This window comes from Cupriavidus basilensis, from assembly GCF_000832305.1.
Classification (GTDB): Bacteria; Pseudomonadota; Gammaproteobacteria; order Burkholderiales; family Burkholderiaceae; genus Cupriavidus; species Cupriavidus basilensis_F.
Genome location: NZ_CP010536.1, coordinates 115344 through 172243, shown reverse-complemented (window position 1 = coordinate 172243; position 56900 = coordinate 115344). Strand labels below are relative to the sequence as shown.

General features: G+C 67.4%; 49 protein-coding genes (2 of these 49 cut by a window edge). 16 read left to right on the top strand and 33 right to left on the bottom strand.

Annotated features, from left to right (window positions below; genetic code table 11):
- Positions 1-586 carry the 3' end of a VanZ family protein gene (locus tag RR42_RS00670; protein ID WP_082054774.1) on the top strand. The gene continues 707 nt to the left of window position 1, outside the view, so 586 of the gene's 1293 nt are visible here — the last part of the coding sequence; its start codon lies off the left edge, out of view; its stop codon occupies positions 584-586.
- Between the two features lie 8 nt (positions 587-594).
- Here RR42_RS00670 and pcp read toward each other — a convergent pair whose 3' ends face one another.
- From pcp to RR42_RS00625, 9 genes are all read right to left on the bottom strand, one after another.
- Positions 595-1269: a pyroglutamyl-peptidase I gene (gene pcp, locus RR42_RS00665; RefSeq protein ID WP_043342823.1), complete on the bottom strand. Its 675-nt coding sequence runs from the start codon at positions 1267-1269 to the stop codon at positions 595-597.
- A 70-nt stretch (positions 1270-1339) separates the two neighbouring features.
- A complete protein-coding gene (locus tag RR42_RS00660; protein ID WP_043342819.1) occupies positions 1340-2290 on the bottom strand; it encodes a DUF979 domain-containing protein in 951 nt (316 codons plus the stop codon).
- Positions 2291-2293: 3 nt separating this feature from the next.
- Positions 2294-3031 carry a DUF969 domain-containing protein gene (locus RR42_RS00655; RefSeq protein WP_043342816.1) on the bottom strand — a complete coding sequence of 246 codons (738 nt, stop codon included), beginning with the start codon at positions 3029-3031 and terminating at the stop codon, positions 2294-2296.
- A 125-nt stretch (positions 3032-3156) separates the two neighbouring features.
- Entirely contained in the window at positions 3157-3897 is a 741-nt protein-coding gene (gene pxpA / locus RR42_RS00650; protein WP_043342811.1) for a 5-oxoprolinase subunit PxpA, read from the bottom strand.
- Between the two features lie 95 nt (positions 3898-3992).
- On the bottom strand, positions 3993-5015 hold the full coding sequence (locus tag RR42_RS00645; RefSeq protein ID WP_043342810.1) for a biotin-dependent carboxyltransferase family protein: 1023 nt from the start codon (positions 5013-5015) through the stop codon (positions 3993-3995).
- Entirely contained in the window at positions 5012-5662 is a 651-nt protein-coding gene (gene pxpB, locus RR42_RS00640) for a 5-oxoprolinase subunit PxpB (RefSeq protein ID WP_043342807.1), read from the bottom strand. Before pxpB ends, RR42_RS00645 begins: the two co-directional genes overlap by 4 nt.
- Before the next feature lie 677 nt (positions 5663-6339).
- Entirely contained in the window at positions 6340-7335 is a 996-nt protein-coding gene (gene lipA / locus RR42_RS00635; protein ID WP_043342804.1) for a lipoyl synthase, read from the bottom strand.
- 43 nt (positions 7336-7378) lie between these two features.
- The gene (gene lipB / locus RR42_RS00630; RefSeq protein WP_043342802.1) at positions 7379-8110 is read right to left on the bottom strand and encodes a lipoyl(octanoyl) transferase LipB; all 732 of its coding nucleotides are present in this window, start codon (positions 8108-8110) and stop codon (positions 7379-7381) included.
- Positions 8111-8287: 177 nt separating this feature from the next.
- A complete protein-coding gene (locus RR42_RS00625; protein ID WP_043351138.1) occupies positions 8288-8647 on the bottom strand; it encodes a DUF2917 domain-containing protein in 360 nt (119 codons plus the stop codon).
- A 230-nt stretch (positions 8648-8877) separates the two neighbouring features.
- Between RR42_RS00625 and RR42_RS00620 the strand changes: the two genes are divergently transcribed.
- Entirely contained in the window at positions 8878-9837 is a 960-nt protein-coding gene (locus tag RR42_RS00620) for a transcriptional regulator GcvA (RefSeq protein WP_043351136.1), read from the top strand.
- Here the strand turns inward: RR42_RS00620 and RR42_RS00615 are convergent.
- The 7 genes from RR42_RS00615 to gatC all read right to left on the bottom strand — a co-directional run bounded on the left by RR42_RS00615 (position 9834) and on the right by gatC (position 16731).
- Positions 9834-10994 carry a tyrosine recombinase XerC gene (locus RR42_RS00615; RefSeq protein ID WP_236701952.1) on the bottom strand — a complete coding sequence of 387 codons (1161 nt, stop codon included), beginning with the start codon at positions 10992-10994 and terminating at the stop codon, positions 9834-9836. The genes RR42_RS00620 and RR42_RS00615 overlap by 4 nt on opposite strands.
- Entirely contained in the window at positions 10994-11662 is a 669-nt protein-coding gene (locus RR42_RS00610; protein WP_043342801.1) for a DUF484 family protein, read from the bottom strand. The genes RR42_RS00615 and RR42_RS00610 overlap by 1 nt, the downstream gene beginning before the upstream one ends.
- Positions 11663-11831: 169 nt before the next feature.
- Positions 11832-13292, bottom strand: a complete 1461-nt coding sequence (gene gatB / locus RR42_RS00605; RefSeq protein WP_043342799.1) for an Asp-tRNA(Asn)/Glu-tRNA(Gln) amidotransferase subunit GatB — start codon at positions 13290-13292, stop codon at positions 11832-11834.
- Between the two features lie 106 nt (positions 13293-13398).
- Positions 13399-14370 carry a dienelactone hydrolase family protein gene (locus tag RR42_RS00600; RefSeq protein WP_043342796.1) on the bottom strand — a complete coding sequence of 324 codons (972 nt, stop codon included), beginning with the start codon at positions 14368-14370 and terminating at the stop codon, positions 13399-13401.
- Positions 14367-14834 (bottom strand): hypothetical protein, encoded by a 468-nt coding sequence (locus RR42_RS00595; RefSeq protein WP_043342791.1) that lies wholly within the window; start codon positions 14832-14834, stop codon positions 14367-14369. Before RR42_RS00595 ends, RR42_RS00600 begins: the two co-directional genes overlap by 4 nt.
- Positions 14831-16336 carry an Asp-tRNA(Asn)/Glu-tRNA(Gln) amidotransferase subunit GatA gene (gatA, locus tag RR42_RS00590; RefSeq protein WP_043342788.1) on the bottom strand — a complete coding sequence of 502 codons (1506 nt, stop codon included), beginning with the start codon at positions 16334-16336 and terminating at the stop codon, positions 14831-14833. The genes RR42_RS00595 and gatA overlap by 4 nt, the downstream gene beginning before the upstream one ends.
- A 95-nt stretch (positions 16337-16431) precedes the next feature.
- Positions 16432-16731, bottom strand: a complete 300-nt coding sequence (gene gatC / locus RR42_RS00585) for an Asp-tRNA(Asn)/Glu-tRNA(Gln) amidotransferase subunit GatC (protein WP_043342785.1) — start codon at positions 16729-16731, stop codon at positions 16432-16434.
- A gap of 651 nt (positions 16732-17382) precedes the next feature.
- On the opposite strand from gatC, the gene RR42_RS00580 reads away from it, so the two are divergent.
- The 6 genes from RR42_RS00580 to RR42_RS00555 all read left to right on the top strand — a co-directional run bounded on the left by RR42_RS00580 (position 17383) and on the right by RR42_RS00555 (position 24571).
- The gene (locus tag RR42_RS00580) at positions 17383-18426 is read left to right on the top strand and encodes a rod shape-determining protein (protein ID WP_035859663.1); all 1044 of its coding nucleotides are present in this window, start codon (positions 17383-17385) and stop codon (positions 18424-18426) included.
- A 202-nt stretch (positions 18427-18628) separates the two neighbouring features.
- Positions 18629-19669, top strand: coding sequence for a rod shape-determining protein MreC (gene mreC, locus RR42_RS00575; RefSeq protein ID WP_052494394.1), 1041 nt, complete (start codon positions 18629-18631; stop codon positions 19667-19669).
- On the top strand, positions 19666-20178 hold the full coding sequence (mreD, locus tag RR42_RS00570) for a rod shape-determining protein MreD (RefSeq protein ID WP_043342783.1): 513 nt from the start codon (positions 19666-19668) through the stop codon (positions 20176-20178). Before mreC ends, mreD begins: the two co-directional genes overlap by 4 nt.
- 69 nt (positions 20179-20247) lie before the next feature.
- On the top strand, positions 20248-22566 hold the full coding sequence (mrdA, locus tag RR42_RS00565; protein WP_043342781.1) for a penicillin-binding protein 2: 2319 nt from the start codon (positions 20248-20250) through the stop codon (positions 22564-22566).
- 12 nt (positions 22567-22578) lie between these two features.
- A complete protein-coding gene (gene rodA / locus RR42_RS00560; protein ID WP_043342778.1) occupies positions 22579-23721 on the top strand; it encodes a rod shape-determining protein RodA in 1143 nt (380 codons plus the stop codon).
- Between the two features lie 82 nt (positions 23722-23803).
- The gene (locus RR42_RS00555; protein WP_043342775.1) at positions 23804-24571 is read left to right on the top strand and encodes a ParA family protein; all 768 of its coding nucleotides are present in this window, start codon (positions 23804-23806) and stop codon (positions 24569-24571) included.
- 108 nt (positions 24572-24679) lie between these two features.
- Here RR42_RS00555 and RR42_RS00550 read toward each other — a convergent pair whose 3' ends face one another.
- The 6 genes from RR42_RS00550 to RR42_RS00525 all read right to left on the bottom strand — a co-directional run bounded on the left by RR42_RS00550 (position 24680) and on the right by RR42_RS00525 (position 34428).
- The gene (locus RR42_RS00550; RefSeq protein ID WP_043342773.1) at positions 24680-25612 is read right to left on the bottom strand and encodes an alpha-E domain-containing protein; all 933 of its coding nucleotides are present in this window, start codon (positions 25610-25612) and stop codon (positions 24680-24682) included.
- Between the two features lie 78 nt (positions 25613-25690).
- The gene (locus RR42_RS00545; RefSeq protein ID WP_236701951.1) at positions 25691-26641 is read right to left on the bottom strand and encodes a transglutaminase family protein; all 951 of its coding nucleotides are present in this window, start codon (positions 26639-26641) and stop codon (positions 25691-25693) included.
- Positions 26642-26649: 8 nt separating this feature from the next.
- On the bottom strand, positions 26650-29304 hold the full coding sequence (locus RR42_RS00540; RefSeq protein ID WP_043342771.1) for a circularly permuted type 2 ATP-grasp protein: 2655 nt from the start codon (positions 29302-29304) through the stop codon (positions 26650-26652).
- 26 nt (positions 29305-29330) lie between these two features.
- The gene (locus tag RR42_RS00535) at positions 29331-32873 is read right to left on the bottom strand and encodes a DUF2126 domain-containing protein (protein ID WP_043342769.1); all 3543 of its coding nucleotides are present in this window, start codon (positions 32871-32873) and stop codon (positions 29331-29333) included.
- Positions 32874-33004: 131 nt separating this feature from the next.
- Entirely contained in the window at positions 33005-33751 is a 747-nt protein-coding gene (locus tag RR42_RS00530; RefSeq protein WP_052494393.1) for a tetratricopeptide repeat protein, read from the bottom strand.
- 92 nt (positions 33752-33843) lie between these two features.
- On the bottom strand, positions 33844-34428 hold the full coding sequence (locus tag RR42_RS00525) for a MarR family winged helix-turn-helix transcriptional regulator (protein WP_052494392.1): 585 nt from the start codon (positions 34426-34428) through the stop codon (positions 33844-33846).
- Between the two features lie 284 nt (positions 34429-34712).
- Here RR42_RS00525 and RR42_RS00520 point away from each other — a divergent pair, with 284 nt between their 5' ends.
- The 3 genes from RR42_RS00520 to RR42_RS00510 all read left to right on the top strand — a co-directional run bounded on the left by RR42_RS00520 (position 34713) and on the right by RR42_RS00510 (position 38251).
- Positions 34713-35660 (top strand): Bug family tripartite tricarboxylate transporter substrate binding protein, encoded by a 948-nt coding sequence (locus RR42_RS00520; protein WP_043351120.1) that lies wholly within the window; start codon positions 34713-34715, stop codon positions 35658-35660.
- A gap of 142 nt (positions 35661-35802) precedes the next feature.
- Positions 35803-37362: a sulfatase-like hydrolase/transferase gene (locus RR42_RS00515; protein ID WP_043342766.1), complete on the top strand. Its 1560-nt coding sequence runs from the start codon at positions 35803-35805 to the stop codon at positions 37360-37362.
- 229 nt (positions 37363-37591) lie between these two features.
- A complete protein-coding gene (locus tag RR42_RS00510) occupies positions 37592-38251 on the top strand; it encodes a response regulator transcription factor (protein ID WP_043342764.1) in 660 nt (219 codons plus the stop codon).
- Here RR42_RS00510 and RR42_RS00505 read toward each other — a convergent pair.
- On the bottom strand, positions 38218-40254 hold the full coding sequence (locus RR42_RS00505) for a sensor histidine kinase (RefSeq protein WP_043342763.1): 2037 nt from the start codon (positions 40252-40254) through the stop codon (positions 38218-38220). The genes RR42_RS00510 and RR42_RS00505 overlap by 34 nt on opposite strands.
- 33 nt (positions 40255-40287) lie before the next feature.
- On the opposite strand from RR42_RS00505, the gene RR42_RS41425 reads away from it, so the two are divergent.
- Positions 40288-40422, top strand: a complete 135-nt coding sequence (locus tag RR42_RS41425; protein WP_269083354.1) for a hypothetical protein — start codon at positions 40288-40290, stop codon at positions 40420-40422.
- Between the two features lie 59 nt (positions 40423-40481).
- Here RR42_RS41425 and kdpE read toward each other — a convergent pair whose 3' ends face one another.
- From kdpE to RR42_RS00465, 9 genes are all read right to left on the bottom strand, one after another.
- On the bottom strand, positions 40482-41177 hold the full coding sequence (gene kdpE, locus RR42_RS00500; protein WP_043342762.1) for a two-component system response regulator KdpE: 696 nt from the start codon (positions 41175-41177) through the stop codon (positions 40482-40484).
- Position 41178: 1 nt separating this feature from the next.
- Entirely contained in the window at positions 41179-44112 is a 2934-nt protein-coding gene (locus RR42_RS00495) for a sensor histidine kinase (protein WP_043351119.1), read from the bottom strand.
- A gap of 332 nt (positions 44113-44444) precedes the next feature.
- The gene (gene kdpC / locus RR42_RS00490; RefSeq protein WP_043342761.1) at positions 44445-45062 is read right to left on the bottom strand and encodes a potassium-transporting ATPase subunit KdpC; all 618 of its coding nucleotides are present in this window, start codon (positions 45060-45062) and stop codon (positions 44445-44447) included.
- A 57-nt stretch (positions 45063-45119) separates the two neighbouring features.
- The gene (gene kdpB, locus RR42_RS00485; RefSeq protein ID WP_043342758.1) at positions 45120-47345 is read right to left on the bottom strand and encodes a potassium-transporting ATPase subunit KdpB; all 2226 of its coding nucleotides are present in this window, start codon (positions 47343-47345) and stop codon (positions 45120-45122) included.
- A gap of 11 nt (positions 47346-47356) precedes the next feature.
- Positions 47357-49177 (bottom strand): potassium-transporting ATPase subunit KdpA, encoded by a 1821-nt coding sequence (gene kdpA, locus RR42_RS00480; RefSeq protein ID WP_043342756.1) that lies wholly within the window; start codon positions 49175-49177, stop codon positions 47357-47359.
- Complete coding sequence (gene kdpF, locus RR42_RS00475) at positions 49177-49266, bottom strand: K(+)-transporting ATPase subunit F (RefSeq protein ID WP_006164365.1); 90 nt, start codon at positions 49264-49266, stop codon at positions 49177-49179. Before kdpF ends, kdpA begins: the two co-directional genes overlap by 1 nt.
- Positions 49266-49433, bottom strand: coding sequence for a hypothetical protein (locus RR42_RS40680; protein ID WP_173430665.1), 168 nt, complete (start codon positions 49431-49433; stop codon positions 49266-49268). The genes kdpF and RR42_RS40680 overlap by 1 nt, the downstream gene beginning before the upstream one ends.
- Before the next feature lie 284 nt (positions 49434-49717).
- Positions 49718-51805, bottom strand: coding sequence for a hypothetical protein (locus RR42_RS00470; RefSeq protein ID WP_043342752.1), 2088 nt, complete (start codon positions 51803-51805; stop codon positions 49718-49720).
- 309 nt (positions 51806-52114) lie between these two features.
- The gene (locus RR42_RS00465; protein WP_043342749.1) at positions 52115-53086 is read right to left on the bottom strand and encodes a magnesium and cobalt transport protein CorA; all 972 of its coding nucleotides are present in this window, start codon (positions 53084-53086) and stop codon (positions 52115-52117) included.
- A 144-nt stretch (positions 53087-53230) separates the two neighbouring features.
- On the opposite strand from RR42_RS00465, the gene minC reads away from it, so the two are divergent.
- The 4 genes from minC to RR42_RS00445 all read left to right on the top strand — a co-directional run bounded on the left by minC (position 53231) and on the right by RR42_RS00445 (position 56634).
- Positions 53231-54046, top strand: a complete 816-nt coding sequence (gene minC, locus RR42_RS00460) for a septum site-determining protein MinC (protein WP_043342747.1) — start codon at positions 53231-53233, stop codon at positions 54044-54046.
- A gap of 62 nt (positions 54047-54108) precedes the next feature.
- Positions 54109-54924: a septum site-determining protein MinD gene (minD, locus tag RR42_RS00455; protein ID WP_043342744.1), complete on the top strand. Its 816-nt coding sequence runs from the start codon at positions 54109-54111 to the stop codon at positions 54922-54924.
- A 15-nt stretch (positions 54925-54939) separates the two neighbouring features.
- Positions 54940-55194 carry a cell division topological specificity factor MinE gene (minE, locus tag RR42_RS00450; RefSeq protein WP_006164360.1) on the top strand — a complete coding sequence of 85 codons (255 nt, stop codon included), beginning with the start codon at positions 54940-54942 and terminating at the stop codon, positions 55192-55194.
- A gap of 351 nt (positions 55195-55545) precedes the next feature.
- Positions 55546-56634, top strand: coding sequence for a porin (locus RR42_RS00445; protein WP_043342741.1), 1089 nt, complete (start codon positions 55546-55548; stop codon positions 56632-56634).
- An 81-nt stretch (positions 56635-56715) separates the two neighbouring features.
- Here RR42_RS00445 and RR42_RS00440 read toward each other — a convergent pair whose 3' ends face one another.
- Positions 56716-56900, bottom strand: partial view of a HAMP domain-containing histidine kinase gene (locus RR42_RS00440; RefSeq protein ID WP_144409720.1) — the final stretch only. 682 nt of this gene lie beyond the right edge of the window; 185 of the gene's 867 nt are visible here — the last part of the coding sequence; the start codon falls outside the window, past its right edge; it ends in the stop codon at positions 56716-56718.

Here is a 56900-nt window from a genome sequence, read left to right as displayed (position 1 = left end):
GGAGTCTCTCGTCACCGGATGCGGCTGGGTGGGCACCGGGCTGTTTGCCTCGATCGCCATGCGCAGGCAGGCGCCGATGCTGCGCATCCTGGCGGCCTTGCTGGCCAGCGCGCTGCTGCTCAAGGCGGTGGTGGCCGAGATGCAGTTCCCGGACGACAACGCCTTCAACTGGCTGTCCGAAGGCGGTCGCTTTGCCCTGTTGACGGGCTCGCTGATGCTGGTTTTGCTGCTGCGCCTGCCGCGCTGGCTGCGCGGCGCGCTGGCACTCGCCACGCTGATGCTGCTGGTGATGCTGTCCAACCTGCTGCCCGCCAATCCGTACTCCTGGATTTCGGAACAGGGCTGGCGGCTGGGCCGGTTCATCCACTTCAACAGCCTGTCGCAATGGCTGGGATGGATGTGGCCGTTCGTGGCGCTGTGCTACCTGATCTGGCGCTTCGAGCAATTCCAGCTGGATCGCCGCAGCCTGCGGCGTGCGCGCCGCAAGGCGAAGCGGCTGGCGGCGCGCGCAAGTGATGGCGGCGGCGATGGCAACAATCGGGAGAATCGAGACAATCGGGAGGATGCCAGGCCGCCGGGCGACTGAGCGGCGCCTCAGTGCGTCTGGCCGCCCTGCTCGCGGATATCGTTGGTGGTGGCAAGCGCCGTGGTCACCGCGCAGCGGATGCCTTCGATCATCAACGCCAGCGACAGGCTGGGCTGCCCCGGATGGCGCGCCGCCTGTTCAGGCAGATAGGGAATATGGATGAAGCCGCCACGGATACCGGCAGGCACGCCTTGCGTGGCAAGCAGGTGCATCAAGCCGTAGAACACGTGGTTGCAGACGAAGGTGCCTGCGGTCTGCGACACCGATGCGGGCACGCCCGCGGCGCGCATGTCGCGCACGATGGCCTTGATCGGCAGGCTGGAGAAATACGCCGCCGGGCCCTCCTCGGCGATGCGGGTGTCGACGGGTTGCGCGCCGGCGTTGTCGGCAATGCGCGCATCGTCGACATTGATCGCCACGCGCTCCACCGACATCTCGGGGCGCCCGCCCGCCTGCCCCACCGCGATCACCAGCACGGGATGGATCGCGTCGAGCAGGTCCGCCAGCGCATCGTTGGCCGCGCCGAACACGCAGGGCAACTGGCGCGCGACGATGATCGCGGCGTCCAGGTCATCGGGCCCGTTGCCGATGCGCACGCCGTCAAGCGCGCGCACCGCTTCCCAGGAAGGATTGATGGGCTCGCTCTCGAACGGCTCGAAGCCGGTCAGCAGCACGGTACGCATGGCAGGGACTCCCGGCCAGAGGCCCGGTTGCCCGGGCCCCTGGCCAATCTTTCGCGGCGGGGCCGCGTTCTTACATCAGGAAATACAGCAGCGCGATATTGGCCACCAGGATCATCAGCGCGGTTGGCACCTGCGCCCGGATCACGGCGTTCTTGTCATCAAGCTCCAGCAGCGCGGCCGGCACGATGTTGAAGTTGGCCGCCATCGGCGTCATCAGCGTGCCGCAGTAGCCGGAGAACATGCCGATGGCCGCCATCACCGCCGGGTTGCCGTGGAACATGTTCACCAGGATGGGCACGCCGATGCCGCCGGTCATCACCGGGAAGGCGGCAAAGCCATTGCCCATGATCACGGTAAAGAGCGCCATGCCCACGCAGTACACCACCACGGCCACGAGCTTGTAGTCCATGTTGATATAGGCCGTGGTCAGGTGCGCCACCGCCTTGCCCACACCGGCATCGGCGAACACCAGGCCCAGCATGGCCAGCATCTGCGGCAGCACCAGCGCCCAGCCCAGCGACTCGGTCAGCCGGCGCGATTCGCGCACGCCCTGCACCACCGTGTCGCGGGTGAGCCAGCACGCCACGCCCAGCGCCACCAGGCAACCGATGCCGAGCGAGACGAAGGTGACGTTCTTGGGATCGAGCAGCGCCAGGCCGGCGACCTTCACGTCCTTGAACAGCAGCGTGCCGATCACGGTCACCACGGGAATCAGCAGCGCCGGGATGAACAGCTTGTTGCCCAGGCGCTTGGCCGAGGCGCGGCGTTCGGCCTCCGGCAGCGTGCCGTGCTTGCCGTGGCCCACGCCGCCAAAGCCCGCGATCAGCGCCATCACCACGGCGCCGATGCCGACGATGGCCGGCGGCAGCTTGTCTCCGATCAGGAAGACCAGCGCATACAGCGCCCAGAACAAACCCGTGCTGAGCCGGCGCGGATGGCCGCGGTCGGCGAAGGTCATCAAGGCCGTGATGGCCAGCACCAGCCCGGCGAGCCAGTAGAGATAGTCGATGGAAATGATCATGGCTTATTCCCCGCTCTTGGCTGCCGGGGCAGCGCCAGCCGTTGCGGCGGACTTGCCGCCCACTTCGCGCTCCAGCCACATGTCCAGGCGCTTGAGGCGCACGGCGTGGATCAGGAAGGCGCAGATCGCGGTGGGGATGCCCCACACGGCGATATGCAGCGGTTCCACGTCGATGTTGGACGACAGCAGGAAGGTGTGCATCAGCGCGATGGCGCCGAAGGCCACGAAGATGTCTTCGCCGAAAAACAGGCCGACGTTATCGGTGGCCGCGCAGAAGGCCAGCACGCGCTGGCGGATCGGCTCGGGCAGCTTGCCGAAGCGGGTCTCGGCCGCGCCTTCGGCCATCGGGGCCAGTAGCGGGCGCACCATCTGCGGATGGCCGCCGAGGCTGGTCAGGCCCACCGCGGCGGTGAGCTCGCGCACGCCGAGGTAGACGATCAGCAGGCGCCCCACGGTGGCCGACGCGATGCGCGAGATCCACGCCTGCGCGTGCTCGCGCAGCCCGTGGCGCTCGAGCAGGCCGATCACCGCCAGCGGCAGCAGGATGATGAGCGGCAGGTTGCGCGTCTTGACGAAGGCGGTGCCGATCGCCGTGAAGATCTGCATGACCGGCATGGTTGCCGCCAGCCCGGTGGCGATGGCGGCAAGCGCCACCACCATCATGGGATTGAAGCGCAGCACGAAGCCGAGGATGATGATGCCGACCCCAACTAGGGGCCAGAGGTTGACTGCCTGTTCCATGAGAGACACCAATAGAGTGTGATGGAGGCGAGTGCCCCGCGCCGCGTCATGCTGCTCGACACCCGCGCGGGGCACAGTGAAAGCCGGAAGCCTGAGGGGCGCATCCGTTAGGTGTGGCGTGCCCCTCAGACTCCAGCGCGGATTGCGATGCCTTCGGCGCCGAGCCGCTCGCGAATGCGGCGCGCAAAGGCAAGCGCGTGTGCGCCGTCGCCGTGCAGACACACGGTTTCGGCGCGAATCGGTACATAGGTGCCGTCGATGGCGCGCACGCGCTGCTCGCGCACCATGTCCAGCGTCTGGCCCAGCGCCACGTTCTCGTCTTCGTGCAGCGCGCCGGGCGTGCCGCGCTTGACCAGCGAGCCGTCGGGGTTGTAGCCGCGGTCGGCGAAGACTTCTTCCTTCACCTTCAGGCCGGCTTCGCGCGCCACCTTCACCATGACGCTGCCAGCCAGGCCGAAGAAGACCAGGTCGGAGTCGAAGTCGCGCACCGCGCGCACGATGGCGTCGGCCAGCTTGGGATCCTTGGCGGCCTGGTTGTAGAGCGCGCCGTGCGCCTTCACGTGGGCCAGCTGGCCGCCCTGCGCGCGCACCAGCGCGGCCAGGGCGCCGATCTGGTAGAGCGTGTTCGCGTACACCACCTCGGGATCGAGCTGCATCTCGGTGCGGCCAAAGTTCTCGCGGTCGGGATAACTCGGATGCGCGCCGATGGCGACGCCCTGCTCCAGTGCCCACTTCACGGTCTGCAGCATGGTGGCGGCGTCGCCGGCATGCCAGCCGCAGGCCACGTTGGCCGAGCTGATCAGCCCCAGCAACTCGCGGTCGTTGCCGCAGCCTTCGCCGAGGTCGGCGTTCAGGTCGATATGCATTGCGTTGCTCCTCACCGGTCTTGCGGTTTGTGTTGAGGTTTTGGGGTTGCTGTCGTTCTGTCGTACTGTCGTTCTGTCGTTGCCCGCTGGGCGGCTCAGGCCACGGCAGCGCGGGTACGCGTGCGCCGCCGCGAGGCGATCGCCATGCCGTCGCCCTGCCACTGCAGCGCCTGGTCCAGTTGCCGCAGGTATCGGTCCAGCTCGGCCTGCGCCGCGGCAGCCTCATCCAGCGTGACGCGCACGAAGCGCACCGGCGCACCCAGCGGCACCTGCGCCAGCCGCCACAGGTCGGCGCCGATCACCACGCCGATCTTGGGATAGCCGCCGGTGGTCTGCGCATCGGCCATCAGCACGATGGGCTGGCCGGCCGGCGGCACCTGGACCACGCCCGGCAGCACGCCATGCGAGAGCAGGTCGGCCGCGCGCTCGGGCTGGCGCGCCAGGGCCGGGCCTTGCAGGCGCAAGCCCATGCGGTTGCTGTTGGGCGTGACGATCCAGTCGGACTGCCACAGCGCTTCGCGCGCGGCGGCGTCGAAATCCTCGTACTCGATGCCAGGCAACATGCGGATCGGCATCGCGTCGCCGAGCTTTTTCACCGGCAGCGCCCAGGATGGCGCCTGCACACCCAGCCAGTCGCTGTCCTCGGCCACGCCGGGCCGGCCCGCGTCGAGGCGGTCGCCTTCATGCAGCGCGCGGCCACCCAGGCCGCCAAAGCCAGCCTTGAGGTCGGTGCTGCGCGAGCCCATCACCGGCGCCACGGCGATGCCGCCCGCCACGCACAGATAGGTACGGGTGCCGCCCTGCGCCGCCGACAGCGTCAGCGTTTCGCCGCGGCGCACGTCGAAGGCATGCCACGACCAGACCGGCACGCCGTCCAGGTTGGCCCGGCATTCGGCGCCGGTCAGCGCCACGCGCATGTCGGCATGGAAACGCACGGCCGCGCGGCCCAGCGTGAATTCGATGGCGGCGTCGCCCGCCGGATTGCCCAGCAGGCGGTTGCCGATGGTGAGCGCGACGGTATCGAGCGCGCCCGCGGTGCCCACGCCAAAGCGGCGAAAGCCGGGACGGCCAAGGTCCTGGACCGAGGCCAGCGCGCCGGGTCGGGTGATTTCGATCATGGCAGCAGTGCCTCGACGACAAAGCGCACGGTATCCCCGGGCGCAAACAGGGAAGGCGGATCGCGGTCTGCCAGGAAGAGTTGGCTGGTGGTGTGCCCGATCAATTGCCAGCCGCCGGGGGCGGCTGCCGGGTAGATGCCGGTCTGCTCGCCGCCGATGCCGACCGTGCCCGCGGGCACGCACAGACGCGGCTCGCGCCGGCGCGGCGTGGCCAGCGCCGGGTCCAGGCCGCCCATATAGGCAAAGCCGGGCTGGAATCCGAGGAAGTAAACGACGTACTCGCCCGCACTGTGGCGGCGTACCACTTCCTGCGCCGTGAGTCCCGTATGCGCCGCGACTTCGGCCAGGTCGGGGCCATGCTCGCCGCCGTAGCGCACCGGGATCTCGACCAGCTTGCCGGTGGCGGCACGCGCTTCGCCGGAAGCCCAGGCGAGCTTCAGGTTGCGTTCCAGCGCTTCGGGATCGGCTTGGCGGTCGAACACCACGGTGAGATTGTTCATGCCCGGCACCGCATCGACCACGCCGCGCCACTCGGCCGCGCGCTGGGCCATGGCCCAGATACGTCGCTGTACATCTAGCGAGGCCGGCGGGGGCACGCTGCACAGCAGTGCTTGCTCGGCCAGGCGGTGAACGGAACATCGGGTCATGGGCGGCACCAGCGGGGGGACCTGTCTTGCAGTGTAGGCGGGCGCGCTGCACTAGTCAGGCGCGGCGCCGGCTGCGATGGGTCCGGGAGTGAGATCGCTATTTCATCGATGATTTATCGATAAATTCATAATAACCAAACAAGAAGATGCTGTGGCTAGGTGTTGACCCTAGGCACGCGGTGCTACGTCTTCATGCGGGATAGCGTTGGCGCACCGCCTCGGTGCGGGTACCGGACGCGGCGATTGCATCCGGTGCAGGAGCGCCCGGTGCGGCGCTTGCGCCGCACCGGTCCTGCTCGATGTGGGTGCGCGAAGACACACCGGCCCGGACTTGCGGGGGAGGAAAGATTTCAGGAAAACTTGGCTGGCCGTGGCGCGCATGCAACGCCAGGCGGGCCCGCAGCAGGGTGCCGCAGGCGAAAAAAATGGCCGGATGGATACCGGCCGGTCTAACTGCTCACCAGGTCGACCTTGCGTTGGGTGGTCTCCCCTCTCCCGCTTGCGGGAGAGGGGGCGGGGGAGAGGGCGGGGGCTCCTTATGCCGTCGTGCTGGACAAAACCGAGGGCTCCGCTTCAAGTGGCTCCTAGCTAAGCCACCCCTCTCCCCAGCCCTCTCCCCCTGAGGGGAGAGGGAGCGACAGCCGTCGTCGTAGCGCGGGGTTTTGGCCAGTTCGGCCTCAGGCGAACCCGGCCTTATGCGCCTGCTCGTCCGCATGATAGGAGCTGCGCACCATGGCGCCCACGGCGGCATGGGTGAAGCCCATCTTGTAGGCCTCGGCCTCGAACATCTTGAAGGTGTCCGGATGCACGTAGCGCATCACCGGCAGGTGGTGGCCCGACGGCGCCAGGTACTGGCCGATGGTCAGCATGTCGATGTCGTGGGCGCGCATGTCGCGCATGACTTCGAGGATTTCCTCGTCGGTCTCGCCCAGGCCCACCATCAGGCCGGACTTGGTGGCCACGGCCGGGTTGCGGCGCTTGAACTCTTGCAGCAGCTTGAGCGAGTGCGCGTAGTCGGCGCCCGGGCGGGCCTGCTTGTACAGGCGGGGCACGGTTTCCATGTTGTGGTTCATCACGTCCGGCGGGCCGGCTTGCAGGATGTCCAGCGCCTTGTCCAGGCGGCCGCGGAAGTCCGGCACCAGCACTTCGATGCGGGTGGCCGGCGACAGCTCGCGGGTCAGCGTGATGCAATCGACAAAGTGCTGGGCGCCGCCGTCGCGCAGGTCGTCGCGGTCAACGCTGGTGATCACCACGTAGTTCAGCTTGAGCTGGGCGATGGTGCGGGCCAGGTTGCCCGGCTCGCTGGCATCCAGCGGATCGGGACGGCCGTGGCCCACGTCGCAGAACGGGCAGCGGCGGGTGCACTTGTCGCCCATGATCATGAACGTGGCGGTGCCCTTGCCAAAGCACTCGCCGATGTTCGGGCAGCTGGCTTCCTCACATACCGTCACCAAGTTGTTGGCGCGCAGGATGTCCTTGATCTCGTAGAAGCGCGAGCTGCCGGTGGCCGCCTTGACGCGGATCCACTCGGGCTTCTTGAGCCTCTCGGCCGGCACGATCTTGATGGGGATGCGCGCGGTCTTGTCCGCCGACTTCTGCTTGCGGGTCGGGTCGTACTGCTCCGCCTGGGGTTGCGGGGCTTCGCTGGAAGTGGCGATCAGGGCGTCGCTCATAGTGTTCTCCGCACGCGCGGTGCGTGCATATTCGGCTGGATGACTAAGTGGCCAGGGCCGCGGCGGTATTCCGTTGGGCCGCCAAGGCGCGCTCTTGCGCCTCTGCCAGCACTTCACACAGCGCCGCCGCGAGGCGCCGCGCGATATCGGCTTGTTGTGCCGCGGTCACGGGCAAGCGGGACGCACCCGCCGCATCGGCCACCGCGAAGGTGGCGCCCGCCGTTGCCATGTCGACCGTTTCCAGGCCGGCATAGCCGCAGGGGTTGATGCGCAGGAAGGGCGCGAGGTCCATCTGCACGTTGAGGCTGACGCCGTGATAGCTGCAGCCATTGCGGATCTTGAGTCCGAGCGCGGCGATCTTGGCGCCCTGGTGCCGGCCTTCGGAAAGGTAGATACCAGGCGCGCCGGGCTTGCGTTCGGCTGCGAGATTATACGCCGCGAGCGTATCCAGCACGGCCTGCTCGATCGCATGGACGAGCTCGCGCACCATCAGGTGGCGGCGGCGCAGGTCGAGCAACAGATAGGCCACAACCTGGCCCGGGCCATGATAAGTGACCTGGCCGCCACGATCGATCCGCACGATGGGGATCGCATCGTCAGGGGCCAGCACATGCGCGGGATCTCCCGCCTGGCCGAGGGTATAGACCGGGGGGTGCTCGACCAGCCAGATCTGGTCGGGAGTGTCGGGGGTGCGTGCGGCGGTAAAGGCGCGCATCGCTTCGAAACAGGGTTCGTACTCTTGCCGGCCCTGCTCGATGACTTGTATCGATTGCATCCCGGCAGTTTAGCGAAAAGGGGCGGATCTCACAGGAGGCCGCCCCTTTTCTGGTGTGTCTTTTGGTGTGTCTTTTGGTGCGTTTATGACGTTGGCGCTGCATCCCCGCTTGCCGGCCTGGAATGAATCAGCCGCAGATGGCCGCGCACGCGGCCAGCCGCATCGGTATCCGCTGGCTCAGGAGGCCGTGACCTGGTCCTGGTTAGGCGTCCACTCGGTGCCTCGAACCCAGCGCCGCGCCATGCGCGCCACCAGGTGCGACACGTTGGTTGCCGGCCGACGGGCCTCGGCGATCAGGGCCAGGCGTACCGGCTCGGCCGCGCGCGGGTCCACGCTCAGCGTGATTTCGTCGCCGCTGTTGAGCAGCAGGCTGCCACCGCAACGCAGCCAGTAATCTTCCGAATCGCCTTCGCGGGTGACCCAGACGTCGGTCCCCGTGGCCTCTTCCACACGCAGGCGCTGGGCGGCGTGGATGGAAAGGGAGGTAACTTCGCCCGGGCTCAGGGTGAACAGGGTCGTTGTGAGCAATGTTTTCATGTTGGGCATCCTTCGCTGACATCGCCGGCTGCCTCGCCCGCTTGCCCGGAATGGGCGGCCGCCGATCAGCTCAGCCCTCGCGGGCTTATGCTTGGTCTTGCCTGGTACTGGATCGGCACCGGTGCGGGTAGCGCCCCGATGCATTGCATTCTAGTGATTGCCGGTCCTCTTCCAAAACGATATATTTTCCTTGTTCTTGTTAGATGAGCTCACATAAGACGAGGTGGATGATGGCGCTGAAGGGAGCATGGGAGAGAGATTTGCCACGTGGCTGGCACCGCGAGCTGCCGCGCCTGCCGGGGCTGACCGCGCTGCGCGCGTTCGAGGCGGCGGCCCGCCACGAGAGCTTTTCACGCGCGGCCACCGAGCTGTTCGTCACCCACGGCGCGGTCAGCCACCAGATCCGCGCGCTGGAGGAGGAGCTGGGCCAGGCCCTGTTCGAGCGCAACGGCAAGCGTGTGACCCTGACACCCGGTGGCCGGGCCTACGCCGGGCGCGTGCGCGAAGCCCTGCTGGAGATCGCCGATGCCACCCGTGCGCTGCAGGCCGGCAACCGCGACAAGCGCCTCACCATCAGCACCATGCCGTCGTTTGCCGCGCGCTGGCTCACGCCGCGCATCGGCAGCTTTATCGAGCAGCATCCCGAGCTCGACGTGGAGCTGCTGTCGTCCAACACGCTGGTGGATTTCGGGCGCGAGGAAGTCGACATCGCGTTGCGCATGGGCAGCGGCGACTATCCCGGCCTGTATGTGGAGAAGCTGCTGGACGACGTGTTCTTCCCGGTCTGCAGCCCGGCCTTCAACGGCGGCAAGCTGCCGGCGCGGCCGCAGGACATGAAAGGCATGTCGCTGCTGCGCGGCGAAGGCGATCCGTGGAAGCCGTGGTTCGAAGCCGCCGGCCTGGACTGGCCGGAGCCGCGCAAGGGCCTGCTGCTGGAGGACTCCTCGCTGCTGCTGCAGGCCGCCGCCGCGGGCCAGGGCATTGCGCTGATCCGCTCGTCGCTGGCCTATAACGACCTGCTGTCGGGGCGTGTGGTGCGGCTCTTCGATGTAAGCATTACCTGCCCGTGGCTGCTCTACTTCGTCTGCTCGGCCGGCATGCTGGAAGCACCCAAGGTAAAGGCCTTCCGCGCCTGGCTGCTGCCCGAGATGGAAGCTTTCCGGGGCATCCTGGCGCAGTGGGAGGGCTAGCCGTCCTTCCCGGCTTCGGCATCTTCTGCATCCTTGCCCTCATCCACGGCCTTCGGCGCGGCCACCGGAGCAACTTCCGGGGCAACTACCCGAGCAACCACCGGCGCCGGCCCTGAGTGCGCCCTGCCCGCGCGCGGATGCGCCTTGTCATAGACCTTGGCCAGGTGCTGGAAATCCAGCGCGGTATAGATCTGGGTGGTGGCCACGCTGGCGTGCCCGAGCATCTCCTGCACCGCGCGCAGGTCGCCCGAGGATTGCAGCACATGGGTGGCGAAGGAGTGCCGCAGCATGTGCGGATGCACGTCGGTCGGCACGCCGGCCCGGAGCGCCTGCTGCTTGATGCGCAACTGCACGGTACGTGCCGGCAAGCGCCGCCCGCGCACGCTCAGGAACAGCGCATGCGCATCATCCGGCAGCGCGCCGGGGCGCAGCAGCTCCGGGCGCACCGCCAGCCACGCGCGCAGCGCTTCCATCGCCTTGCTGCCGACGGGCACGGTGCGCCGTCGCGAGCCCTTGCCGATCACCGTGACCTCAGCGCCGTCCATGTCGATCCAGCCGGCGGAGCGGTATTCCCCGTCCTCGGCATAGCGCGCGTCCAGCTGCACCAGCTCCGACACGCGCAGTCCGCTGGAATAGAACAACTCGTAGACAGCCTGGTCGCGCCGGCCCTCGGCGCCGTCGCCCGCGCTGTGCGAGACCAGCGCCACCGCGTGCTCCACCGACAAGGCCTTGGGCAGCCGGTGCCCGGATTTGGGCGCGCGCACGCCGTCCACCGGATTGGCCTCCACGCCCAGTCCATGGCGCGCGGCCCACAAAAAGAAGCCGCGCCACGCCGACAGCGTGCGGGCAATGCTGGTGCCGGCCAGGCCGCCACCGTGCATGCGCGCGGCAAAGGCGCGGATATGGTGGGTCTGCAGCGACAACAGCGCAATACCCGGCGCATGGCGCGCGGCGTGCGCTTGCAGCACCGACAGGTCGCGGGCGTAGTTGGTCAGCGTGTGGACAGCCAGCTTGCGGCTGCTGGCGAGCCACTCCAGATAGCGCAGCACGACCGGGTCGGGCGGCGGCTTGCCCAGCGGCGCCTCGGCGGCTTGCTTGCGCGCGGCCGGCTTCTTCGCCACGGGCGAAGCGGCCTTGCGCGCGCGGCGCGGCGCCATCAGTCGCGCAGGCGGTTCAGCGCGGCGCCGGCCACTTCGCCGATCTGCGCCAGGTAGGCCGTGCCCATGCCCTCGTGGAAACGGCGCGGTTCGGGCGAGCCCAGCACCAGCAGGCCAAAGGCCGCGCCGAGCGCGCCGGCGTCGCGCGTGGGCACGCGCAACGTCACCATGGCCAGCGAGGCGATGTCGTCGCGCTCCAGCCAGGCCGCGGCCTCGAAGCCACTGTTGGCGCCGCAATACGGCGCGCGCAGGCCCTCGGCAAACAGGCGGACGTCTTCGGTCGCGCCCTGCGCCACTTCCATGTGCGCGTAGCTCTCAGCCACATTCCACAGCTTGAGGGCCACGCCAGGCACGTCGAACACTTGCTGCAGGCCGTCCTGCACCGCATACGGCAGCGCGTGCGAGTCCACCTCGGCCAGCAGGCGCAACTGCCAGGCGTGCATGCGCTGCTGGGTGCGGTCGTTGTCATGGCCGTGGCGAACCAGGTCCGCCAGCTTCAGCTCCAGGCCCTTGTTTTTCTCGCGCAGGATTTCCATCTGGCGCTCCTGCAGCGACACCGCGCGGTGGCTGTGCGGGCTGGTGAGTTGCACCGCGGCCAGCAGTTCGGCGTTGTCTTCGAAGAACCGGGGATTGGTCTGCAGGTAGGAGGCAACTTCTTGGGCGTTCATTGGCTTCAACCGGATTGTTTGGGGGGCAGTTTAGCAAATGGTCAGGGGGAGGTTTCGGGGGGGAGGGTCGGCGCTGGTTTCCGGGCGCAAGGGCTTGGATTTGCGGGCTCTTTGCCGATGAAATAGACAGCAAAAAGCCCCCCCAAAAGCCCCTCTCCCCCTACGTCCCCTATGCCCCCAACTTCCTCTTCAGCAACTCATTCACCTGAGCAGGATTCCCCTTGCCCTTGGTGGCCTTCATGGCCTGGCCGACCAGCGCGTTGAACGCCTTCTCCTTGCCAGCGCGGAACTCCTCCACCGACTTCGCATTGGCAGCCAGCACGTCGTCGATGATCTTTTCCAGCTCGCCCGAGTCGGACATCTGCTTGAGGCCCTTGGCCGCGATGATGGCGTCGGCGTCGGCACCTGCCTCGCCCGCCCACATGGCCGGGAAGACATCCTTCTTGGCCGTGTTGTTGGACACCGTGCCGTCGGCAATGCGCACCAGCAGCTTGGCCAGCTGCGCCGGCTTGACCGGGGCGGCTTCCAGCGCGATGCCTTCGCGGTTGAGCAGCGACGACACGTCGCCCATCAGCCAGTTGGCAGCGGGCTTGGCATTGGCCGTGCCAGCTTCGGCGACCACCGCCTCGAAATAGTTCGCGAGCGACTTGGAGGCGGTCAGCACGCTGGCGTCGTAGGCGGACAAGCCGTATTGCGACACCAGGCGCGCTTGCATGGCCACCGGCAGCTCCGGCAGCGCGGACTTCACGCGTTCGATCCAGGCGGCGTCGATCTCCAGCGGCAGCAGGTCGGGGTCGGGGAAGTAGCGGTAGTCGTGCGCGTCTTCCTTGGTGCGCATCGCGCGCGTCTCGCCGGTGTCCGGGTCGAACAGCACGGTGGCCTGCTGGATTTCGCGGCCGTCCTCGATCTCGGCGATCTGCCACTGGACTTCGTAGTCGATGGCCTGCTGCAGGAAGCGGAACGAGTTCAGGTTCTTGATCTCGCGGCGCGTGCCCAGCTTGGGGCTGCCGTAGGGGCGCACCGACACGTTGGCGTCGCAGCGGAAGCTGCCTTCCTGCATGTTGCCGTCGCAGATGCCCAGCCACATCACCAGCGCGTGCAGGGCTTTGGCGTAGGCCACGGCCTCGGCCGAGCTGCGCATGTCGGGCTCGGTGACGATCTCCAGCAGCGGCGTGCCGGCGCGGTTCAGGTCAATGCCGGTCATGCCGGCGAAATCTTCGTGCAGCGACTTGCCGGCGTCTTCCTCGAGGTGGGCGCGCGTGAGCTGCACGGTCTTTTCGTAGGTTTCGCCCTTCTTGCCTTCGACCTGGATGCTGATGCTGCCGCCCTGTACCACCGGCAGCTCGTACTGGCTGATCTGGTAGCCCTTGGGCAGGTCGGGGTAGAAGTAATTCTTGCGTGCGAAGATGCTGCGCGGCGCGATGGTGGCGCCGATCGCCAGGCCGAACTGGATGGCGCGCTCGACCGCGCCGCGGTTAAGCACCGGCAACACGCCGGGCAGCGCCAGATCAACCGGCGAGGCTTGCGTGTTCGGCGCCGCGCCGAAGGCGGTGGAGGTACCGGAAAAAATCTTGGAGGCCGTCGACAACTGCGTGTGCGTCTCGAGGCCGATCACCACTTCCCATTGCATGGCGGTATTCCTGTTCGTGTGCTGTATGTGTTGCTACTTGTTTGCTACGTGTGCCTGCGTGTGCCTGCGTGTGCCTGCGTGTGGCTATGTACTGCTACGTGTTCTGTCACGGATTCGGGCTGGCCAGCCATGAATCCAATTGCGCCAGCGCCGCATCGCGCGAGATCGGGTCGCCGCCCACGGTCACGCCCTGGCCTTGACGCGAGCCGCTAGGCACATCGCGCCGCACCCGCAGCGGCTCGGTGCCGTCAAAGCCGTGATACGCGCCGGGATAGATCTCCAGGCGAAAACGTGCATCCGGCTGGCGCGCCGCGACCGCCTCGCGCAGCATGGCGCAGCGGGTGGCGGGGGTCCAGTCGTCGGCGCCGCCGGTCAGCAGCAGCAAGGGCGTGCGCAGGCGGTACTCATGCCGCTGCACCGCGCTCTTGCAGCCCGGGTAAAAGGCCACGGCGCGCTCGATCGCCGGTGCGCCCGCCGGCCAGTCGCGACTGGCGTCGATGGCGCTGAGCACCGCCTGCGCGCCGTTGGACCAGCCCAGCAGCACGATATGCTCAGTGTCCACGCCGGGCTGCCGCGCCAGCCACTGCAGCGCCGCCAGCACATCGCCGCGCCGCGTGGCGTCGTCGATGTCGCGGCTGTCCAGGCGTTCGGTGCAGATGCCGTCCGGTTTGCCGCGCGGGCCGAAACTGTCGGGTAGCAGCACCGCGTAGCCGCGCGCGGTCAGCCACTGCACGTACTCGCGGTAACGGCTCTGGAGCGCCGCCGCATCCGCGCCGCCACTGCGGTGCAGGCCGCCGCAGCCGTGCAGCGCAATCACCACGCGTACGGCCGGGGCCGGGGCCGCAGCGCTGCGCTGCGGCACGAACCAGTAGCCGCTGAGCGGCTGGCCGCCGTCGGCGCCCGGGAAACGCACCGCCTGCGCGGCCGGCATGGCGCGCTCGCCGGCCGCTGGAACCACGGCCCGCACCAGCACGGCGTGGCTTGCCAGCAGCAAGGCGCACGCGCCCAGGCTGAAGGCTTTCAGGCGAGCGGCGATGCAACCGTGGGCGGTTCGGGACATGGCGTTGAGCGGGTTCATCGGGTCTGCGCGCAGCCGCCGCCGCCAGGCTCGAACATCACCGGCCAGGCTTCTTCGTAGATGCCCGGCGAGCAGCGTGCCTCGCAATTGGCGTGCGCGAGCGTGACCCGGCGCGGATCCTGCCAGATCATCAGCTTGCAGGCGCTGCCGTCATTGGCGCGCAGCTCGATATGCGGCTTCTTCTGGGTCTGGCGGAATTCGGCCAGGTTGAAGCTGCACGAGCCGCGCTTGCCCACCCACAGCTTCCATGACAACTGCTGCACGGTGTTGTCCGCCACGCGCACCTGCGCATCCTCGCGAAAGCCGTCTTCCTCGGTGCGGCGGCAATCGCCGGCAAGGTCGATGTCGCGGCTGGCAATGGGCGGGGGCTTGCCGCCAAAGCGCGGCAGCGGGATGCAGGCCGCCAATGCGGCGGCCAGCCCGATGCCGAGCACGATGCGCGACAGCCAGCGCGCTGCGATCATGCCTGCGCGGGCCGGCGCAGGTGCCAGTCCGTTGCCTGCTGGAAGGCGTGCGCCGTTTGCAGCAGCTCGGCCTCGCCAAAGTAGTTGCCGATCAGCTGCAGGCCAACCGGCATGCCGCCCTCGCCCAGCCCGCAGGGCACGCTCATGCCCGGCAGGCCGGCCAGGCTGGTCGACAGCGTGAAGATGTCGGCCAGGTACATCTGCACCGGGTCCGCGCTCTTCTCGCCGAGCTTCCACGCCACCGTGGGCGCCACCGGGCCCATGATCACGTCGCACTGGGTGAAGGCGCGCTGGAAATCGTCAGCAATGATGCGGCGGATCTTTTGTGCCTGCAGGTAGTAGGCGTCGTAGTAGCCGTGCGACAGCACATAGGCGCCCACCATGATGCGGCGCTTGACCTCGGGGCCGAAGCCTTCGGCGCGGGTCTTCTTGTACATGTCCATCAGGTCGCGGTACTCGGCGGCGCGATGGCCAAAGCGCACGCCGTCAAAGCGCGACAGGTTGGACGATGCCTCGGCCGGCGCGATCACGTAGTACACGGGGATCGACAGTTCGGTCTTGGGCAGAGACACCTCGACCAGCGTGGCGCCCAGCTTTTCGTACTCGGCAAGCGCCGCGCGCACGGCCTGCTCCACGTCCGCTGCCAGGCCCTTGCCGAAATATTCCTTCGGCAGGCCGATGCGCAGCCCTGACAACGGCTTGCCGGCACTGGCGCCAGCCCGCGCCTGGCCCAGCAGGCGGGTGTAGTCCTCGTCGACGCCGCCCAGGGCGGGCGCAACGCTGGTGGAGTCGCGCTCGTCGAAGCCGGCCATGCCGCCCAGCAGCATGGCGCAATCCTCGGCGGTATGCGCCATCGGGCCGCCCTGGTCGAGCGAGGAGGCGAAGGCGATCATGCCGTAGCGCGACACGCGCCCATAGGTAGGCTTGATGCCGGTGATGCCGGAGAACGAGGCCGGCTGGCGGATCGAGCCCCCGGTGTCGGTGCCGGTGGCGGCAGGCGCCAGGCCGGCGGCCACGGCGGCAGCGGAGCCGCCCGAGGAGCCACCCGGCACGCGGCTGGCGTCCCAGGGGTTCCGGACCGGGCCGAAGTGCGAGTTCTCATTGGACGAGCCCATCGCGAACTCGTCCATATTGGTCTTGCCCAGCGTGACCATGCCGGCGGCGGCGAGGCGCTCGACCACGGCCGCGTCGAACGGGCTTTCGTAGTTGGCCAGCATGCGCGAGCCCGCCGTGGCGCGCCAGCCACGGGTGACGAACACATCCTTGTGGGCAATCGGCACGCCGGTCAGCGGGCCGGCTTCGCCGCGCGCGCGGCGCGCGTCGGCGGCACGCGCCTGCGCCAGGGTGAGTTCGGGGTTGACGTCGACAAAGGCGTTGAGCGCGCCGGCCTGCTCGATACGGGCCAGGTAATCGCGCGCCAGTTCTTCGGCGGAGACGGAGCGGGCCGCCAGCGCGTCGGAAAGCTCGCGCAGGGAGGTCACGGAAGTTGCGGAAAAGGGCATGTCGGTCGGTTTGGCTTGGCAGGTGATGGCTGCCGGCGCAGCCTGGGGGCGGCGCGGCGCAGCCGCTGGGTCGAGGGCCGGGGTGCGTCTGACCTTTATTCGATGACCTTGGGCACCAGGTAGAGGCCGCCTTCGGTGGCCGGAGCGGGACGCTGGTAGTCCTCGCGGCGGTTGGGCTCGGTGACCACGTCGTCGCGCAGCCGCTGCGACATCTCGCGCACCGCGGACAGCGGGTGGGCCAGCGGCACGATGCCGGTGGTGTCGACCGCCTGCATCTGTTCGACCAGGGAGAAGAATTGATTGAGCTGCACAAGCGTCTGCCCAGCCTCGTCATCGTTGATTTCGATGCGGGCAAGGTGGGCGATGCGCTTGACGTCGGATAGGTCGAGAGCCATGGCTTGGGGTCGGTGCGAAAGGCGATGCGGGCGCGGCCGGGGCGGGCCGGGCGAGTGCTGCCGGGAGCGCCCGGGAATCGTCAAAGTTACAGGTTTTTTCGAGGAAGAAGCCCCCGAAACAGGGGGAATTATAAGGTATCATTGCGCGTTGCCATCCTTTGGCCGCGCCTTCGTCACATTGGTGCAAAACCGCCTCCCCCGGAGCTTTCCGAGACACTTCGGCGAGACACTCCGGCGGAACGCCCGGCGGCGTACTCCGGCGCCCGGGCCAGCCAGCACTGGCCTTGTGGCCCGACCGCCCCCGCCGGTGCGGGGTTGAAGGCACCCAAGGGATGACAGACAGGTTCCTCCGATTAGGCCGCCCCCGCCAGCAATTAATTTGTAATTGCTGCGCCGTTCCACCGAACTTTCGCGCGTGGTCTAATCAAAGGTTCCCGTAGAGGCTGTTTTCGCCACCTGGCAAAGCGGCCTTGGTTGGCGGCCCTGGCCCTGGCAGTTCGCGGCGTATGACAACGCGGACTGGCAACGGCGCCGGCCCCACCGGACGATCGGGGGCCTTAATACTACCCGTCGCTATGAATATCGTGGCTGGCCCCGCAGCGGCGCCGGCCACTTCGCATACTCGCGAACCACCAGAAAACAGGATTCCTGATGTTCGGATTTCTCCGCAGCTACTTCTCCAACGATCTCGCGATCGACCTCGGCACCGCCAACACCCTGATCTATATGCGTGACAAGGGCATCGTCCTTGACGAGCCGTCCGTGGTCGCCATCCGCCAGGAAGGTGGACCCAACGCCAAGAAGACGATCCAGGCGGTGGGCAAGGAAGCCAAGCAGATGCTGGGCAAGGTGCCGGGCAACATCGAAGCGATCCGCCCGATGAAAGACGGCGTGATCGCCGACTTCACGGTCACCGAGCAGATGCTCAAGCAGTTCATCAAGATGGTGCATGACACCAAGCTGCTGCGCCCCTCGCCGCGCATCATCATCTGCGTGCCCTGCGGCTCGACCCAGGTCGAGCGCCGCGCCATCCGCGAATCGGCGCTGGGCGCCGGCGCCAGCCAGGTGTACCTGATCGAGGAGCCGATGTCGGCCGCGATCGGCGCCGGCCTGCCCGTGTCGGAGCCGTCGGGCTCGATGGTGGTGGATATCGGCGGCGGCACCACCGAGGTGGGCATCATCTCGCTGGGCGGCATGGTCTACAAGGGTTCGGTGCGCGTGGGTGGCGACAAGTTCGACGAAGCCATCGTCAACTACATCCGCCGCAACTACGGCATGCTGATCGGCGAGCAGACCGCCGAAGCCATCAAGAAGGCCATCGGTTCGGCATTCCCCGGCTCCGAAGTCCGCGAAATGGAAGTCAAGGGCCGCAACCTGTCCGAAGGCATCCCGCGTGCCTTCACCGTGTCGTCCAACGAAATCCTGGAAGCCCTGACCGACCCGCTCAACCAGATCGTGTCGGCCGTCAAGATCGCGCTGGAACAAACCCCGCCGGAACTCGGCGCCGACATCGCCGAGCGCGGCATGATGCTGACCGGCGGCGGCGCGCTGCTGCGCGACCTGGATCGTCTGCTGGCCGAGGAAACCGGCCTGCCGGTGCTGGTCGCCGAAGACCCGCTGACCTGCGTGGTGCGCGGCTCCGGCATGGCGCTCGAGCGCATGGACAAGCTCGGCAGCATCTTCTCTTACGAATAAAGCGTAAGCAGAGGATTCGCACGTGGCGCGACGCGGCCTGCCGGACTACCTGGTCGGGGCAGCGCCTTGCCGCGCCACCCTCCCGACCCGGCCAGCCCCCGTGCACCACACCGCGCCGCGCCACCCCAGCCACTGCGGCTGGCGTGGCGCGGCGTGGTCGTGCCTGCGGCGCCGGGGGACCTTTCTGCCAGCGCACGGGTAAATGGATTACACTCCGCCGCCGCTCTTCAAGCAGGGCACTTCCGCCGTTGCGCGCCTCGTCTTCTATGTGACGATCGCGCTGGCGCTGCTCATCGTTGATGCGCGCTTTGACGCCCTGCGCGTGGTGCGCCAGGTTGCCGCCACCGTGCTGATGCCGGTGGAGCGCACGGTGCTGGTGCCGCGCGACGCGCTGCGCGCCACCTTCGACTACGCCCAGTCATCCGCCGCCCTCGCCAGCGAGAACCGCGACCTCAAGCGCCGCATGGTGACCGAGGCCGAGGGTTCGGTGCGCCAGTCCCAGCTCGAGGCCGAGAACAACCAGTTGCGCAAGCTGCTTGGCCTGGTCCAGCAGTCGGCCACGCCGGTGACGGCGGCCGAGATCCTGTACGACGCCCGCGACCCCTATAGCCAGCGCATCGTGATCGACCGCGGCAGCCAGCATGGCCTGCGCGCGGGCTACCCCGTGATCGACGAACGCGGCGTGATCGGCCAGATCACGCGGGTTTCGCCATTTCAGTCCGAAGTCACGCTGCTGACCGACAAGGAGCAGGCCATTCCCGTGCAGGTAGTGCGCAACGGCTTGCGCAGCGTGGCCTTTGGCGGTGCCCGCGCCGGCCTGCTCGACCTGCGCTTCATGGCCGCCTCGGCCGACCTGCAGCAGGGCGACCTGCTGGTGACCTCCGGCCTGGACGGCACCTACCCGCCCGGCCTGCCGGTGGCCAAGATCGTCCAGATCGAGCGCAAGGCCGATACTGCCTTCTCGCGCGTGTACTGCGAACCGGTGGCCGGCGTGCGTTCGCACCGCCAGTTGCTGGTGATCCGCTACGAAGCGCAGTTGCCGCCGCGCGAGTCCATCGACGGCCCACGCGACGCCAAGGAAGTGCGAAGCGTCAGGGCGAACCGCCCGGGCGTGCGGGATGCCGAACGCTCGGGAGAGCGGCCGGCCGAAAAGCCTGCCGCAAAGCCTGCTGACAAGCCGGCTGACAAGCCGGCGGAAAAGCCCGCCGACAAGCCCGCCCCGGCCAAGGAGCCCAAGCGTTGACCAATCCCCAATACCTGCTGCGCCCGGTCAACCCCGCGTTTATCGCGCTGACTTTCGTGCTGGCCTTCCTGTTCAACCTGATGCCCTGGGGCACCACGCTGTGGGTGCCCGACATGGTGGCACTGGTGCTGGTGTTCTGGAACATCCACCAGCCGCGCAAGGTCGGCATGGGCGTGGCATTCGCGCTCGGCCTGCTGATGGACGTGCATGACGCGCGCCTGCTGGGCGAGCACGCCATGGCTTACTCGCTGCTGGCGTACTTCGCCATCACCATCCATCGCCGCGTGCTGTGGTTCACGGTCTATACCCAGGCGCTGCACGTGCTGCCGCTCCTGTTTGTCGCCCACGCCGTGCCGGTGCTGATCCGCCTGGCCATGGGCGCGCCGCTGCCCGGCTGGCAATTGCTGCTGGCGCCGGGCATCGAAGCGCTGCTGTGGCCGCTGGCCACCGGCATGCTGCTGGCGCCGCAGCGCCGCAGTGCCGACGTGGACGAAACCCGGCCGATCTGACGCTTTACCCCAACCGAAGTCCCGCCGTGCCCCCTGGGGGGCGGCAAACCGCAAGGCTGACGCAGTACCATGACCGAAATACGCAATGTCGAACAGGAGCTCGGCCGCTTCCGCATCCGCGTAGCGGCGGCGGGCCTGTTTGCCGTGATCTGCTTCGGCCTGCTGTTCAGCCGTTTCCTGTGGCTGCAGTGGTACAAGCATGACCAGTACTCGGCCAAGGCCGAGGACAACCGCATCTCGGTGGCGCCGATCGAGCCCAACCGCGGCATCATCATGGACCGCAACGGCGTGGTGCTGGCGCGCAACTATTCCGCCTACACGCTGGAAATCACCCCGTCCAAGCTGTCCGACACGCTCGACAACACCATCGAGGAACTGGCCCAGCTGATCGACATCCAGCCGCGCGACCGCCGCCGCTTCAAGCGCCTGATGGAGGAGTCGCGCAGCTTCGAAAGCCTGCCGATCCGCAGCCAGCTCACCGACGAGGAAGTGGCGCGCTTCTCCGCCCAGCGCTTCCGCTTTCCCGGCGTGGACGTGCGCGCCCGGCTGTTCCGCCAGTACCCGATGGGCGAGTCCGCCTCGCACGTGATCGGCTACCTCGGCCGCATCTCGCAGCGCGACCAGGAACGCATCGAGGCCATGGACGAGGCCAACAGCGCCGAAGGCGCCAAATACGATCCGCGCAAGGACGCCGACAACTACAAGGGCTCCAACTACATCGGCAAGATCGGCATCGAGCAAAGCTACGAGACCGAGCTGCACGGCCTGACCGGCTTCGAGGAAGTGGAAGTGAGCGCGGGCGGACGCCCCATCCGCACGCTGTCCACCTCCCCCGCCACGCCCGGCAACAACCTGATCCTGTCGCTCGATATCCGCCTGCAGCAACTGGCCGAGGCGCTGTTTGGCGACAAGCGCGGCGCGCTGGTGGCGATCGAGCCGGCCACGGGCGACATCCTGGCCTTTGTCTCCAAGCCGACCTACGACCCCAACCTGTTCGTCGAAGGCATCGACACCAATACCTGGAACGAGCTCAACGGCTCGCCCGACAAGCCGCTCCTGAACCGCCCGCTGCGCGGCACCTACCCGCCCGGCTCCACCTACAAGCCGTTCATGGCGCTGGCGGCGCTCACCACCGGCAAGCGCACCGCGGCCTGGGGCTTCCACGATCCGGGCTCGTTCACGCTGGGCAACCATACCTTCCGCGACGACAAGCCTGGCGGCCACGGCTGGGTGGACATGAACGCCTCCATCGTGCAGTCGTGCGACACCTATTACTACATGCTGGCGCGCGACATGGGCGTCAACGGCATTCACGACTTCATGAAGCCGCTGGGCTTCGGCCAGATCACCGGCATCGACATCGAGGGCGAGAGCCGCGGCATCCTGCCCTCCACCGACTGGAAGCGCCGCGCCTACCGCAAGCCCGAGCAGCAGAAATGGTATGACGGCGAAACCATCTCGCTGGGGATCGGCCAGGGCTACAACAGCTTCACCATCCTGCAGCTGGCCAACGCCACCTCCATCCTGGTCAACAACGGCATCGCCATGAAGCCCCACCTGGTCAAAGCGGTGGAGGATTCGGTCAGCCGCGAGCGCGAGCTCACCGTGCCCAAGGAAAGCTACCGCCTGCCGCTCAAGCAGTCGGATATCGACGTGATCAAGCGCGCCATGGTCGGCGTGACGCACTCGGGCACCGCCGCCCGCGCGTTCGCCGGCGCCGCCTATGAGTCCGCAGGCAAGACCGGGACGGCGCAGACCTTCACCATGGGCAAGAACGAGAAGTACAACCATCACGCGCTGGACGAGCGCAAGCGCGACCACGCGCTCTATACCGCGTTCGCTCCCGCCGACAACCCGAAGATCGCGCTGGCGATGATCGTGGAAAACGCCGGCTTCGGCGGTGCCGTGGCCGCGCCGATCGCACGCAAGGTGATGGATTACTATTTGACGGGCAAGTGGCCGGAAGAACTGGCGAACATCGCCCCGCCCGCTTCCGAACGCGCCGGCGGCAAGCCGCCCGTGGATACGCCCAGCGTGTTTACCACCGGCCACACCGCCAGCATCGCCAGCGCCACCGTCATGGGCGCGAGCGAAGCCGCCGCCACCAGCGAAGGCGCCAGCGTGCCGGCGGCGCGGGTGGCAGCCCGCGCCGGCGCCTCCGCCGCGGCCGCCTCTGCCGTGGCGGCGCCGGTGATCGACCCCGCCGCCATCCCGCCCGCCTCGGCGGTGCAGACGCTGGACCAGCGCATGGCGCAGGCCCTCGGCCACAGCCGCCCGGCGCCGCCCACCGCTCCGGCCGCGTCGCCCGCCATGGCGCCCGCCAGTTCGAAACCCCGCGCCAAACCGGCAACCGCGCCCGCCGCGGCCGGCGGCAACGCTTCACGCTGAAGGAGACGCGCCATGGATCGCCGCCGCGTCCTATCGTTCATCAAGACGGCCCTGACCGGCTTTGACAAGCCACTCGCGCTTATCGTCTTCCTGCTGTTCGCCACCGGCATCGTGGCGCTCTACTCAGCCGCCATCGACATGCCCGGCCGGGTCGAAGACCAGTTGCGCAACATCCTGCTGTCCTACCTGGTGATGTGGGTCATCGCTTACCTGCCAACCCAGACGCTGATGCGGGTGGCGGTGCCGCTCTATACGGTCGGCGTGGCCCTGCTGGTGGCGGTGGCCATGTTCGGCCTTATCCGCAAGGGCGCGCGGCGCTGGCTCTACGTCGGCATGGTGATCCAGCCCTCCGAGATCATGAAGATCGCCATGCCGCTGATGCTGGCGTGGTACTTCCAGAAGCGGGAGGGCTCGGTCAGGTGGTTCGACTTTGTGCTGGCGCTGGTGCTGCTCGGCGTGCCCGTGGGCCTGATCGCCAAGCAGCCCGACCTCGGCACCGGCCTGCTGGTGATGGCCGCCGGCCTCTATGTGATCTATTTCGCCGGCCTGTCGTGGAAGATCATCCTGCCGCTGCTTGCCATCGCGGTGGTCGCCATCACGGCGCTGGTCAGCTTCGAGCACGATATCTGCGCCCCCGGCGTGACCTGGCCGATCCTGCACGACTACCAGCAACACCGCATCTGCACGCTGCTGGACCCCACCACCGACCCGCTCGGCAAGGGCTTCCACACCATCCAGTCCATCATTGCCATCGGCTCCGGCGGCCTGTTCGGCAAAGGCTGGCTAAAGGGCACGCAGACGCACCTCGAGTTCATCCCCGAGAAGCACACCGACTTCATCTTCGCCGTGTTCTCCGAAGAGTTCGGGCTGATCGGCAACGCCGTGCTGCTGGTGCTCTACCTGCTGCTGATCTTCCGCGGGCTGTACATCGCGGCCAACGCGCCGACGCTGTTCTCGCGGCTGCTGGCAGGCTCGATCACGCTGATCTTCTTCACCTATGCCTTTGTGAACATGGGCATGGTGAGCGGCATCCTGCCCGTGGTGGGCGTGCCGTTGCCGCTGTTGAGCTACGGGGGAACGGCGCTGGTGACGCTGGGCATGGGCATCGGGATCCTGATGAGCATCTCGCGGCAAAAGCGGCTGATACAAACATAGCCTCGCGTGCGATTTGGCTGCTGAAATGACACCTTGCTAAGGTATCCTCTCTCCTTTGGAACGTTTACCTCCAAGGGCTCAAATGCGGCGCGTCGTATTTAATCAGAAGGGCGGAGTCGGCAAGTCGACCATCGTCTGCAACCTGGCGGCCATCAGCGCCAGCGAAGGTCTGCGCACCCTGGTCATCGACCTCGATGCGCAAGGCAACTCCAGCCAGTACCTGCTCGGCGCGCACGCCGCCGAGGCCGCCCCGACGGTGGCCGACTTCTTCGAGACCGCGCTCACATACAGCTTCAAGCCGCTGGATGTCACCGCGTTCATCCACGCCACGCCGTTCGAAAACCTCGATGTGATGCCCGCCCATCCCGAGCTCGATACGCTGCACGGCAAGCTCGAATCCCGCTACAAGATCTACAAGCTGCGCGATGCGCTGATCGAGCTGGAACAAACGTACGACGCCATCTACATCGACACCCCGCCCGCGCTGAACTTCTACACCCGCTCCGCGCTGATTGCTGTCCAGCGCTGCCTGATCCCATTCGACTGCGACGACTTCTCCCGCCGCGCGCTCTACACGCTGCTGGACAACGTAAAAGAGATCCAGCACGACCACAACGCGGACCTGGAAGTCGAAGGGATCGTGATCAACCAGTTCCAGCCGCGCGCCACCTTGCCGCTGCAACTGGTGGAGGAACTGGTCAGCGAAGGGCTGCCGGTGTTGAATTCACGGCTGTCGTCGTCCGTGAAGATCCGGGAGTCGCATCAGCATGCGATGCCGATGATTCACCTGGATCCGAGGCATAAGCTGGCGCTGGAGTATCTGGCTCTGCATCAGGAGTTGGTGGGATAGGGGTAATTTTGAGCGGTGTTGGCTTTTGCACCCAAAAGCCAACACCGCTCAACGAAGCAGCGAAAGCCCCCCTCGCCCTATCTCCCTGTCGCCCGATCTCCCTGTCTCCTACCCCCCCTTCATCAGAAAATCCCGACTGACCCCACCCCCAAGCTCATGGATCCTGCGAAGAAAATCGCCAAGCCATCCATGAATCCCGACAGAAAAAATATCCTCGATCCGAGTGAATTTAAGCTCGGCATGCAGTTTCCCCGCCCGCCGCTCGGTCTCCACTGACTGCGCATTGCGCACCTGCGCCAGCAACGAAACCACCTCCCGCAAACTGGCCGCCAGCGACCGCGGCATATCCGGGTGCACGATCAGCAACTCGGCCACGCGCTCCGGCGTGACCACCGAGCGGTAGACCTTGCGATACATCTCCAGCCCCGACACGGAGCGCAATACCGCGGCCCACTGGTAGAAGTCGTCTTGCTGCAGGCCGAGGTCGGTGGCCTGGAACTTGACGTCGAGAATGCGCGCAGTGTTGTCGGCGCGCTCCAGGAAGGTGCCCAGCCGCATGAAGCAGTAGGCTTCGTCCTTGAGCATGGTGCCGGCTTCCACACCACGCGTTAAGTGGGAGCGGAACTTGACCCACTCGAAGAACTGCGCCGGATCGTGGCGCAGGATGCCGTCGGCAACCATCTGCTGGACATCGAGCCAGGTGGTGTTGATGGTCTCCCACAGCGGCGTGGTGAGTGCGCCGCGCACGGCGCGGGCGTTTTCGCGGGCAGCGCGCAGGCAGGACATGATCGACGCCGGGTGGCTCAGGTCGCGCACCATGAAATCGATCACTTCCTCGTGCACGACCGCGCCGTGGTGCGCGGCGAATACCGGCGTGAGTTCCGTCACGTCGAGCATCGCCAGCCAGCCTTGCTGCGCCACCTCGGGTGATTGCGGCAGCATCGAAGCCTGGTAGTTGACGTCGAGCATGCGGGCGGTGTTTTCCGCGCGCTCGGTGTAGCGGGCCATCCAGAACAGGTGGTCGGCGGTGCGGCTTAGCATGGTGATTCCCCCTTTTCTCGGCAAACCCAGGCTACTGACAAGCAATTGGCTTGCCAGCCGCTGACCGCGGCGCGGTGCCTACTCGACCGGCAGCACGCTGACCTCCACTTCCACATCGTGCGCGCCGCCGCCCACGATGACGCCGCGCAGCAGCGAGACATCGCTATAGTCGCGCCCGAACGCCAGCGTGACGTGGCTGGTGTCGGCCAGCACGTCGTTGGTGGGATCGAGGTCGACCCAGCCGGCCAGCGGGCAATACACCGACAGCCAGGCGTGCGAGGCATCGGCGCCGATCAGCCTGGGCTGGCCGGGTGGCGGCTCGGTGCACAGGTAGCCGCTGACGTAGCGCGCCGCGAGGCCGAGCGAGCGCAGGCAGCCGATCATGACCTGGGCGAAGTCCTGGCACACGCCGCTGCGCAGGCCGAAAGCTTGCAGCGCCGGGGTATCGACCTCGGTGGCGGTGGTCTGGTATTCGAAGTCGGCGTGCACGCGATGCATCAGGTCGATGGCGCCGGCCACCACCGGCACGCCGGGCGCGAAGCTGGCGAGCGCGTAGGCCTCGAGATCAGGATGCAGCGCCACGTTGGGCGAGGCGAAGCAGAACTCGCTTTGCGGCAGGAAAGGCTGCCCGGCGCGAAAGCGCAGCGCGGCGACGGCCGTCTCCCATGGCATGCTGGCGGCGGGGTCGAGCGACGCCCAGCGCGGCGTGAGGCTGACTGTGCTCTCGCAGGCGAGCTGCATGTAGTCGTGCGGCACGTCGATGGTGAAGTACAGCACGTGGTTGCCGAAGGCGTCGATGTCCGCATGCTGGTGCGACGGCGGCGGCTCGATCTGCGTGCTGTGCGCGTGCACCGCCTGCCACGGGCAGGTCACCGGAAACACCACGGCGCGCTGCTGGGCGTTCTCCACCGGCGCGGAGTAATCGTAGATGGTCTTGTGATGAATCGTCAGCACGCTGGCCGCGCGCTCTGGCGCGGGCGCGGCAACGCCTTGCGCCTGGCCCATCGTCACATTCATGGTCGCACTCATGGCAGCGCTCATGGTTGCGCCCCGACGCGGGTGCCGGCCATGCCGGCATGGCTGAAGTAGCGCGCACTGATTTCGTCTGAGAGCTGCACCATCATGTCAGTCAGTTGCTCGCATAGTCGCACCAGATTGGTGTATTTCCCGTCAGCGCCGCGCTGGCACAGTGTTTCCCAGTCGGGCAGCGTCTCCACGGTGGGCAGCCATTGCGGCAGCGGCACGCGCCCGGTGCCGGCCGGGCTGGCCGGCGGCGAGATCTGGCCGAGCTTGACGCGCAGCCGCGCCAGCAAGCCGTAGAGCCCGCGCGGGTTGGTGGGCTCGATCACCAGCTGGTCGACCAGCGCGGGCACATCGGAGCGGCCCGGGTACAGCGCGCGGAAGGTCAGCGTGCTGTCGAACAGGTGCAGCAGCAGATCGAAGCAGGTCCGGTGCAGCAGCGCGCCGTTGTGCGCAAACACCCGCAGGAACGTCGAGAGCGTGGCCACGCGCTCGATATGGCGGCCGATAAACAGCAGGCGCCAGGCTTCGTCGCGGATCATGCGGTCGCCCTGCGCGCCACTGATGGCGGCGAGCTGCATGGACAGGTGATCCAGTGCTGCCAGCACGCGCGGGCGGTCGTAGATGCCCGCGTCGCCGGCACTGCCGGGACTCCCCGCGCAGGCTGCCTCCATGGCGTCGCCGAAATCGTTGCGGGCGGCCAGGATGGTGCGCCAGTGATCGTTGGACAGCCGGTTGCGGATTTCGGTGGCGGCGTGTACGTGGCTGGCCAGGTTCTGGCCCACGCTGGTCCAGCCGGTGCTTTCCGCCAGCGCGGATACCAGGCTGCGCTCGAACACGCGCAGCGAGGCGCGCGGCTGCGGCGCGCCGGTCGGCAGCAGGCCGCAGGCGAGCACCAGTTCGCCGATCACGTCGAGCGCGCTGTCGTCGCGGTCGTCGCTGCTTTCGATCGAGCCCAGCACCAGGCGGCACAGGCGTACGTTGTTTTCCGCGCGCTCGGCATAGCGCCCGGCCCAGAACAGGTTCTCGGCGGCGCGGCTGGATACCGCCAGCGGCTTGGCCGCCCGCCCGCGCGCCGCGCCGGCCATGGGGAACTGCGACGGCGCGCCGCCCGGCTGCGCCGGCTGGCTCGACAGCACCCAGGTGTCGACGCTGGAGCCGCCGAGCTGCATCGATACCGCCGGCTGCCCCTCGCCCGCGAGCCGGGTGAAACCGCCGGGCATCACCTGCCAGCCGCCCTGCCCGTCGGCAATGGCATAGACCCGCAGCATGGCGGCGCGCGAGCCGATATGCGGCCCTTCCCAGCGTGGTGCGTGCGACAGCGGCAGGTCGGCCTGGATGGTAAACAGATCCGGCACCTGCTCGATGCGCTCGCGCCAGTCCGCCAGGCGCTGCAGCCCGCGCTCCATGCCCAGGCGCGGGCCTTCCCACGGCTGCGCCATGCCGCGCGGGTAGGTTGGCATCAGGAAGGCTTCGGTGAATTCCCCGAGCGCCTCCGCGCGCGCCGTGGCCTCGCCGCACCACCAGCTGGGCACGCCCGGCAGCAGCAGCTCCTCGCCCAGCAGCGCGCGGGAAATGGCCGGCAGGAAGCCGTGGATGGCCGGCGTCTCCAGGAAGCCCGAGCCGGGCGCGTTGGACACCAGCACATTGCCCGCGCGCATCGCCTGCAGCAGCCCGGGCACGCCGAGCGTGGAATCCTGGCGCAGCTCCACCGGGTCGCAATAGGCGTCGTCCAGGCGGCGCAGCACCACGTCGACGCGTTCCAGCCCGGCCAGCGTCTTCAGGTACACCACGTCGTTGCGCACCGTCAGGTCCTTGCCCTCGACCAGCGTGATGCCGAGGTAGCGGGCCAGGAAGGTGTGCTCGAAATAGGTTTCGTTATAGGGCCCCGGGGTGAGCAGCACGATGTGCTTGCTGACAGTGGCGGCGGCGTTGTCCTCGGACTCCGGCGCGGGTGGCTGCGCCGCGGGCTGCTGCGCCAGCGTGGCCACCAGTTGCGAGAACGCGGCGGGCAGGCGCCGCACGCGCAGCTCGCGAAAGGCATCGGCAAACAGGCTGGAGATGATGAGGCGGTTCTCCAGCGCGTAGCCCATGCCGGAAGGCGTGTCCGTGCGGTGGGCCATCACCGTCCAGCCGCCCTCCAAGGTATGCGCGAGGTCCACCGCGACGATATGCAGGAAGTTGCCGCCCGGCGGCTGGTAGCCCTTGAGCGGGCGCAGGTAGCCGGGATGGCCGAAGACCAGGCCGGCCGGCAGCAACCCCTTGGACAGCAATGCCTGCGGCCCGTAGATGTCGGCCACCATGGCGTTGGCCAGCTCGGCGCGCTGCGCCACGCCGCGCTCGATGCGCTGCCAGTCCTCCTCGCTCACCAGGAAGGGCAGCAGGTCCAGCGCCCAGGCGCGCGCGCCGGCCTTGTCCGTGTTGTCGGCGTAGACGTTGTAGGTCACGCCGTTGTCGCGGATCTGGCGCGCCATGGCGGCGGCCTGCTGGTCAAGGCCGTCGATGCCCTCCTCGCCCAGTATCTGGAAAAAGCGCGCCCAGGACTCGCGCAACCCGTCCCCGCATGCCCCCAGTTCATCAAGGTGCCCGGGCGGCACCGGCCGCGCGCGGTGCATCACCGCGTCGACGGCAGGGGCGGTTTCATCAAAAGGCAGGGACGGCTGAAGAGGCACGGGCGCGGCTTTGGGGGCGTGCCGGATCAGCGTTGTCGCAAATCCAGCGTGAACGGAAACTCGAGGCTGCGCCGGGGCGGTTCCACGCGCATCACGCCCGGCGTGTGGCCAAGCGTGAAGAAGCGTGTCAGGCGCCGGCTCTCGGCCTCGTACGCATTAACCGGGAAGGTCTCATAGCTACGCCCGCCCGGATGCGAAACATGATACTGGCATCCACCGATGCTGCGCCCCATCCATGTGTCGACAACGTCGAAAGTCAGCGGCGCGTGCGAGGCGATGGTGGGGTGCAGCGCAGACGGCGGCGCCCAGGCGCGGTAGCGCACCCCGGCCACGAACTCGCCAACGCGCCCGGTGGGCTGCAGCGGTACCGCGCGGCCATTGACGGTGACCACATGGCGGCTGTCGTTCATGCCCAGCACGCGCACCTCGATGCGCTCGAGCGACGAATCCACGTAGCGCACGGTGCCACCGGCACTGCCCTCCTCGCCCATCACATGCCAGGGTTCGAGCGCGGTGCGCAGCGTCAGCGACAGGCCGCCGGCCGCGAGCTCGCCCACGCGCGGGAAGCGGAACTCGAAGTGCGGCGCGAACCAGGCATTGTCGAACGCGAAGCCGGCTTCGCGCATCTCGGTGAGCACGTCCTCGAAATCCATCTGCACGAAGGTGCCGAGCAGGAAACGGTCGTGCAGCTCCGTGCCCCAGCGCGTGAGCCGCCCGCGATAGGGCTCGCGCCAGAAGCGGGCCACCAGCGCGCGCAGCAGCAACTGCTGCACCAGGCTCATGCGCGCATGCGGCGGCATCTCGAACGCGCGCAGCTCCAGCAGGCCGAGACGGCCGGTGGGGCCGTCGGGCGAGTAGAGCTTGTCGATGCAGAACTCGCTGCGGTGGGTGTTGCCGGTGACGTCGATCAGGATATTGCGCAGCGCACGGTCGACCAGCCACGGCGGCATGTGCGCGCCGACCCCGCCCTCGGCGCCACCGAGCCGGTCGAGCTGGTGCTGCAACTCGGCAAAGGCGATCTCGAGCTCGTAGAGCTGGTCGTTGCGCGCCTCATCCACGCGCGGCGCTTGGCTGGTCGGGCCGATGAACATGCCCGAGAACAGGTAGGACAGCGAGGGATGGTTGTGCCAGTACGCAATCAGGCTGGACAGCACATCGGGGCGCCGCAGGAAGGGGCTGTCGGCAGGCGTGGCGCCGCCCAGCACGAAGTGGTTGCCGCCGCCGGTGCCGGTATGGCGCCCGTCGAGCATGAACTTCTCGGTGCTGAGGTAGGTCTCGTGGGCGGCCTGGTAGAGGAATTCCGTATGGTCGACCAGTTCGTCCCAGTTGGCGGCCGGATGGATGTTGACCTCGATCACGCCGGGATCGGGCGTGACCTGCAGCAGTTTGAGGCGCACGTCGCGCGGCGGCGGGTAGCCTTCGAGCACGATCTTCACGCCCAGCCCGGCGGCGGTGGCTTCCACCGCCGCCAGCAGTTCCAGGTAGTCCTCCAGCACGGTCAGCGGCGGCATGAAGACGTAGAGCATGCCGCGCTTGTCGCCCGCGGCCGCTCTCTCGGCCTTGGGGCCGGCGGCACGGCTGGGATGGCGCACTTCCACGCACAGCGCCGTACGGGTGATCCAGCCCGCGGATTCGCCGCGCCCGGGCACGCGCGCCAGGTCCGCCGCCAGGGCGGCGGGCGCGGCCGTGCCGCCGATCGCACCCGACCCTGGCTTGGCCCCGGCACGCGCTGCCGCGGCCGAGCCGGGCGCGGGGCCGGACGCGGAATAAGCCGCGGTGCTGGCACGGAACTCCGCCGCCTGGCCGGGCTCGGCGCCTTGGCCGGCAAGCCCTGGCAACTGCGCGCGCAGCTGCGCCCCGGTGGGCAGCGGCGAACGCGCCGCGAACGGGTCCTGGTCGAACTGCCACGGGTAGTCGGCCTCGCTGACCCAGGGCAGGGCATCCAGCGGCAGGCGGTAGCCCATCGGCGAATCGCCAGGCAGCAGGTACATGCGGTCGTCGCGGAAGAACCATGGCCCGCTGATCCAGCGGTGGGCGGCCAGCGCCGGGCCATCTTCCAGGCCGGTGCGGCGCAGCGGCAGCACGTAGCCGGTGGGCCGCGCCAGGCCGCCATCGAACACGCGGCGCAGGCGCATGCGCTCCATCTCATCGTCGAGCCGCGCCTCCAGCGGGTCGACGTTGACCGGCAGGCGGCGCTCGCGCCAGAGGTAGTACCAGGTGTCCTCGTAGCCGGGCTGCACAAAGCCGGGGTTGAGCCCGAGGCGCTTGGCCAGGCTATCGAGGAAGCGGTGCGCGTCGGCTTCGGTATAGTCGGCCGGCTCGCGCTCATCGGCGAACAGCGACGGGTCCTGCCAGCAGGGCTGGCCGTCGGCGCGCCAGCAGATCGACAAGGCCCAGCGCGGCAGTTGCTCGCCCGGGTACCACTTGCCCTGGCCAAAGTGCAGGAAGCCACCCTTGCCATAGCGCGCGCGCAGTTTATGCACCAATTCGGTGGCATAAGCGCGCTTGGTGGTGCCGAGCGCATCGGTGTTCCATTCCGCGCCATCGCGATCCTTGACCGCGACAAAGGTCGGCTCGCCGCCCATGGTCAGGCGCACATCCTGCGCGTTGAGCTGGATATCGACCTCGGCGCCCACGGCCGCCACCGCCTGCCACTGCGCCTCGGTATAGGGCTTGGTCACGCGCGGCGATTCATAGATGCGGGTGATCGACATCTCGTGGTGGAAGGTCACCTCGCTCTTGTCGACCGCGCCGCTGACCGGCGCCGCGCTGCCCGGCTCGGGCGTGCATGCCACCGGGATATGGCCCTCGCCGGCCAGCAGGCCGGAGGTGGGGTCGAGCCCGATCCAGCCCGCGCCCGGCAGGTAGACCTCGCACCATGCGTGCAGGTCGGTGAAGTCCACGTCGGTGCCACTCGGGCCGTCGATGGATTTCACGTCGGGCGCCAGCTGCAGCAGGTAGCCGGACACGAAGCGCGCGGCCAGCCCCAGGTGGCGCAGCGTCTGCACCAGCAGCCAGCCGGAATCCCGGCACGAGCCGGCGCCCGTCGCAAGCGTCTGCTCCGGCGTCTGCACGCCGGGTTCCATGCGGATCAGGTAGCGGATGTCCTCTTGCAGGCGCTGGTTCAGGGCCACCAGGAAATCGCTCGTGGTCTGCTTGTCGCGCGGAATGCTCTGCACGAAGGCGGCAAAGCGCGGCGTCAGTTCGCCCTTGACCATATAGGGCGCCAGCTCGTAAGCCAGGCCGGGCTCATAGGTGAAGGGAAAATTCTCCGCGTAGGGCTCGAGGAAGAAGTCGAACGGGTTATAGACCGCCATCTCGACCACCAGGTCGACGGTGATCTTGAACTCGGTGGTCGGCTCGGGGATCACCAGCCGGGCGAGGTAGTTGGCGAACGGGTCCTGCTGCCAGTTCACGAAATGCTGCTCGGGTTCGATGCGCAGCGAATACGAAAGGATCGGCGTGCGGCAGTGCGGGGCAGGACGGAGCCTGACCACCTGCGGCGAAAGCTTCACGGGCCGGTCGTACCGGTAGTGGGTGACATGGTTCAGTGCGACGTGTGTTGCCACTAGTGCCTCCCATTGGCGCAGGTTTTGTGTGGTTCTCTCAAGCAAGAGTTGTACCGCCCCCGGCGGCACACCCCGGATAGCGGCCGGCGGCGGCCGCCCTTGCATGGCAACATGCCCAGACTACCGCAGCATTACATGGCGCCCGCCTGTTTTGCCTTCAGTCCCTGCTCGATCAGCGAGCGCAGCTTGGCCAGCGCCCCGGGGTCGCCGTGCGCGGCGGCGCGGGCGTACCAGATCTTGGCCTGCTCGATGTCCTTCTCGACCACGCCGGGCTCGCCACGCTCGTAGTAGCTGGCAACGATGTACTGGGCACCGCCGTCGCCCGCCGTGGCGGCGCGCGTATACCACTCGAAGGCCTTGCCGTAGTCCCGCGCGAGGCCACGCCCGGTGAAGTAATTGGTCGCCAGTTCCACCTGGGCCTGCACATGGCCGCCTTCGGCCGCGCGGCGGTACCACTGGTTGGCGGACTCCAGCGAGCGCGGCACCAGTTCGCCGTGCTCGTACATCTCGCCAAAGGTGAACTGGGCCTGCGTCATATCGTTCTCGGCCGCGCGGTGCAGCCAGATCAGCGCCTCCTGCTGGCGCACCGGCGTGCCCTCGCCGCGCAGCAGCATCATGGCGTAGTTGTACTGCGCGAGCCGGTTGCCTTGCTGGGCCGCCTTGGCGAAATCCCGCAAGGCTGAATCGAAGGCGCCGGCGTCGTAGGCGGTCACCGCCTGGCGCGTGAGTTCCTGCGCCGGCGCCGGGGGCTGGCGCGCGGCCTGGGCGTGCTGGAAGGCAAACAGGCACAGGGCAAGCAGCGCGGCAATGGCGGCGGCGCGCAATCGCGAAGGAAAGCGAACAGGAAAGCAGGCAGGAAAGCGACGGACAAGCGGCATGGCAGGCTCCAGGCAGGGCACGCGCTGACTCCAAGTCTACAAGTGTAGGACTCCGAAGCCAGCAGGTGCAGTCGGAAGCGGCCGGCCTAACCTTACGGTTGGCGCCACCAGTTCTGCGCTGGTTGCGCAGGCGCGGGTACGCTGCTGGGCAGCGCTTGCGCCTGCGCCAGCAAGGCCTCGGCCTGCGTGTGCAGCCTGGACAGGCAACGCGCCAGCACCCGAGCCTCCTCCGGATCCAGGCAGGCAGCCAGGCGGGCGTTGAAGGCCTGGGCCTGCGCAAAGGCAAGCTGGTAGACCGCCTCGCCCTGCTCGCTCAGGGCAAACGCCGCCGCCCGCTTGTCCTGCTCGCGCGTGGCGCGCTGCACCAGCCCGCGCGCCATCAGGGCGTGCACGGCGCGGCTTGCCAGCACCTTGTCCAGCCCGGCGCTTTGCGCCAGCTCCGTCAGGCGCGTGCCCGGCTGCTCGCCGAGGAAGGCCAGCATGCGCCACTCGCGCCGGCTCACCCCGGCCGCGGCGCGCAGGTGATGCCCGCTGGCTTGCAGGGCAACGCGGGTCAGGTGATAGAGGCGGTAATTGAGGAAGTCCGCCAGACTGGCGGGATGCTGCAGCGTTTCGCCGGCGTCCCGCTCCCGGCCCGCCTGTGCCTGCGCCTGCTCGCCCGCCTGGTTGCCGTTCATGCCGCACCCGCAAATTTAGTTGATTTTGTCAATTATATGGCCGGGTGTTAGCGTCTGTGCCGCTGCATGAGAACCGGCGGGCCGCGTGCCAGGCGCATCCGCCGGGGTACGGCCGGGCAGCCATGCGCCCAGGAACGAAACGCGCGCATCCATGCGCGAAATCCTTCTTTGGCGCCCGCGTCCCATATCGATAAATTGGCCGGCTTCCCGCCGATGCCGAACCAACAGGAGAACCCGTGAAACCCGCCAAACTGCTGCGCGCGCTAGTCCCCACCCTCGCCACCATGACCGCACTGGCCGCCGTGTGCCTGGCCAGCGCGCCGGCCAGCGCCCAGAACGACCGCCCGCTGCGCATCCTGGTGGGCTACCCCGCCGGCGGCACCGCCGACTTGGCCGCCCGCCTCATCGGCGACAAGCTGCGCGAGGAACTCAAGCAAACCGTGGTCATCGAGAACAAGCCCGGCGCGGGCGGCCGCCTGGTCATGGACTATGCGCGCACCCTGCCCGCCGACGGCAACACGCTGGTGGTCGCCAACTCCGCGGTGATGACCATCGCCCCGCTGACCTACCGCAAGCTGAACTACGACATCCAGCGCGATTTCGTGCCGGTGGCGCAAACCGCCAACTTCCAGCTGGCCCTGGCCACCGGCCCCGGCGCGCCGGCCAAGACGCTGAAGGAGTACATCGAGTGGCTCAAGGCCAGCCCGGCCAAGAACAATTCCTACGCCTCGCCAGCGCTAGGCAGCATTCCTCACTTCTTTGGCTTGCTGATCGGCAAGCAGGTGGGCGTGGAGATGCTGCACGTGCCATTCAACGGCTCGGCACCGTTGATGAATGCGCTGGTGGGCGGGCAGGTGCCGGCCTCGGTCGATACGCTCGCCGATCTCACCGAGATGCATCGCGCGGGCAAGATCCGCGTCCTGGCGAGCTCAGGGACGCAGCGCTCGGTGGCATTGCCGGATGTGCCCACGTTTACCGAGCTTGGCTACAAGGACATCGAAGGGCTTGGCCGCTACGGGTTCCTCGCGCCGGCCGGCGTGCCGAGGGCAACGATCGACCGGCTGAATGCAGCGATCGTGCATGCGGTGCAGTCGGCGGATCTGAAGGAGCGGTTCCTGAAGCTGGGGCTGGAGCCGCAAACCGGGAGCGCGGAGCAGTTCGGCAAGGTGCTGGCGGCGGATGCCGGGCGGTGGGGACCCGTGGTCAAGGCCTCTGGCTATACCGGAGACTAAAAACACCACGTCACATTCCATCACATTTATTCATTTCATGAATGTTATTTTTTACATGGATTGAATAAGAAAAAATTTACATCACGTTATTTATAAAATTGATGCCGATCAGGTCAGCGGCCCGACCGGCATCGACAAAGCCATGCCCACCAGAAACACCCTCTTCATCATGTGCGACCAGCTGCGCCAGGACCACCTGGCGTGCTACGGCCACCCCACGCTGCGCACAAGGCACATCGACGCCCTGGCCGCACGCGGCGTGCGCTTCACCAAGGCGTTCGTCACCTCCGGCGTTTGCGGCCCGAGCCGCATGAGCTTCTATACCGGGCGCTACCCCAGCAGCCACGGCGCCACCTGGAACCGCGTGCCGCTGTCCGTTGGCGAAGTCACGCTGGGCGAATACCTGAAGGACAGCCACCGTGCGCTGGCGCTGGCCGGCAAGACGCACGTGATGCCCGACAATGCCAACATGAAGCGTCTGCATCTCGACGGCGGCAGCGAGCTGGAAACGCTGCTGCGCAGCGGGCACTTTGTCGAAGTCGACCGCCATGACGGCCACCACGCCGAGCCGCACAGCGCTTATGCCGAGTGGCTGCGCAAGCAAGGCTACGACAGCGCCGACCCGTGGACGGACTACGTGATCAGCGCCGAGAATGCGCAGGGCGAGATCGTGTCGGGCTGGCAGATGCGCAATGCCGGCCTGCCTGCGCGCGTGGCGCAAGCACATTCGGAGACGGCTTATACGGTAGGCCAGGCAATGCAGTACATCGCCGCGCGCGGCGACGACCCGTGGGTGTTGCACCTGTCGCTGGTCAAGCCGCACTGGCCCTATATGGCGCCCGCGCCCTACCATGCGGCCTACGCGCTGGACGACTGCCTGCCGCTCAAGCGCCACGAGGCGGAGCTGGACAACCCGCATCCGGTGCTCGACGCGTACCGCACGCAGGAAGAATGCGCCAACTTCATGCGCAGCGAAGTCTCGGACACGGTGCGTCCCGCCTATCAAGGCCTGGTGCAGCAGATCGACGATCGCCTGGGCGAGTTGTGGGAACAACTGGAGCGCCTGGGCCGCTGGGAAGACACGTTGATCGTGTTCACGGCGGACCACGGCGACTTCCTGGGCGACCACTGGCTCGGCGAGAAGGAGCAGTTCTACGACACCGTGCAGAACATCCCGCTGATTGTCTACGACCCCTCGGCCGAGGCCGACGCCACCCGCGGCAGCGCGGACGCGCGCATGGTCTCGGCCGTGGACGTGGTGCCGACCGTGCTGGACGCGCTGGGCCTGCCGCCGGCCGACCATCGCGTGGAAGGCCGCTCGCTGCTCGATCTCACGCGCGGGCGCGGCAATGGCCAGTGGCGCGATTTCGTGGTGTCGGAGCTGGACTACGCGTATCGCGGCGCGCGGATCGCGCTGGGCCGGCAGCCGGGCGAGTGCCGGGCGTGGATGGTGCGCAATGCGCGCTGGAAGTATGTGCACTGGCAGGGTTTCCGCCCGCAGCTGTTCGACCTGGAGCGCGACCCCGACGAGTTCTTCGACCTGGGCGAGGATGCCGGCCACGAAGCCATCCGCTCGGCGATGCGGCTGCACCTGTTGGAATGGTTCTGCATGCTCAAGCCGCGCACGACGGTGAGCAACGACGAAGTCGCGGCCAAGACCAATGTTTACAAGCAGGCGGGTGTGTTTTTTGGCGTTTGGTGAGGTGGCTTGAATCGTGGCACGACGCGCTGGAGATAGCGCCGGGGATAGCGCCCGGGGGTAAAGATTCCTGCCGGTCTGGCCGTAATACCGCTTAAGCCACCCTGGGCACTAGTGCCCAGGGTAACGGCCAGAAGTGGTGGAGCCCGGGCTGACGCCGCCTGAATCTTGTCAGGCAAGCATGGCGCGTCCTCGCCACGATCATTGAACGCAACCGCTGCAAGGTTTTGAAATGGGCAATTTGGTCCTGCTCGAGGATGAGGTCGAACTGCGCGAGGAAATAGCGGCTTTCCTGCAAAAGCGCGGCTGGAAGGTCAGCCAGGCCGGCAGCCTGGCGCAATTCCTGCCGCTGGCCGCGCAGGCGGATATCGCCGTCATCGACGTCATGCTTCCCGATGGCACGGGTTTCGATGCGGCCAGCCGCCTGCGCAAGGAGCGCCCCGGCTGCGGCATCGTCATGCTCACGGCCCGCGGGGAAACACAGGACAAGCTACACGGCCTGAACGGCGGCGCGGACCACTATCTCGTCAAGCCGGTCAAGCTGCTCGAATTCGACGCCATCCTGCGCGCCTTGAGCCGCCGCGTCGTCTCCAACTGGTGGCTCGACCGGCAGGCCAGCACGCTGGTGGCGCCGGCGGGAGCCCGCCTGGCGGTCTCGTCCAACGAGAGCAAGCTGCTCGAAATGCTGGCGCTCCATCCCACCCAGCCCGTCGATCGCCGCCAGATCGCCGAAGGCTTCGGCTTTGACTGGCTGAGCTACGACGAGCGCCGGCTGGAGACCATGGTCAGCCGCCTGCGGCAACGCTGGCGCAGCGAATCGGGCAGCGAATTGCCGCTCAAGACCGCCCACCGCAAGGGCTATACGTTCGCCGCGCCCATCGCGCTGGCCTGAGCCTGCACGCCCTGCGGCGCCGACGGCAGAAAGATCGTGGCGCGGCAGCCCTGCCCGGGCGCACTATCCAGGGTCAAGGTGCCACCCTGCATTTCCACCATGCGCCGGGCCAGCGACAGGCCAAGCCCGGTCCCCGGTTTCTGGCCGGCATTCTGGCCGCGATAAAAGCGCTCGAATACGCGCGGCAGGTCCGTCGCCTCGATGCCGGGACCGTTGTCCTGCACTTCCAGCTCCACGCCTTCGGCCACCTCCCGGCCCCGCAAGACCACCCGGCAGCCCGCGGGCGTGTACTTCACCGCGTTGTCGGCCAGCGTGCGCAATGCCAGCCGCAGCAGGCTGGCGTCGCACGGGAAGGTTTCTGGCAAGCGCTCCCCGTCCACCTCCAGCCGGTGCCCCTCCGACAGCAGTTGCGCTGCCGCCGCGGCGTCCTCCAGCAAGTCCGCCAGGCGGGTGGGTGACGGCCGGGAGCCATGCCGCAGCAATTCGAAGCCATCCTCATGCAGCGAGTCATTGAGCAGCATGGTCAGGCGTTGCGTGGCGCGCAGGATCTTCTGGTACCGGGCCGAGGTCTGCGGGTCATCGTGGGCATCGTCCAGGTCCAGGTTCTGCGCCGTGGCATCGATCACCGCCAGCGGCGTGCGCAGTTCATGCGAGACCGTGGACAGGAATTGCCGCTGCTCCTCCTGCGCGCGCCGCTCCAGCGACAGCGACGCCTCCACCTGCGCCATGGCGCTCCTGAGCGCCTGGGTGCGCAAGGCGACCTTGACCTCCAGGTCGCGCTCGGCCTGGCGGGCCACGCGCAAGGCTTCGGCCTGGGCGGCCTCCTTTTCGGCGCGCATGTCGGTGTAGCGCCAGCTGATGGCGGAATTCATGATGAGCAGGAACGCCATCATGCCCAGGTAGTTGGCGTTGTCGACGAACGGGCCGGGATCGATCGCGCCGACGTTGCGCGCCAGGCGCAACACGGTGCCGCCGAAGAGCAGAACCAGGACGAACAAAAGCACACGCGCGGCCTTTTGGCCGCGCCAGGTCATCACCGCGGAAGCGATCAGCAGTATGCCCATGGTGATGAGGCCCCAGAGCAGCGCCAGTGGTCGTATCCACCAAACGTTGCCCAGCAGCAGGCAGGGCGTCATGACCAGCGCCACGCCCCAGGCCAGCAGCGAAAAGCCGATCGCCCAACGCCGCCATGGCGACTCGTACAGGCCCAGGTAGTGCGCCGTGAACAAGGTGCCAAGCGGCGTGGCGAAAAACCAGCTCACCACGTAGACGGCATCGCTCGTCAGCGGCCATCCAGGCAGGAGATACTGATACGTGAAGCCCTCGGCGGACAGCGAGGTGAACAAATTGGCCAGTACAGTCAGGCTGAACAGGCCAAAGGAAAGATTACGCGTTACCCAGTAAAACCAGACGCTGGTAATCAGCAAGACCAGGTGCGCTGCGTAGAACAAGCCAAACAGAAGCAGCTCGGTGCCGATAAAGGAAATGAACGCTTCCGGCGACCACGCCACCAGCGGAAAGCTCATCGTGCTGGTACTGCGCACGCGCAGATACAGCGTGACCGGCTTGTCCACCGGCAAGTCGAGCTGAAACACCGGATTGCGGTAATCCACGTCGCGCCCCGCCACCGGCCGCCTGTCGCCGGACACCCTCTGCGCGTATCCCCCGGCCGCTAGCGGCTCGAACAGCGTGACGTCGTCCAGCAGCGCCGAGCGCAGCTCCAGCAACCATACCGGCGCGGCTTGCTCGGGGCGCGTCAGGGTAATGCGCAGCCAGACGGCCCCCTTCACGTAGCCAAGGGCGGGAGGAGAGTGCTGGGGCTGGAAGGCCGCCGCGAACTCGGGCCGCGATAGCTGCTCGATGGTCAGCACATCCTGCGGATCGCGCAGCAGCTCCCAATGCTCGCCCAGAGAGACCTCTCCCGCCGGCGGCAGACGCATTTCCGCCCATGCGGCGCTGTGGCCGAGCCAGCACAAGAGAACGATCCAGAATAGCCGAAGCATGGTCCCTTCAAGTCGCGTTTCGCGGGAAAGGCCATGACTATATCCGAGCAAGGACCGGGCTTTTTCGCTTTGCCCGGCAATGTCAGGACTTGTCAGTTTTTCGGTGATGCCATTGGAGATGGATCTGCGCAGATAAAGGCACTCGACATCGCCACCGGCGCCACTTGAGCCGACCACCTGACTACCCATCGCCCCATTGGCCGGCACCCTGTTGCCGGCCGATGGCATCACCCCACGAACCGATATCCCACCCCCACCTCCGTCATCAGGTGCAAGGGTTGCGCGGGATCGGCTTCCAGCTTGTGCCGCAGGTGCCCCATGTACACCCGTAGGTAGTGGCTGCTCTCCGAGTGCGCCGGCCCCCAGACTTCACGCAGCAGTTCGCGATGCGTCATGACCTTGCCGCGATGCGCGATCAGCACGGCGAGCAGGCGATACTCGATCGGCGTCAGGTGCACATCCTGCCCGGCGCGGGTGACCACGCGGTTAGCCAGGTCGATCTGCACCTCGCCAAAGCCGATCTGCGGCGTGCCTTGCGGATTGGTCCTGGCGTGGCGGCGCAGCAGCACGCGCACACGCGCGATCAGCTCGCCCACGCCGAAGGGCTTGGTCAGGTAGTCGTCCGCGCCAGCGTCCAGCGCGGCGATCTTGTCGTCCTCGCCGGAACGCGCCGATAGCACCAGCACCGGCACTTCGGTCCAGGTACGCATCTCGCGGATCAGCGTCATGCCATCGCCATCGGGCAGGCCCAGGTCGAGGATCACCACGTCGGGCTGGCGCGTGCCGGCATCGATCAGGCCGCGCTTGAGCGTCTCGGCTTCATGCACGGCGCAGCCTTCTGCCTGCAGCGCCTCGCGCACGAAGCGCCGGATATGCGGCTCGTCTTCGACCAGCAAGACAGTTGGCGAAAATTCAAATCCCATTTCAGCTGGACTCCTTGTTTGCGGCATCGTGCGCAACCGGCACGCCGCCGTTGCCGTGCGCGGCTAGCAGCGCCGATTCAAGTGCCTCGGGCGGCTCGGGCTCGATCGCAGGCGGATTGCCGCGCGGCAGCGCCACGACAAAACGTGCACCGGTGTGGTCCGCATTCACGCTCTCCACCCAGATGCGCCCGCCGTGCGCCTGCACGATGGCCTCGCACACGGCCAGCCCGAGGCCAACGCCCGCGGTCGCGGACTCGCGCTCGCCGCGCGTGAATTTCTGGAAGATCGAGAGCTCTTGCCCGCGCGGCACGCCGGGGCCATCGTCCGCCACCGCGAGCCGCACCTCCGTTTCAGCCACTTCGCCGGAGATGCGGATGCCGGTGCCCGGCGGCGTGTACTTGGCAGCGTTCTCCAGCAGGTTGCACAGCACGCGCTCCATCAGCACCGCATCGCACTCCACCAGCGGCAGCGCCGATAGATCCGCGACCGACACGCGGTGCCGCGACAACGCATCACGCATGCCGGCAAGCGCCGCGCCCACCAGCTCTTCGAGCGACTGCCACTCCTTTTGCATGCGCACGTCACGGCTTTGCAGCCGCGCCATGTCGAGCAGGTTGACCACCATGGTGCGCATGCGCAGCGCTTGCTCGCGCATGGCATCGACAGTTTCCGACAGCGACGCAGGCAGCGGCGGCTCGGTGCGCTGCATGGTCTCGGCCATGCCGATCAGGCTGGTCAGCGGCGTGCGCAGATCATGCGAGACGGCGGCCAGCAGCGAGCTGCGCAGGCGCTCCGACTCCATCGACACCAGCGCCTGCTGCGCGACCTCCACGTAATGCAGCCGCTCGATGGCGATGGCGATCAGCGTGGCGAACACGTCGATCTGGCGGCGCCGCTCTGGCCGCGCGAAGGCGCGCCACTTCTGCGGCTCCACCGCGAGCACGCCGCGCGTCTGCATCGGCGCCTTGAGCGGCAGGTAGAGCACGGTGCTGCCCGGCAGCGTATGCGTGCCGGTGCCGGCGGGCTGGCCGTGATCGAACACCCATTGCGCCAGCACGGGATCGATCGCGTCATTGCCACGCTGCGTGGGGTCGATCACCGGCGGCAACAACCGCCCCTTGGGCGAGACAAGGAAGAATGCCGAACGCGCGCCAAGCGCGGCTTGCAGGAAGCGGCTGCTGATGTCGATGATCTGCTCGGGCATCAAGGCAGCGGACAACTCGCGCGCCAGCTCATACAGGGTGCGCGCATCGGTCTCGCGCTCCACCGACACCTGGGCCTGCTCGCGCAGCCCGGCGGTAAGCTGGCCGATCACCAGGCCCACCGTCAGCAACACCGCGAACGTCACGAGGTACTGCACGTCGCTCACCGCGAAGGACATGCGCGGCGGCACGAAGAAAAAGTCGAAGGCCGCCACCGACAGCACCGAGGCCAGCGCAGCGGGGCCTCGGCCGTGGCGCAGCGCCACGCCGACCACGGCCGCGAGGAACAACATCGCGATATTGACCAGGTCGAACCACGGCCGCGTCAGCGCCGACAACAAGCTGGCGCCCCCGCACCATGCGACCGCCCACAGGTAGTCGATGCGGTGCGCCACCACGCTGCTGTCGTCGTTGGGCGCCGGATCCTCGCGCACGTCGGCGCGCCCGCCAGCCGGTTGCGCGCGGCCGCGCGTATCAGCGCCCATGGCGTCGGCGGCCACGCGGATCACGTCGATCTCCGGGCAGCCGAGCGCCAGCGAATCGGCAAAGCTGTGGCGCCCGAACAGCCAGGCGCGCGCGCCCAGGAACGGCGACAGGCCGAGTGCCAGCAACGCCCGGCCGCGCGCCAGGAGGCTGCCGCCGCTGCGGCGCCAGTTGCCGGGGGCCCGCCCGACCACCACCTTGGTGAGGTTGTGGCGCCGCACATATCCCGCCACCGCCTGCACGATATCGCTGCCGGCCAGCGTCTCGGTGCGCGCGCCCAGCTCTTCGGCCAGCCGCATCGCCTCCTCGATATTCGCGCGCTCGTGCCCGCCAAGCGGCGCCAGGCGCGGCGTGGCCACCGTGACCACATGCCAGTCGCAGTCGAGCTGCCCGGCCAGCCGGCGCGCGCTCTTGACCACCTGCGCGGCATCGTCGCCGGTGCCGATGCACGCGAGCACCGCCTCGCGCGTGCGCCATACCGGCCGGATGGATTCGGCATGGCGGTATGCGCGCACGTCGTCGTCGACGCGGTCGGCGGTGCGGCGCAGCGCCAGCTCGCGCAGCGCGATCAGGTTGCCCTTGCGGAAAAAATTGGTGGCCGCGGTGCGCGCCTGCTCCGGCAGGTAGACCTTGCCGTCGCGCAGGCGCCGCAGCAATTCGTCGGCGGGCAGGTCCACCAGGATGACTTCGTCGGCGTCATCGAAGACCGTGTCGGGTACCGTCTCCCACACACGGATGCCGGTGATGCCGCCCACCGCCTCGTTGAGGCTGTCCAGGTGCTGGACGTTGACGGTGGTCCACACATCGATGCCGGCCGAGAGCAGTTCCTCGATGTCCTGCCAGCGCTTGGGGTGGCGGCTGCCGGACGCGTTGGAATGCGCCAGCTCGTCGACCAGGATCAGCGCCGGGCGCCGGGCCAGCGCGCCGTCCAGGTCGAACTCCTGCAGCACGCGGTCGTCGAGCTTGTGATGCGGCATGGCCTTCATCGGCAGCCGCTCCAGCCCCGCGATCAGCGCCTCGGTCTCGGCGCGGCCATGGGTCTCCACCACGCCGATCACGACATCGCTGCCTTGCTCGCGCAGCGCCCGGGCCGCGGTCAGCATGGCGAAGGTCTTGCCCACGCCCGCGGAGGCGCCGAAATACACCCGCAGCTTGCCCCGCGCGGCGCGCTCGCCCTCCTGCTGCATGCGTTGCAGCAAGGCGTCGGGATCGGGCCGGCCGGGGGCGTCGCGCTGGGCGGTGTCAGGCATGGTGGGGTTCATTGCCCGGGAGGTGGATGGATGAAAACGATTGTGCCACGCTTAAGGTCAAACACCGGCACGAATAACGCATTGCGGGGGCGGGACGAAGCCGCCGAACGGGCCAAGACCACGAGCTACGACGACGGCTGTCTCTCCCTCTCCCCTCATGGGGAGAGGGCCGGGGAGAGGGGCGGTTTGACTAGGAGCCACTTGAAGCGAAGCCCGTGGTTTTTTCCGGCACGACGGCGTAACGATCGCCCGCCCTCTCCCCCACCCCTCTCCCGCCATGCGGGAGAGGGGAGCAAACCAGTGGCTACATGGCAAGGCAGTGGCGCACACCCTCACCGCTTCTCGGCATCCAGCGCCAGGTTCAGCTGGAGCACATTCACCACCGGATCCCCCATCACCGCGAGCAGCGGCTTTTCCGTGTTGGCCGCAACCAGCGCCTCCACGCGCTCCAGCGGCAAGCCGCGCAACCGGGCCACGCGCGGCGCCTGGTACTGCGCGGCTGCCGGGCTGATCTGCGGATCGAGGCCACTGCCGGAAGCCGTGACCAGATCCACCGGCACGGGCGCCTTGTTGCCGGGGTCCGCCTCGCGCAGCGCGTCGATACGGGCGCGCGCGGCATCGGTCAGGGCCGGGTTGCTCGGGCCGAGATTGGAGCCGGCGGAAGCCGCCGCGTTGTAAGGCATGGGCGCGGTGGCCGACAAGCGGCCCCAGAAATACTTCGGATCCGAGAACGGCTGGCCGATCAGTTCCGAGCCGATGACCCGGCCGTCCTTGACGATCAGCGAGCCGGCCGCTTCATGCGGGAACACGGCGCGCGAGATGCCGGTGATCACGCCGGGGTACAGCAGGCCGGTAACGGCCGACAGCACGACGAAGATCGTCAGCATGGGGCGCAGCAGGCCACCCTGGATGGGCGTGGCGGGCTGGGCGGGTTGGACTTGCGTATTCATGAATGGCTCCGTTTATGTTCAGCGCGCTCGATGGGTGCAATGCGTTCGATGCGGCGCTCAGACCCAGCCGAACAGGGTCAGGATCATGTCGATCACCTTGATGCCGACAAAGGGCACCAGGATGCCGCCGAGGCCGTACACCAGCAGGTTGCGCCGCAGCAGGATGGCCGCGCCGAGCGGCCGGTACACCACGCCGCGCAGCGCCAGCGGGATCAGCACCACGATGATCAGCGCGTTGAAGATCACCGCCGATAAGATAGCCGAGGCCGGCGTGGACAAGCCCATCACATTGAGCTGGTTGAGCTGCGGGTACGTGGTGGCGAACGCTGCCGGGATGATGGCGAAATACTTCGCCACATCATTGGCCACGCTGAAGGTGGTAAGCGAGCCGCGCGTCATCAGCATCTGCTTGCCGATCTCGACGATTTCGATCAGCTTGGTCGGATTGCTGTCGAGGTCGACCATGTTGCCGGCTTCTTTCGCCGCCTGCGTGCCGCTGTTCATCGCCACCGCCACGTCGGCCTGCGCCAGCGCCGGCGCGTCGTTGGTGCCGTCGCCGGTCATCGCCACCAGGCGGCCTTCGGCCTGGTAGTCGCGGATCAGCTTGAGCTTGGCTTCGGGTGTGGCTTCGGCCAGGAAGTCATCGACGCCGGCCTCCGCTGCGATCGACGCGGCGGTGAGGCGGTTGTCACCGGTGATCATCACCGTCTTGATGCCCATCTTGCGCAGTTCGCCGAAACGCTCGCGAATGCCGGCCTTGACGATGTCCTTGAGTTCCACCACGCCAAGCACGCGCACGGTCTCGCCATTGCCATCGGTGCTGGACTCCGCCACCACCAGCGGCGTGCTGCCGGCGCGGGCCACGTCGTCCACGGCCTGCATCACGGCGTCGGGGAACTTGCCGGCGCGCTCGGTCACGTACTTGCGCACGGCATCGGCGGCGCCCTTGCGCACGCTGCGCCCGCCGGCATCCACGCCGCTCATGCGGGTCTGCGCGGTGAACGGCACGAAGATCGGGCGCAGCGCGCTGATATCGGGCGTGGCGGCGCCGGCCTGCTGGCGCGCCAGCGTGACGATGCTGCGGCCTTCCGGCGTTTCATCGGCCAGCGATGACAGCCAGGCGGCTTCGGCCAGTTGCTGCGCCGACACGCCAGGCGCGGCGATAAAGCGTGAAGCCTGGCGGTTGCCGTGCGTGATGGTGCCGGTCTTGTCGAGCAGCAGTACGTCCACGTCGCCAGCGGCTTCCACCGCGCGGCCCGAGGTGGCGATCACGTTGGCTTCCATCATGCGGCTCATGCCGGCCACGCCGATGGCCGACAGCAGCCCGCCGATGGTGGTCGGGATCAGGCACACCAGCAGCGCGATCAGCACGGTGATGGTGACGGGCATGCCGGCCTTGGCGACGAACACGCTGTACACCGAGAACGGCTGCAGCGTGGCCGTGGCCAGCAGCAGCACGATGGTCAGGCCCACCAGCAGGATGGTCAGCGCCAGTTCGTTCGGCGTCTTCTGGCGCTTGGCGCCTTCCACCATGGTGATCATGCGGTCAATGAAGCTCTCGCCCGGATTGGTGGTGATGCGCACCACGATCCAGTCGGACAGCACGCGCGTGCCGCCGGTGACCGAAGAAAAGTCACCGCCGGACTCGCGGATCACGGGAGCCGATTCGCCGGTAATGGCGCTCTCGTCCACCGAGGCCACGCCTTCGATCACGTCCCCGTCGCCGGGCACCATGTCGCCCGCCTCGACCAGCACCACGTCGCCACGGCGCAGCGCGGCAGCGCCGCGCGCCTCGGTGGCGCCGGCGGCGCGGTAGTCGCGCCGGCCTTCCTTGACCAGCTTGGCGGTGACGGTGGTCTTGAGCCCGCGCAGCGCTTCGGCTTGCTGCTTGCTGCGGCCCTCGGCCAGCGCTTCGGCAAAGTTGGCGAAGAGCACGGTGAACCACAGCCACACCGACACGGCCAGGATAAACCCGGCGCTCTCGCCGCCCGCCGTGGCGGGCGAGAACAGCGCGCGGAAGAACAGGATCGTGGTCAGGATGCTGCCCACATAGACCACGAACATCACCGGGTTGCGCAACTGGTCGCGCGGCGAGAGCTTCTTCACCGAATCGAGCAGGGCCGGCTTGACGAGCTCGGGCGCGAACATGCCACCGCGCGGGCGATGATGGCCGCCGCTCTTTTGCGCGGCCAGGGCCGGCGTGACCACGCTGGTGGCCGGGGTAGTGTTTGCCGGTGCCGCGCCGGCGTTCTTGCTGCGCGTCACCATGGATTCTTGTTGCATGCGTTTCTCCATTACTTGCTAGCCGCCGAGACCACCGGCGCCTGCAGCTGCTCTGCCACCGGGCCCAGCGCCAGCGCCGGGATATAGGTGAGCGCGCCCACCATCAGCACCGAGCCGACCAGCAGCACCACGAACAGCGGGCCGTGCGTGGGCATGGTGCCGCCCGTCACCGGCAGCCTGCGCTTGGCCGCCAGCGATCCCGCCATGGCCAGGATCGGCACGATGATCCAGAAGCGGCCGAACCACATCGCCGCGGCCAGCAGCACGTTGTAGAAGGGCGTGTTGGCCGACAGGCCGGCGAAGGCGCTGCCGTTGTTGTTGGCGGCCGACGAAAGCGCGTAGAGGATCTCCGAGAAGCCGTGCGTGCCCGGGTTGAACACGCCCGCGCGGCCCGGCTCCACCATCACCGCCACGGCCGTGCCCAGCAGCACCAGCAGCGGCGTGACGAGGATCGCCACCGCGGTCATCTTCATCTCATAGGTCTCGATCTTCTTGCCCAGGTACTCCGGCGTGCGGCCGATCATCAGGCCCGCGATGAACACGGCGAGCACCGCATACACCAGCATGCCGTACAGGCCAGAGCCGACGCCGCCGAACACCACTTCGCCAAGCTGCATCAGCAGCATCGGCACCAGCCCGCCGATGGCGGTGAAGGAGTCGTGCATGGCGTTGACCGCGCCGCACGACGCCGCCGTGGTGATGGTGGCGAACAGCGCGGTGGCGGCGATGCCGAAGCGCGTTTCCTTGCCTTCCATATTGCCGCCCGCCTGCAGCGCGCTGGCCGCATGGTCGATCGGCAAACCCGCCAGCGCGGCGTTGGCCTGCTGCTCGGAGGCTGCGGCGACGCATGCCATCACGACGAAGATCACCGCCATCGACGCCAGGATCGCCACGCCCTGGCGGCGGTCCTTGACCATCTCGCCGAAGGTGAAGCACAGCGCCGCCGGGATCAGGAAGATGGCCAGCATCTCGATCAGGTTGGCAAGCTCGGTCGGGTTCTCGAACGGATGGGCCGAATTGGCGTTGAAGAAGCCACCGCCGTTGGTGCCGAGCATCTTGATGGCTTCCTGCGAAGCCACCGGGCCCATTGCCAGCGTCTGCTTGTCGGTCTTCATGGCCTCCATCACCGGCGCGCCCTTGGCGTCGAGCACGGGCTGCCCGGCTGCGTCCACCTTGGGCTGGCTGTATTCGACCGGCGTGACCAGGCTGACTTCCTTGTAGCTGTCGAAATTCTGGATCACGCCCTGGCTGACCAGCGCCAGCGCGATCGCAGCGGAAATCGGCACCAGCACATAGAGCGTGCAGCGCGTCATGTCGACCCAGAAGTTGCCGATGGTGGCCGCGCTCTGGCGCGCAAAGCCGCGGATCAGCGCGAACACCACCGCGATGCCGGTGGCCGCCGAGAAGAAGTTCTGCACCGTGAGCGCCAGCATCTGCGTGAGATAGCTCATGGTGGATTCGCCCGCATAGCCCTGCCAGTTGGTATTGGCGACGAAGCTCACGGCGGTGTTGAAGGCCGAGTCCGGCGACACCGCGCCGAAGCCTTGCGGGTTAAGCGGCAGCCAGGCCTGCATGCGCTGCAGCGCATAGACCACCACCACGCCCAGCATGTTGAAGGCGATGACCGCGATGGCATATTGCTTCCAGCCCATCTCGGCATTGGCGCGCACGCCCGCCACGCGATACAGCACGCGCTCAAGTGGGCGGCCCCAGGCCGTGGCGAGATAGCGGTCGTCTTCCATCGCGCGGCGGATATAACGCCCCACGAAGGGCGCGAGCGCCAGCAGGATGGCTAGATAGAGGACCAGTAGTCCCAGGAATTCGGTGGACATCAGAATTTCTCCGGCCGGAACAGGGCGATCAGGAGGTAGATAAAGACAGCAACGGCGAGCACGCCGCCCAGCAGGTCAGCCCAGTCCATCACAGCCTCCTGTCGGTGGCGCTGTCCTTGCGGCGCGCGTCGGCGGCGTCTGCGCCCGGCCCCTCGGCCGCTCCCGGCGGTTTGCCGCCGAGTGCGGCGCACAAGAGCAGCAATGCGCCGGTCAGCGCACCAAACAGCAACAAACCAATGAAATAGATCCCGTCCATGGCAACACACCGTGAGTGATTCACAGATGGCAGATTAGGGATCGAGCGGTAAAAACGGGGTAGAGAGGGACGGCGGGGGTGTAAAGAAGATATAAAAATCGCGTAAAAACGGTGCGAAAGCCCGTGGCGGCGCCCATCCCGCTTGCCGGGCATCGGCGCCCGCCAAAAAAAACCCCGCAGGCTGTTGGCCTTGCGGGGCTATGCAGGTCGCCGAAGCCGGCTGTGGCGCCGGCCGCGTCAGGAGCGCCTGATCCGTTGCGTCAGTTGTACGGTCAGTTACACGGTCAGTTGTAGGTAAAGACCGCCGACTTGTTGCTGTTATCCAGCATGCGGTACCCGAACAGCAGCCCGCGGCTGGTGGTGGCCGTGAAGGCCGGCACCGCCGCGTTGACCACGATCGAGGTCGCGCCCCTGGGCGCCGGCGTGGAGGTGCTCCAGGTGCCGCTGTTGTCGACCGTGGCGGCAACGCTGCCGATCTGCTGGGCGGAGACATTCTGCACCCAGTCCGCCGTCAGCGACGTCTGCGCACCGGCCAGGCTGGCGTTGGACGGGTCCAGTGCGGCCAGCGACTTGCTGCCCAGCGTGTTCCACGGCAGGTTCGCGCCTTGCGTTGCCGGCACGAGGTCGCTCAGCAGGGTCTTGTTGTAGCTGTAGGTCGGCGTGGTGTTGGTGCCATGGAACAGCTCGATACGGTACTTCGCACCCTTGACCACCTTGGAGGCATCCGCGTTGTCCGCCGCTTGCGCCCACACCAGGCTGGCAGGGTTGCCCGCCAGGGTGCTGGCCGCGCTACCGCTGAGGCCCGCGGTCCGCGAGAACCAGAAGTTCGGGCAGTTGTACGACGGCGAGGGCGGACTGAACTCGTTGCCGCACTGGGCGGTGACGGGCACCGTGCCGGTCTTGTTGCTCACGTCCATGTAGGTCTGGCCCGCCTCGGCCGGGACCGGCGCGATATAGACGATGCCACTGCTCGGCAAGCCGGGCCCGGTCACGCGCGCATAGCTCAGGGGAGCGTTGTTGACGACGCTGCCCGGGCCCTTGGCGTTGATCATGAACTGGATGCCGTTCTGGAAGTGGCTGTAGTTGTTGTTGCTCTTGTTGAAACCCGGATTCATCTGCTCGACGCGCCGGATCTGGAGCTTGAGCGTGACGTCGACCGGCTGCTGGTTGCCGACCAGCCACCAGCTCGACGGATGCGCGCTGGTGGCGCCACCCGCGATATCGCGGGCCGTCGTGATGATGTTGCCGGGATTGCCGCTGGCGTCCAGGTACCGGATATTGAAGATGGCTTCATCACGCCCCGAGGCCGTCGACGCGGCGGGATAGAACGCCATGATTTCCGGCACGCTGAACTGTGCGCCCGTCATGGTATCGCTGGTCAGGATGCCATAGAGCAATTGCCCGAAGTGAAAGCCGTTGTGCAGGAAATCGACACCGGCCGCGTTGCTGATGTCGGCGGCGATGTTCTGGCATGCGGACGCCACCCCATCGACTTCCGGGCCGCCCTGCGACGCGCTCAGGCTGGTATTGGAGGACGTCACGCGCTGCGCGGCGGGCAGCGCGAAGCAGGCTGAGAGCCCCTTGGCGACCGCCTGCGCTGCCTGCGGCAGCGCCGCGACGCCGGCGGGCGGCGCGGCGAGCGTGCCGCCCGTGCTGGCGGCGGTGGCGATGGCCACGGGCGTCGGGTTGTCGACGGTGGCCAGCGCCAGCTTGCCGGTGGCCGGATCCGTGACCACCTTGACGATATCGAGCACCTGGTCGGCGGTATTGCCCACGCCGGCGGTCGAGGCGGCGGTGATGGCGGTCGAGAACGGATCGTAGCTGGCGGGCGCGCCGATGGCGGCGAGCACGCTGGCGAGCTGCGCGACCACGTTGGCGGTGACCTTTTGCAAGGCGGCGGCGTCCACCGTCTTGCCGCTGACGAACGTCAGCGGATTGCCGTCGGCGGCGAGTTGCGCCACGATGGCCGTGGTCAGCGGCGTGGCATTGATGGTCAGCTTGGCGCCGGCGGCCGGCGTGACGGTGCTCACGCTGACCAGCGGGGCGGTGTTGCCCGTGGGGTCGGTTACGACCACGAAGAACGGCGCCACCTCGCCCGTCTTCAGGGTACAGGTGTAGGTGCCCAGCGCGCTGGTGGTGATCGCGGCTTCCTGGCAGGGGGATGCGCCCGCGCTGTCGGTGATGGCCACATTGGCGTTGGCCAGCGCCGCGCCGGTGGCGGCCGTGCCGGTCACCGCGGCCGCGGCCAGGACCGGCTTGTCGCCGGTGGAGCCGCTGCTTGTGCTATCGCTGCCGCCACCGCCGCAGGCGGCCAGCGCCAGCAGCGCCGCGCCGCTCAGCGCGACCCCGAATGTCTGAAATTGGAGCTTCATTGGATGTTCCCCCCTGAGAATGGATTCCGGTGTTTCTTCTGCTTTTCTTTTTTGCCAGCGCCGTGCCGGCAACATGATTTACGGCATGACCTTGTTGTTCGTTAGCCGGCCGATGGCAGCGGGCTTGCGTCCCCCGGCACGGGCAAGACTAAGGAGCCGGCCAGCAGGTGGGAATCCCATAAACATGGCATGGCGCCCCGCCCCGGACTGCGCAGGGAGGAATGGCGGGGAAAGGCCGGGAAAGGCGGGGAAAGGCGGGGGCTGCGTGGGGGCGGCGGGCGTGGCAACCGGGTTGCCGCGCCACGCGGCTCAGATCCAGCCGGACTTGTGCAGTTTGCGCCAGAGCCCGCCGCAGGCCAGCGCGGTCACCCCGATCACGGTCGGATACGCATAGTGGAATTTCAGCTCCGGCATGAAGTTGAAGTTCATGCCGTACAGGCTGAACACCACGGTGGGAATCGCCAGGATGGCACCCCAGCCGGCCAGGCGCTTGACCACTTCGTTCTGTCCCACCGTGACCAGCGCCAGGTTCACCTGCACCGCGGTGGTCAGCATCTCGCGCACCACGTCCAGGGTGCGCACCAGGCGGCTGGCATGGTCCTCGATGTCGCGGAAATACGCGCGCAGCTCCCTGGGCACCAGGTCCTCGTGCAGCCGGATCAGTTGCCCGCAGATCTCCTCGATCGGGTAGACCGCATTGCGCAGGCGCAGCACCTGGCGCTTGATGTGGTACAGGTGCTCGATCGCGGCACGGTCGAACTCGTCGCGGAAGATGCCCTGCTCGAGCTGCTCGAAGCCATCCTCGAGCCGGGTGACGATGGGCATGTAGTGGTCGACCACGAAATCCATCAGCGCGTAGAGCACGTAGCCCGGGCCGTTGGCCATCGCGCGCGCGTCGCTCTCGCAGCGCTCGCGCACCGGGGCGTAGCTGCTGCTCACACCGTGACGGACCGACACCACATAGTTGGGGCCGACGAACAGGTGGGTCTCGCCGACCACCACTTCGTCGTTCACCAGCTGTGCGGTGTTCAGCACGATGAAGATGGAGTCGCCGTAGGTCTCCAGCTTGGGACGCTGGTGGGCATCAAGGGCATCCTCCACCGCCAGGTCATGCAGGCCAAATTCCTGCTGCACCTTGCGCAGCAGCGGCAGGTCCGGTTCGTGCAAGCCCAGCCAGACGAAGGTGCCGGGGACCGAGATTGCGTCACTGATCTGGTCCAGGGCGACATCACCCACGCGCTTGCCGCTGCGGTAGGCCACACTGTTGACGATCGCGCCCATGACTGCTCCGTTGCTCAGATGGCGCAATCGTAACAAGAGCGCCGCCAACGCGCCGCATCCGGCACTGGTCCCGGGTCACCCGGTATTTGTTACAGTTCTGCACCCAGACGAAGTTAGAATGTCCCATTTCCACGGTCACCGACTATGTCCCAGAAGAAATCGCCACGCTTCGAGCTGCGCAGTGGCAATGTCGACGCCCTCCTCCTCGCTCTCAAGACCACGGACATCGCAGCGCTGCGTGACGATCTCCTGTCCCGCTTCGAATCGACCCCCGATTTCTTCTCCAACGATGTGGTGGCGCTGGACCTGCGCCGGCTGGAAAGCGACGACCAGGTGGCCCTGGACTCGGTGATCGAGACCCTGGCCCAGCTCAAGGCCCGCGCTATCGGCGTGGTGGCCCGCGAGGCGCAGCGGGGCTGGGCCGAGTCGTTTGGCCTGCCGCTGCTCGACAGCCAGAGCCGGCGCGGCGGCCGGGACGAAACCCCGCCGGCCGAGCCGGCAGGCCCTTCTCCGGCCGAAGCGCTGGCCGACGCCCAGGCTGCGGCCCAGGCTGAGGCAAAGGCTGCGGCCACCGAAGTGGAAGCCGCCGCCGCGGCCGCCGTCGCGCAAGCCGCGGCGCGCAGCGTGCCCACCATGCTGATCGACAAGCCGCTGCGCTCCGGCCAGCAGATCTACGCCGCCGGCGACGTGGTGATCCTCGACCTGGTCAGCTACGGCGCCGAGGTCATCGCCGAAGGCAATATCCATATTTATGCCCCGCTGCGCGGCCGCGCGCTGGCGGGGGTCAAGGGCTACGCGCAGGCGCGCATCTTCTGCACCTGCCTGGAGCCCGAACTGCTCTCCATCGCCGGCATCTACCGCACCGCCGAACTGCCGCTGCCCGCCGATGTGCTGGGCAAATCGGCCCAGGTGCGGCTGTCCGGGGAGAAACTGATTCTCGAACCGCTCCGGATGAAGTAACACCCGCCGCAGAGCCCAAACCACAGCAGCGCAAGCTTCAACCATTACTGGATCCAAGAGCCATGGCAAAAATCATCGTTGTGACCTCCGGCAAGGGAGGCGTAGGCAAGACCACCACCAGCGCCAGCTTTTCCGCCGGCCTGGCCCTGCGTGGCCACAAGACTGCCGTGATCGACTTCGACGTCGGCCTGCGCAACCTCGACCTGATCATGGGTTGCGAGCGCCGCGTGGTGTACGACCTGGTCAACGTGGTACAGGGCGAAGCCAACCTGAACCAGGCGCTGATCAAGGACAAGAAGTGCGAAAACCTGTTCATCCTGCCGGCCTCGCAGACGCGCGATAAAGACGCACTCACCAAGGAAGGCGTGGAGAAGGTCATCAATGGCCTGGTCGACATGGGCTTCGAGTACATCGTCTGCGACTCGCCCGCGGGCATCGAGTCCGGCGCCCTGCTGGCCATGTACTTCGCCGACGAGGCCCTGGTCGTGACCAACCCCGAGGTGTCCTCGGTGCGCGATTCGGACCGCATCCTGGGCATTCTGTCGTCCAAGACCAAGCGCGCTGCCGAAGGCGGCGACCCGATCAAGGAACACCTGCTGATCACGCGCTACAACCCCAAGCGCGTGCACGGCGGCGAAATGCTGTCGCTCACCGATATCCAGGAAATCCTGCGCATCAAGCTGATCGGCGTGGTGCCGGAATCCGAGGCCGTGCTGCACGCATCCAACCAGGGCACGCCGGCCATCCACCTGGAAGGCTCGGACGTGGCTGACGCCTATGGCGACCTGGTGGACCGCTTCCTCGGCAAGGACAAGCCGATGCGTTTCACCGACTACCAGAAGCCGGGGCTGCTTTCGCGCATCTTCGGCAACAAGTAAGGGGGGTCTACCATCATGTCGATTCTGTCCTTCCTGCTCGGCGAGAAGAAGAAGTCCGCCTCGGTTGCCAAGGAGCGGCTGCAGATCATCCTCGCCCATGAACGCACCGGCCATTCCGCGCCGGCCGATTACCTTCCTGCCTTGCAGCGCGAGCTGGTCGCGGTGATTTCCAAATACGTAAAGATCAGCGACCAGGATCTGCGCGTGAGCCTGGAGCGCCAGGACAATCTCGAGGTGCTCGAGGTCAAGATCGAGATCCCACAGGGATAACCCTGAGCCGGGCCAGCGCTCCTCGGCCCGTTCTTCAAGCGGCGGCGCTTCACGGTGAAACGCCCGCCTGGCCTGCCCTGCTGACCGGAGCGCGTTCGCGCTGCCGGCACTATCCCCACGCCGTGGGGTACACGAGTAACGCTGGCTTCATCTCGCGATGCACCATTGCGTAGATTTGTCGCGGCGTCGCAACGTTTTTGCACCAATTGCCAGCTTAGAGACCGTCAACGGCGTGCATTAGTGTCTAAATCTTTTCTGTTTTGTTAAATTTTCGCGGGCGTTTACACGAAACGTAAACTCGTCAGCCGTCGCGATCCGATCGCTGACACCACAGAATAGAAAAGGAGCCACATGAAGAAATCAGCCCTGACCCTCGCACTTGGTACGCTGCTGGCCGGCAGCGCCTACGCACAATCGTCGTCCGTGACCCTGTACGGTATTGCAGACGTGAGCATTCGCTACACGAACAATTCCAACAAGGCCAACGACAGCCAGTTCCAGATGACCGACGGCGCTGTGACGCAAAGCCGTTGGGGCCTGAAGGGCAGCGAAGCCCTCGGCAACAACCTGAAGGCGATCTTCCAGCTGGAAAGCGGCTACAGCCTCGACAACGGCTCGATGAATTCGTCGGGCGTGCTGTTCAATCGTCAGGCTTATGTGGGTCTGGCAGGCGATTTCGGCACCGTCAAGCTGGGCCGTCAGTACACCGAAGGGTTTAACTTCTTCGGCGACTTCGATCCGCTGACCATCGGTAACTACCAAGCCAACGCCTGGCCGTTCTTCCTGACCCAGTTCCGCGCCAACAACGTCGTGAGCTACGGCGGCAAGTTCAGCGGCCTGGACGTGGGTGCCAGCTATGGCTTCGGTGAGCAGCCGGGCAGCCTGACCAAGGCCAGCTCCACCGGCAAGCCGTACTTCGGCGCCCGTGCAGCCTATACGGTTGGTCCGTTCGGCTTCGGCGGCGTGTACCAGGAAATCCGCGACACCTTCGGCAACAAGCAGCAAATGTGGGGCGCGGCTGGCAAGTACTCCATCGGCCCGGCGAAGGTATTCGTGGGTTATGTCGGCGGCAAGGACAAGACCGGCCAGATCGACACCAACTTCATGAACGTTGCCGGCAACCCGGTTCCGGTCGGTGGCAACGCTGTGAACAACCCCCGCAAGGACGCCCTCGGCTACGTGGGCCTGACCTATCAGGCAACCCCGGCCCTGGCGCTGACCGGCGTGTTCTACGGCGACCACATCAAGAACAAGAATGGCCTGACCAACAACGCTGGCAATCGCTACACCGGCGTGCTGCTGGCCGAGTACTCGCTGTCCAAGCGCACCCAGGTCTACGGCACCGTGGACTACAACAAGGTGACTGGCGGCGTGACGACCGAACTGCCGGGCAAGAACAACCAGACCGGTGCGGCAGTCGGTATTCGCCACATTTTCTGATTGTCCTTGTCGGCATGCCCCGCGCTCGCGCGGGGTAACGCCTGACTGCAGGAAAGCACCTTCGGGTGCTTTTTTTGTTTTTCAGGGCAGCATGGGCAAGTGCAGATGCCAGGTGACGCCGCCGTCGGACACAACGCCGGCTTGCGTTCCGGCTTTGGCATCCGCGGCGCGATCCGCATCGAGCGCGCCGCCATGGCGCAACAGCACGCGGCGGCAAAACTGCATCGCCGGCGTCCCGGCACGCGCGGCCCGCCACGCCTGCGCAT

Excerpts from the sequence above, each read along its gene's own strand:
- RR42_RS00515 (WP_043342766.1), top strand. The coding sequence starts at position 35,803 with ATGCCCACCAGAAACACCCTCTTCATCATGTGCGACCAGCTGCGCCAG.
- kdpC (WP_043342761.1), bottom strand. The coding sequence starts at position 45,062 with ATGAATACGCAAGTCCAACCCGCCCAGCCCGCCACGCCCATCCAGGGT.
- RR42_RS00505 (WP_043342763.1), bottom strand. The coding sequence starts at position 40,254 with ATGCTTCGGCTATTCTGGATCGTTCTCTTGTGCTGGCTCGGCCACAGC.
- RR42_RS00645 (WP_043342810.1), bottom strand. The coding sequence starts at position 5,015 with ATGATCGAAATCACCCGACCCGGCGCGCTGGCCTCGGTCCAGGACCTT.
- kdpF (WP_006164365.1), bottom strand. The coding sequence starts at position 49,266 with ATGGACTGGGCTGACCTGCTGGGCGGCGTGCTCGCCGTTGCTGTCTTT.
- RR42_RS00580 (WP_035859663.1), top strand. The coding sequence starts at position 17,383 with ATGTTCGGATTTCTCCGCAGCTACTTCTCCAACGATCTCGCGATCGAC.
- pxpB (WP_043342807.1), bottom strand. The coding sequence starts at position 5,662 with ATGACCCGATGTTCCGTTCACCGCCTGGCCGAGCAAGCACTGCTGTGC.
- pcp (WP_043342823.1), bottom strand. The coding sequence starts at position 1,269 with ATGCGTACCGTGCTGCTGACCGGCTTCGAGCCGTTCGAGAGCGAGCCC.
- RR42_RS00615 (WP_236701952.1), bottom strand. The coding sequence starts at position 10,994 with ATGGCGCCGCGCCGCGCGCGCAAGGCCGCTTCGCCCGTGGCGAAGAAG.
- RR42_RS00465 (WP_043342749.1), bottom strand. The coding sequence starts at position 53,086 with ATGGGCGCGATCGTCAACAGTGTGGCCTACCGCAGCGGCAAGCGCGTG.
- gatA (WP_043342788.1), bottom strand. The coding sequence starts at position 16,336 with ATGCCCTTTTCCGCAACTTCCGTGACCTCCCTGCGCGAGCTTTCCGAC.
- RR42_RS00625 (WP_043351138.1), bottom strand. The coding sequence starts at position 8,647 with ATGAAAACATTGCTCACAACGACCCTGTTCACCCTGAGCCCGGGCGAA.
- RR42_RS00595 (WP_043342791.1), bottom strand. The coding sequence starts at position 14,834 with ATGATCGCAGCGCGCTGGCTGTCGCGCATCGTGCTCGGCATCGGGCTG.
- RR42_RS00495 (WP_043351119.1), bottom strand. The coding sequence starts at position 44,112 with ATGCCTGACACCGCCCAGCGCGACGCCCCCGGCCGGCCCGATCCCGAC.
- RR42_RS00550 (WP_043342773.1), bottom strand. The coding sequence starts at position 25,612 with ATGCTAAGCCGCACCGCCGACCACCTGTTCTGGATGGCCCGCTACACC.
- RR42_RS00610 (WP_043342801.1), bottom strand. The coding sequence starts at position 11,662 with ATGAACGCCCAAGAAGTTGCCTCCTACCTGCAGACCAATCCCCGGTTC.
- minE (WP_006164360.1), top strand. The coding sequence starts at position 54,940 with ATGTCGATTCTGTCCTTCCTGCTCGGCGAGAAGAAGAAGTCCGCCTCG.
- RR42_RS00470 (WP_043342752.1), bottom strand. The coding sequence starts at position 51,805 with ATGAAGCTCCAATTTCAGACATTCGGGGTCGCGCTGAGCGGCGCGGCG.
- RR42_RS00445 (WP_043342741.1), top strand. The coding sequence starts at position 55,546 with ATGAAGAAATCAGCCCTGACCCTCGCACTTGGTACGCTGCTGGCCGGC.
- mreC (WP_052494394.1), top strand. The coding sequence starts at position 18,629 with ATGGATTACACTCCGCCGCCGCTCTTCAAGCAGGGCACTTCCGCCGTT.
- minC (WP_043342747.1), top strand. The coding sequence starts at position 53,231 with ATGTCCCAGAAGAAATCGCCACGCTTCGAGCTGCGCAGTGGCAATGTC.
- gatC (WP_043342785.1), bottom strand. The coding sequence starts at position 16,731 with ATGGCTCTCGACCTATCCGACGTCAAGCGCATCGCCCACCTTGCCCGC.
- RR42_RS00525 (WP_052494392.1), bottom strand. The coding sequence starts at position 34,428 with ATGAACGGCAACCAGGCGGGCGAGCAGGCGCAGGCACAGGCGGGCCGG.
- RR42_RS00600 (WP_043342796.1), bottom strand. The coding sequence starts at position 14,370 with ATGAACCCGCTCAACGCCATGTCCCGAACCGCCCACGGTTGCATCGCC.
- kdpB (WP_043342758.1), bottom strand. The coding sequence starts at position 47,345 with ATGCAACAAGAATCCATGGTGACGCGCAGCAAGAACGCCGGCGCGGCA.
- gatB (WP_043342799.1), bottom strand. The coding sequence starts at position 13,292 with ATGCAATGGGAAGTGGTGATCGGCCTCGAGACGCACACGCAGTTGTCG.
- RR42_RS00510 (WP_043342764.1), top strand. The coding sequence starts at position 37,592 with ATGGGCAATTTGGTCCTGCTCGAGGATGAGGTCGAACTGCGCGAGGAA.
- RR42_RS40680 (WP_173430665.1), bottom strand. The coding sequence starts at position 49,433 with ATGGACGGGATCTATTTCATTGGTTTGTTGCTGTTTGGTGCGCTGACC.
- RR42_RS00545 (WP_236701951.1), bottom strand. The coding sequence starts at position 26,641 with ATGAGTGCGACCATGAATGTGACGATGGGCCAGGCGCAAGGCGTTGCC.
- pxpA (WP_043342811.1), bottom strand. The coding sequence starts at position 3,897 with ATGCATATCGACCTGAACGCCGACCTCGGCGAAGGCTGCGGCAACGAC.
- minD (WP_043342744.1), top strand. The coding sequence starts at position 54,109 with ATGGCAAAAATCATCGTTGTGACCTCCGGCAAGGGAGGCGTAGGCAAG.
- RR42_RS00555 (WP_043342775.1), top strand. The coding sequence starts at position 23,804 with ATGCGGCGCGTCGTATTTAATCAGAAGGGCGGAGTCGGCAAGTCGACC.
- kdpA (WP_043342756.1), bottom strand. The coding sequence starts at position 49,177 with ATGTCCACCGAATTCCTGGGACTACTGGTCCTCTATCTAGCCATCCTG.
- RR42_RS00620 (WP_043351136.1), top strand. The coding sequence starts at position 8,878 with ATGGCGCTGAAGGGAGCATGGGAGAGAGATTTGCCACGTGGCTGGCAC.
- mrdA (WP_043342781.1), top strand. The coding sequence starts at position 20,248 with ATGACCGAAATACGCAATGTCGAACAGGAGCTCGGCCGCTTCCGCATC.
- RR42_RS00655 (WP_043342816.1), bottom strand. The coding sequence starts at position 3,031 with ATGGAACAGGCAGTCAACCTCTGGCCCCTAGTTGGGGTCGGCATCATC.
- rodA (WP_043342778.1), top strand. The coding sequence starts at position 22,579 with ATGGATCGCCGCCGCGTCCTATCGTTCATCAAGACGGCCCTGACCGGC.
- RR42_RS41425 (WP_269083354.1), top strand. The coding sequence starts at position 40,288 with ATGACTATATCCGAGCAAGGACCGGGCTTTTTCGCTTTGCCCGGCAAT.
- RR42_RS00520 (WP_043351120.1), top strand. The coding sequence starts at position 34,713 with ATGACCGCACTGGCCGCCGTGTGCCTGGCCAGCGCGCCGGCCAGCGCC.
- lipB (WP_043342802.1), bottom strand. The coding sequence starts at position 8,110 with ATGCAATCGATACAAGTCATCGAGCAGGGCCGGCAAGAGTACGAACCC.
- RR42_RS00660 (WP_043342819.1), bottom strand. The coding sequence starts at position 2,290 with ATGATCATTTCCATCGACTATCTCTACTGGCTCGCCGGGCTGGTGCTG.
- RR42_RS00530 (WP_052494393.1), bottom strand. The coding sequence starts at position 33,751 with ATGCCGCTTGTCCGTCGCTTTCCTGCCTGCTTTCCTGTTCGCTTTCCT.
- lipA (WP_043342804.1), bottom strand. The coding sequence starts at position 7,335 with ATGAGCGACGCCCTGATCGCCACTTCCAGCGAAGCCCCGCAACCCCAG.
- kdpE (WP_043342762.1), bottom strand. The coding sequence starts at position 41,177 with ATGGGATTTGAATTTTCGCCAACTGTCTTGCTGGTCGAAGACGAGCCG.